The 57,671-nt window shown below is 61.3% G+C and carries 41 protein-coding genes and 2 riboswitches (1 of these 43 cut by a window edge); of the genes, 25 read left to right on the forward strand and 16 right to left on the reverse strand.

Annotated elements, in window-relative coordinates:
• Positions 1-10: 10 nt before the first annotated feature.
• The 8 genes from DFR37_RS14840 (at position 11) to DFR37_RS14870 (ending at position 14,685) form a co-directional block, all read left to right on the forward strand.
• Positions 11-3,484 carry an Ig-like domain-containing protein gene (locus DFR37_RS14840; protein WP_211317257.1) on the forward strand — a complete coding sequence of 1,158 codons (3,474 nt, stop codon included), beginning with the start codon at positions 11-13 and terminating at the stop codon, positions 3,482-3,484.
• A gap of 127 nt (positions 3,485-3,611) precedes the next feature.
• Entirely contained in the window at positions 3,612-8,543 is a 4,932-nt protein-coding gene (locus DFR37_RS14845; RefSeq protein WP_147251632.1) for a beta strand repeat-containing protein, read from the forward strand.
• Positions 8,521-9,975: a TolC family outer membrane protein gene (locus DFR37_RS14850; RefSeq protein WP_170139930.1), complete on the forward strand. Its 1,455-nt coding sequence runs from the start codon at positions 8,521-8,523 to the stop codon at positions 9,973-9,975. Before DFR37_RS14845 ends, DFR37_RS14850 begins: the two co-directional genes overlap by 23 nt.
• Positions 9,975-12,212, forward strand: a complete 2,238-nt coding sequence (locus DFR37_RS14855; RefSeq protein WP_113934071.1) for a type I secretion system permease/ATPase — start codon at positions 9,975-9,977, stop codon at positions 12,210-12,212. The genes DFR37_RS14850 and DFR37_RS14855 overlap by 1 nt, the downstream gene beginning before the upstream one ends.
• Entirely contained in the window at positions 12,209-13,390 is a 1,182-nt protein-coding gene (locus DFR37_RS14860) for a beta-barrel domain-containing protein (protein WP_113934072.1), read from the forward strand. Before DFR37_RS14855 ends, DFR37_RS14860 begins: the two co-directional genes overlap by 4 nt.
• 38 nt (positions 13,391-13,428) lie before the next feature.
• Positions 13,429-13,875: an outer membrane protein assembly factor BamE domain-containing protein gene (gene bamE / locus DFR37_RS14865; protein WP_113934073.1), complete on the forward strand. Its 447-nt coding sequence runs from the start codon at positions 13,429-13,431 to the stop codon at positions 13,873-13,875.
• Positions 13,872-13,997 carry a hypothetical protein gene (locus tag DFR37_RS23450; protein WP_276330280.1) on the forward strand — a complete coding sequence of 42 codons (126 nt, stop codon included), beginning with the start codon at positions 13,872-13,874 and terminating at the stop codon, positions 13,995-13,997. The genes bamE and DFR37_RS23450 overlap by 4 nt, the downstream gene beginning before the upstream one ends.
• Positions 13,975-14,685, forward strand: coding sequence for a Dyp-type peroxidase (locus DFR37_RS14870; RefSeq protein WP_242341875.1), 711 nt, complete (start codon positions 13,975-13,977; stop codon positions 14,683-14,685). The genes DFR37_RS23450 and DFR37_RS14870 overlap by 23 nt, the downstream gene beginning before the upstream one ends.
• 708 nt (positions 14,686-15,393) lie before the next feature.
• Here DFR37_RS14870 and DFR37_RS14875 read toward each other — a convergent pair.
• The 4 genes from DFR37_RS14875 to DFR37_RS14890 all read right to left on the reverse strand — a co-directional run bounded on the left by DFR37_RS14875 (position 15,394) and on the right by DFR37_RS14890 (position 21,080).
• A complete protein-coding gene (locus DFR37_RS14875; protein WP_242341876.1) occupies positions 15,394-16,101 on the reverse strand; it encodes a type II toxin-antitoxin system HipA family toxin in 708 nt (235 codons plus the stop codon).
• A 64-nt stretch (positions 16,102-16,165) separates the two neighbouring features.
• Positions 16,166-17,863 carry a multicopper oxidase family protein gene (locus tag DFR37_RS14880; RefSeq protein ID WP_170139931.1) on the reverse strand — a complete coding sequence of 566 codons (1,698 nt, stop codon included), beginning with the start codon at positions 17,861-17,863 and terminating at the stop codon, positions 16,166-16,168.
• Between the two features lie 16 nt (positions 17,864-17,879).
• Positions 17,880-18,974: an RCC1 domain-containing protein gene (locus DFR37_RS14885; protein ID WP_113934075.1), complete on the reverse strand. Its 1,095-nt coding sequence runs from the start codon at positions 18,972-18,974 to the stop codon at positions 17,880-17,882.
• Between the two features lie 132 nt (positions 18,975-19,106).
• Positions 19,107-21,080: a hybrid sensor histidine kinase/response regulator gene (locus DFR37_RS14890; RefSeq protein WP_113934076.1), complete on the reverse strand. Its 1,974-nt coding sequence runs from the start codon at positions 21,078-21,080 to the stop codon at positions 19,107-19,109.
• 211 nt (positions 21,081-21,291) lie between these two features.
• On the opposite strand from DFR37_RS14890, the gene DFR37_RS14895 reads away from it, so the two are divergent.
• From DFR37_RS14895 to DFR37_RS14910, 4 genes are all read left to right on the forward strand, one after another.
• On the forward strand, positions 21,292-22,461 hold the full coding sequence (locus DFR37_RS14895; RefSeq protein WP_113934077.1) for an ABC transporter substrate-binding protein: 1,170 nt from the start codon (positions 21,292-21,294) through the stop codon (positions 22,459-22,461).
• A 392-nt stretch (positions 22,462-22,853) separates the two neighbouring features.
• Positions 22,854-23,894, forward strand: coding sequence for an aromatic ring-hydroxylating dioxygenase subunit alpha (locus tag DFR37_RS14900; protein ID WP_113934078.1), 1,041 nt, complete (start codon positions 22,854-22,856; stop codon positions 23,892-23,894).
• Between the two features lie 79 nt (positions 23,895-23,973).
• On the forward strand, positions 23,974-25,128 hold the full coding sequence (locus tag DFR37_RS14905; protein ID WP_113934079.1) for an aromatic ring-hydroxylating oxygenase subunit alpha: 1,155 nt from the start codon (positions 23,974-23,976) through the stop codon (positions 25,126-25,128).
• A gap of 7 nt (positions 25,129-25,135) precedes the next feature.
• The gene (locus DFR37_RS14910; RefSeq protein ID WP_170139932.1) at positions 25,136-25,924 is read left to right on the forward strand and encodes a helix-turn-helix transcriptional regulator; all 789 of its coding nucleotides are present in this window, start codon (positions 25,136-25,138) and stop codon (positions 25,922-25,924) included.
• Positions 25,925-25,936: 12 nt separating this feature from the next.
• Here DFR37_RS14910 and DFR37_RS14915 read toward each other — a convergent pair whose 3' ends face one another.
• The 8 genes from DFR37_RS14915 to DFR37_RS14950 all read right to left on the reverse strand — a co-directional run bounded on the left by DFR37_RS14915 (position 25,937) and on the right by DFR37_RS14950 (position 33,364).
• Positions 25,937-27,403, reverse strand: coding sequence for an NAD-dependent succinate-semialdehyde dehydrogenase (locus DFR37_RS14915; protein ID WP_113934081.1), 1,467 nt, complete (start codon positions 27,401-27,403; stop codon positions 25,937-25,939).
• Between the two features lie 5 nt (positions 27,404-27,408).
• The gene (locus tag DFR37_RS14920) at positions 27,409-28,203 is read right to left on the reverse strand and encodes an HpcH/HpaI aldolase family protein (protein ID WP_113934082.1); all 795 of its coding nucleotides are present in this window, start codon (positions 28,201-28,203) and stop codon (positions 27,409-27,411) included.
• A gap of 39 nt (positions 28,204-28,242) precedes the next feature.
• Positions 28,243-29,046 carry a 2-oxo-hept-4-ene-1,7-dioate hydratase gene (hpaH, locus tag DFR37_RS14925; RefSeq protein WP_113934083.1) on the reverse strand — a complete coding sequence of 268 codons (804 nt, stop codon included), beginning with the start codon at positions 29,044-29,046 and terminating at the stop codon, positions 28,243-28,245.
• 15 nt (positions 29,047-29,061) lie between these two features.
• The gene (locus tag DFR37_RS14930) at positions 29,062-29,475 is read right to left on the reverse strand and encodes a 5-carboxymethyl-2-hydroxymuconate Delta-isomerase (RefSeq protein ID WP_113934084.1); all 414 of its coding nucleotides are present in this window, start codon (positions 29,473-29,475) and stop codon (positions 29,062-29,064) included.
• Positions 29,476-29,480: 5 nt separating this feature from the next.
• Positions 29,481-30,353, reverse strand: a complete 873-nt coding sequence (gene hpaD / locus DFR37_RS14935) for a 3,4-dihydroxyphenylacetate 2,3-dioxygenase (protein WP_113934085.1) — start codon at positions 30,351-30,353, stop codon at positions 29,481-29,483.
• 101 nt (positions 30,354-30,454) lie between these two features.
• Positions 30,455-31,909: a 5-carboxymethyl-2-hydroxymuconate semialdehyde dehydrogenase gene (gene hpaE / locus DFR37_RS14940; RefSeq protein WP_113934086.1), complete on the reverse strand. Its 1,455-nt coding sequence runs from the start codon at positions 31,907-31,909 to the stop codon at positions 30,455-30,457.
• Positions 31,910-31,922: 13 nt separating this feature from the next.
• The gene (locus tag DFR37_RS14945; protein WP_113934087.1) at positions 31,923-32,690 is read right to left on the reverse strand and encodes a fumarylacetoacetate hydrolase family protein; all 768 of its coding nucleotides are present in this window, start codon (positions 32,688-32,690) and stop codon (positions 31,923-31,925) included.
• Positions 32,687-33,364, reverse strand: a complete 678-nt coding sequence (locus tag DFR37_RS14950) for a fumarylacetoacetate hydrolase family protein (RefSeq protein ID WP_113934088.1) — start codon at positions 33,362-33,364, stop codon at positions 32,687-32,689. The genes DFR37_RS14945 and DFR37_RS14950 overlap by 4 nt, the downstream gene beginning before the upstream one ends.
• Positions 33,365-33,520: 156 nt before the next feature.
• Between DFR37_RS14950 and hpaR the strand changes: the two genes are divergently transcribed.
• The 4 genes from hpaR to hpaC all read left to right on the forward strand — a co-directional run bounded on the left by hpaR (position 33,521) and on the right by hpaC (position 37,252).
• The gene (hpaR, locus tag DFR37_RS14955; protein ID WP_170139933.1) at positions 33,521-34,081 is read left to right on the forward strand and encodes a homoprotocatechuate degradation operon regulator HpaR; all 561 of its coding nucleotides are present in this window, start codon (positions 33,521-33,523) and stop codon (positions 34,079-34,081) included.
• The gene (hpaA, locus tag DFR37_RS14960) at positions 34,081-34,980 is read left to right on the forward strand and encodes a 4-hydroxyphenylacetate catabolism regulatory protein HpaA (protein ID WP_113934089.1); all 900 of its coding nucleotides are present in this window, start codon (positions 34,081-34,083) and stop codon (positions 34,978-34,980) included. Before hpaR ends, hpaA begins: the two co-directional genes overlap by 1 nt.
• Positions 34,981-35,113: 133 nt before the next feature.
• Positions 35,114-36,703, forward strand: coding sequence for a 4-hydroxyphenylacetate 3-monooxygenase, oxygenase component (gene hpaB / locus DFR37_RS14965; RefSeq protein ID WP_113934090.1), 1,590 nt, complete (start codon positions 35,114-35,116; stop codon positions 36,701-36,703).
• 24 nt (positions 36,704-36,727) lie between these two features.
• A complete protein-coding gene (hpaC, locus tag DFR37_RS14970) occupies positions 36,728-37,252 on the forward strand; it encodes a 4-hydroxyphenylacetate 3-monooxygenase, reductase component (RefSeq protein WP_113934091.1) in 525 nt (174 codons plus the stop codon).
• A 61-nt stretch (positions 37,253-37,313) separates the two neighbouring features.
• Here hpaC and DFR37_RS14975 read toward each other — a convergent pair whose 3' ends face one another.
• From DFR37_RS14975 to DFR37_RS14985, 3 genes are all read right to left on the reverse strand, one after another.
• Positions 37,314-38,234, reverse strand: coding sequence for a cation diffusion facilitator family transporter (locus tag DFR37_RS14975; RefSeq protein ID WP_113934092.1), 921 nt, complete (start codon positions 38,232-38,234; stop codon positions 37,314-37,316).
• Positions 38,234-40,306, reverse strand: a complete 2,073-nt coding sequence (metG, locus tag DFR37_RS14980) for a methionine--tRNA ligase (RefSeq protein WP_113934093.1) — start codon at positions 40,304-40,306, stop codon at positions 38,234-38,236. The genes DFR37_RS14975 and metG overlap by 1 nt, the downstream gene beginning before the upstream one ends.
• Positions 40,307-40,491: 185 nt before the next feature.
• Entirely contained in the window at positions 40,492-40,740 is a 249-nt protein-coding gene (locus DFR37_RS14985; RefSeq protein WP_113934094.1) for a hypothetical protein, read from the reverse strand.
• A gap of 95 nt (positions 40,741-40,835) precedes the next feature.
• Between DFR37_RS14985 and apbC the strand changes: the two genes are divergently transcribed.
• The 9 genes from apbC to gcvP all read left to right on the forward strand — a co-directional run bounded on the left by apbC (position 40,836) and on the right by gcvP (position 56,468).
• Positions 40,836-41,918, forward strand: coding sequence for an iron-sulfur cluster carrier protein ApbC (apbC, locus tag DFR37_RS14990; protein ID WP_113934133.1), 1,083 nt, complete (start codon positions 40,836-40,838; stop codon positions 41,916-41,918).
• An 8-nt stretch (positions 41,919-41,926) separates the two neighbouring features.
• A complete protein-coding gene (locus DFR37_RS14995; protein WP_113934095.1) occupies positions 41,927-43,699 on the forward strand; it encodes an autotransporter assembly complex protein TamA in 1,773 nt (590 codons plus the stop codon).
• Positions 43,696-47,349 carry a translocation/assembly module TamB domain-containing protein gene (locus tag DFR37_RS15000; protein ID WP_242341877.1) on the forward strand — a complete coding sequence of 1,218 codons (3,654 nt, stop codon included), beginning with the start codon at positions 43,696-43,698 and terminating at the stop codon, positions 47,347-47,349. The genes DFR37_RS14995 and DFR37_RS15000 overlap by 4 nt, the downstream gene beginning before the upstream one ends.
• A gap of 108 nt (positions 47,350-47,457) precedes the next feature.
• Positions 47,458-48,024 carry a dCTP deaminase gene (dcd, locus tag DFR37_RS15005; RefSeq protein ID WP_113934096.1) on the forward strand — a complete coding sequence of 189 codons (567 nt, stop codon included), beginning with the start codon at positions 47,458-47,460 and terminating at the stop codon, positions 48,022-48,024.
• Between the two features lie 11 nt (positions 48,025-48,035).
• Positions 48,036-50,297 carry an arginine/lysine/ornithine decarboxylase gene (locus DFR37_RS15010; protein ID WP_113934097.1) on the forward strand — a complete coding sequence of 754 codons (2,262 nt, stop codon included), beginning with the start codon at positions 48,036-48,038 and terminating at the stop codon, positions 50,295-50,297.
• 6 nt (positions 50,298-50,303) lie between these two features.
• On the forward strand, positions 50,304-51,527 hold the full coding sequence (locus DFR37_RS15015) for a BaiN/RdsA family NAD(P)/FAD-dependent oxidoreductase (RefSeq protein ID WP_170139936.1): 1,224 nt from the start codon (positions 50,304-50,306) through the stop codon (positions 51,525-51,527).
• A gap of 90 nt (positions 51,528-51,617) precedes the next feature.
• Positions 51,618-51,740: riboswitch (glycine riboswitch) on the forward strand.
• A gap of 17 nt (positions 51,741-51,757) precedes the next feature.
• Positions 51,758-51,871, forward strand: a riboswitch (glycine riboswitch).
• Between the two features lie 52 nt (positions 51,872-51,923).
• On the forward strand, positions 51,924-53,021 hold the full coding sequence (gene gcvT, locus DFR37_RS15020) for a glycine cleavage system aminomethyltransferase GcvT (protein ID WP_113934098.1): 1,098 nt from the start codon (positions 51,924-51,926) through the stop codon (positions 53,019-53,021).
• Between the two features lie 120 nt (positions 53,022-53,141).
• Positions 53,142-53,522: a glycine cleavage system protein GcvH gene (gcvH, locus tag DFR37_RS15025; protein WP_113934099.1), complete on the forward strand. Its 381-nt coding sequence runs from the start codon at positions 53,142-53,144 to the stop codon at positions 53,520-53,522.
• A gap of 66 nt (positions 53,523-53,588) precedes the next feature.
• Entirely contained in the window at positions 53,589-56,468 is a 2,880-nt protein-coding gene (gene gcvP / locus DFR37_RS15030; RefSeq protein WP_113934100.1) for an aminomethyl-transferring glycine dehydrogenase, read from the forward strand.
• 121 nt (positions 56,469-56,589) lie between these two features.
• On the opposite strand, the gene aptA is transcribed toward gcvP, so the two are convergent.
• Positions 56,590-57,671: the 3' portion of an omega-aminotransferase AptA gene (aptA, locus tag DFR37_RS15035; RefSeq protein ID WP_113934101.1), read on the reverse strand. It continues 244 nt past the right edge of the window; only the last 1,082 of its 1,326 coding nucleotides appear in the window; the start codon falls outside the window, past its right edge; its stop codon occupies positions 56,590-56,592.

Below are 57,671 nucleotides of genomic sequence, written 5' to 3' on the forward strand. Positions count from 1 at the left end.
ACCTGTGCCGGTGGGCGCGATCCCCGGTCAAGCCAACGAAGATGCCGATACGGGCGTCAGCGTGGACGTGAGCGGCGCATTCAGCGATGTGGACGGCGACACGCTGACCTACAGCGCGAGCGGCCTGCCGCCGGGGCTGAGCATCGATCCGGCCACCGGCTTGATCACCGGCACGATCGACCCTTCGGCCAGCCAGGGCGGTACGGACGGCGTCTACAGCGTGACGGTGACCGCCACCGACGGCGACGGCTTGACGGCCACGCAGACCTTCGATTGGACAGTAACCAACCCGGTCCCGGTCGCCGCCGACGATGCCGCGACCACCGACGAGGATACCGCCGTCAGCGGCAATGTGCTGGGCAATGACAGCGATCCGGACGGCGACAGCCTGAGCGTGACTTCCTTTACCGTGGACGGCGACCCCACCGTGCATGCCGCGGGCCCTGGCCCTGTGACCATCGCGGGCGTGGGTACGATCATACTCGCCACGGACGGCAGCTACACCTTCACCCCGGCGCTGGATTGGAACGGCGACGTTCCCACGGTCACCTACACGGTGAGCGACGGCGAAGGCGGCACCGACACGGCTGATCTGGTCATCACCGTCGAACCGGTCAATGATGCACCTGTGCCGGTGGGCGCGATCCCCGGTCAAGCCAACGAAGATGCCGATACGGGCGTCAGCGTGGACGTGAGCGGCGCATTCAGCGATGTGGACGGCGACACGCTGACCTACAGCGCCAGCGGCCTGCCGCCGGGGCTGAGCATCGATCCGGCCACCGGCTTGATCACCGGCACGATCGACCCTTCGGCCAGCCAGGGCGGTACGGACGGCGTCTACAGCGTGACGGTGACCGCCACCGACGGCGACGGCTTGACGGCCACGCAGACCTTCGATTGGACAGTAACCAACCCGGTCCCGGTCGCTAGCGACGATGCCGCGACCACCAACGAGGACTCGGCCGTCAGCGGCGATGTACTGGGCAACGACAGCGACCCGGACGGCGATAGTCTGAGCGTGACCAGCTTCACCGTGGACGGCGACACCGCCGTTTATAACGCCGGCGACATCGCGACGATCGCGGGCGTTGGTACCATCACACTCGGAAGCGACGGCAGCTACACCTTCACCCCGGTACAGGACTGGAACGGCACCGTTCCCACCATCACCTACACCATCAGCGATGGCGAGGGCGGCACCGACACGGCTGATCTGCTGATCACCGTCGAGCCGGTCAACGATGACCCGGTTATCGCCGAGGGCGATCAGACCGACAGCGTGATCGAGGCGGGCCATCTCGATGACGGCACGGTAGTGGCGGGCACTCCCAGCGCCACGGGCAGCTTCACCGCGACCGACGTGGATAGCCCCACACTGACATGGAGCGTAGCCGGCACGCCGGACACCACCTACGGCACGTTCGGCATTGATCCTTCCACGGGTGTGTGGACCTACACACTCAACAACGCGTTGCCGGCGACGCAGGCGTTGAAAGAGGGCGATACGGTCGAGCTGACCTATACCGCGCAGGTAAGCGACGGCGCGGGCGGCACGGCGGCGCGCGATGTCACCATCACCATCACCGGTACCAACGATGCACCGGTGGCCGTGGCCGATAGCGATGCAGTGACGGAAGCGGGCGTGTCCGGCGGCGGAAACACTCCCGCGCCGGGCGATGCCACCGCCAGCGGCAATGTACTCACCAACGACACCGATGTCGATGCCGGCGAGAAAGCTACGCTGCAGGTCAGCGAAGTGGGTTTTGGCGGTTCGGCGGGCACGGTCGGCTCGACGCTTACGGGCGTCTATGGTTCGCTGGTGCTCAACTCTGACGGCGGTTACATCTATACGCTGGACAATGACAGCTCCGATACGCAGGCGTTGAAGCAGGGTGAAACCGTCTTCGAAGTATTCACCTATACGGTGGTGGATGCCAACGGTGCGACCAGCACCAGCACGCTGACCATCACGGTCACGGGCACCAACGACCAGCCAGTTATCACATCGGATGCAGCGGCCGCAGCCGGTGAAGTCACCGAGCAGGGAACCGCCAACCCTGCCGAGTTGACTACGACTGCCGGCACGCTGACCGCCTCCGATGTGGATACTGATGCCACGCAGACATGGAGCATCGCGGCAACGGACGGCACCTACGGCACGATCGCGATCGATCCGGCGACCGGGCAATGGACCTACACGCTCGACAACTCGCGGCCGGAGACGCAGGCGCTGAATAACGGCGACACCGGAACGGAAACGTTTACGGCGCGGGTAACCGATGAGTTTGGCGCGTATAGCGAGCAGGTCATCACGGTCACCGTCAACGGTTCCAACGACAACCTCGATGGCTTGGGCGATGAAACCGTGACGCTGACGGAGGACGGCAGCGCGGCCGGCACCTTGCAGGATTATGTCTCCGACGTCGACGACGTCATCGAAGTGACGGGCTTCCAGGTCGATGCAGACGGCGATGGAACGCCCGAAAACTATGCTCCCGGCGATGTTGTCACTCTCAGGGATAGTGACGGCAACGAGTTGGGATCGCTGACCATAGCGGAAAATGGCGATTACAGCTTCACCCCGGTCGATAACTACGCCGGCGAGGTGCCGACCGTCACCTACACGATGGCGGAGTCCAGCGGCGGCACGGGAACGGTGACGCAAACGCTCACCTTCGAGATCACCAAGGTTTCCGATGCGCCGAACCTGGAAGACGACAAGACCGTCAACACGAACGAAGACACCTCCATAGCGCTGGGCCTGTCCGTGCCGGCCATCACCGACACCGGCACGGGTACGGGCAATGACGACCATTCCGAACGGCTTGGCGAGATCACGTTGACGATCGGCGGTGCGGGTGCGGACGGCGTTATCCTCTCCACCGGCAGCACAGTGCTGACACCCGTCGGTGGCACCTTGACCATCGTTCTCACCGATGCGCCGAACTACCACATCGCAAATGTTCCAGCCGTGAACCCGGCCACGGGCGTTTATCACCTGACCACCGCCGAATACCAGGCATTGGTGGCCAACCCCCCCGCCGAAAGCGGTGCAAACTTCACCGTCACCGTCAGCGCGACCAGTTACGAGGTGGACGGCAGCGGCGCTATCCTTCCGGGCGTAGACGGCGCGACCAGCACCCAAGTCATCGACGTCGATGTGCAGGCCGTGACTGACGGCGCGACGCTGGCCATCGATACGGCTGAACTGACCTTCGCCGAAGACACCGCCATCGACCTGACCGGCCATCTGACGGCCACGTTGAACGACACGGATGGAAACACGGGCAACGACACCGACGGCAGCGAAACCTATTGGTACACCGTTACGGGTCTGCCTGACGGAACGGTTGTCACGATCGATGGCGTCGCCACGACCATCAACGCATCCACCCCGACCGCGACCTCGCCGGTGGGTACATCGGCGACCCCGCCGACTATAACCATCACCCCGCCCCCCCCACTACAGCGGCGACATCAATGACGTCACGATCACGCTCCATTCGCGGGATGTCGACAGTGATTCGAGCGGCATCCCCGCTGAAATCACGAGTTCGGTCACGCTGGACCTGCACGTCACCCCGGTGGCGGGCGATGTAACGGCCAGCAATGTGACTACGCCGGAAGACACGGCGGTCGCCTTCCTCGCGGGCGTGGCCGTCACCGATACAGGTACGGGCGGCGAAGTCATCGATTCGGTGTCGTTCACGGTGCCAACGGACTGGACGGTCACCGCGCCGACCGGCATGACCGGATGGAGCAATACGGGATCCGGCAGCGCCTACACGATCACTTTCGACAACACACTGACCGAAGCCCAGCGTGAAGCCATCCTCGATGCCTTCACCATTACGCCGCCGGCGCACAGCAGCGCGGACGAGACAATCACGCTGTCGATCACGACCACCGACACCAACACGGTGAATGGCGCGCCCGTCAGCGACACCAAGACGGTCGATCGCAACGTGACGATCACCGTTACCCCGGTGGCCGAACAGACGGATATCGACAGTAACGGTGTCGACGGCAATGACGTGACGATGATCGGCGAACATGCCTATACCGAAGCCGGCAAGGAAGATGCATGGTTTGCGTTGGGCACGAACTATACGGACGCCGCCAATAGCGTCGGCCACGACCTGATGACGGACTGGTCCAACGAAGACACGGACGAATTCGTCTACGCCGTGCTCACGGCGACGCTGGAGTCCGATGATGCCGGCGCCGACGCGGGCGACACGGTCTTCGGCACGCAGTTCCGCTATTCCACAGATAACGGCAGCACCTGGGTAACGGAGACCTATGCTGGCGAACCCATCTGGGTGCCGCAGCAGTATCTCGACACGCTGCAAGTGATGCTTCCGCCCGACGTGTCGGGCACACTGACGATCAAGGTGCAAACCGGGACAGTGGATTACGACGACGATAGCGAGGTCACGGATATTCCCCTTGATCCGCCCACCGTCAGTGGTTCGGGCGTGAACGTCGCCGTCAGCGGTGAAGCCACGCTGTCGCTGATCAAGTTCGATGCGGTCGCCGACGCGGTGACGATGGCGCTCAATGGCCGGGCCTCGGGCCTGGAGGATACGGACATTCCGCTGGCGATCAGGACCACCAGTTCCGACGCCTCGGAGACGTTCACCGTGACCATCTCGGGCATTCCCGTGGGTGCGACGATCATCTATGGGACGGGTGCGGGCGCTTTGACCTTTACGGCGACTGCAGGCAACACCAGTTTCGAGATCCAGAATTTCAGCAACGACGCTCCGATAACGTTCACCCCGCCGCTTCATGGCAGCGGAGATTTCCCGCTTACGGTCAGCGCAGTGTCGGTCGATGGCGCCGACACCTCGGCTCCGGTGTCGCGAACGATCAATGTATCCGTCACCGGCGTTGCCGATGTCCCTGAAGTGACGGTGGTTCCCGACCACAGCACGACCGAGGCCGCGCTGGATGGCGCCGGCAATCATAGTGTGACGCTGTCCAACCTCGTGAGCGGCATTGCGTCTCCCGATGCGGACGGTTCGGAAACCGCCACCTTGCGCATCACGGGGTTGTCGGAGGAGTTCTCGGTCACCGGTGCGACGATGGTGACGTCGGGCACCGGCGCTGAACGCGTCTGGGTCGTGGCGGCCGACAAGCTGGGCGACGTTTCAATCGTTGTGCCGGAAAACTACAGCGGCACAGTGAATTTCAAGGTGGCGGGCGTCACCACCGAGAACGACGGCGACTCGTTCACCGGTGCACTGACCGATGTGAGCTTCACCGTCACGCCGTCGCCCGAAGCGACGATCACCGACAGCGCCACGCTGCAGGAAGATGTGATCACGCTGCTTCACCTCGCTATTGTGCAGCAGAACGGCGACGTCGATGAGGCGCTGGGCCAGATCTATATCCGGGCCGACTACGCCACCGGTGCGAACTACACGTTGTACCTCAATGGCGTGGCGCTTGATTCGCCTACTTCCATTAGCGGTGTGGCGGGTGTGCCGGACGGTGACTACTATGTCATCCCGGCCGGTCAGGTCGGGCAACTGGGCGCGATGGGCGCCTCCAATATGGACGGCAGCCTTGGTTCGCTCGACTTCTTCTATGAAGTCATCGATCCGTCCAGCGACGGCACGCTGACCCCCGTGACCGAGATCAAGCCAGGGACGCTGGATCTGAATGCCACGCCGGTGACGGATACGGTGGACGCTTCGATCACGGGCATCAACATGGGCACCGCCACGGGCACGACAGTGGACGCCAACGCCGGTGACGACGCCGCGCCCGATACTGCCACCGTGACCCAGGGGGGGGCGCTCACCGTCAACCTGCACGTGAATTCGACGGATACGGACGGCAGCGAACACCTGATCCGCGTGCTGATCGAAGGCGTGCCCGATGGCGTGACCGTGACCGGCGCATCGCAGATGGGCGCCGGAAGCTGGCTGCTGGTATATGACGGAAGCGCCGCGCAAGCCATCGGCGCGAGCGGCGTCGACGTGCCGGTCGAATTCGTCGTCGGCCAGGGCGCAAGCAACGGCCTGTCGAACATCACGATGACGGTGCAGGCGCAGGATCGGGGCGATACGGCAACGCCCGCGCCGAGCATCGAAGAGGATTCGGTCAGTTGGAACCTGAATCTGGCTCTGGGCGATGGCGAGCCATACACGCCGCCGGTCATCGACCAGTGGAGCTACAACGGCACGGAAGGCACGGAGGACGCGGCCTTCAGGCTGGCCGACGTGATGAATGCCGAGGTTTCCACCAACGACAGCAGCCAAGCCTATAGCTACACCGTCACCGTCACCGATCTGCCCCCAGGCACCACGGTCGAGGGCATGACGCTGACCACCATCGGCGGCGTGCCCACCTGGACCGCCACGGTGACAGTGCCGGCGGGCGCCAACAGCCAGACGGCGCTCGATGGGCTGCTGGCCGGCATCACCATCACCCCGCCGGAGAACGCCAACGACAACAATGGCGACTTCGGCTTCAACGCGAAGCTCAAGGCGTCGGCCGTGGGCGGCGCCAGCGTGGAGGCGGACGCCGTCGTTACCGAGATGCCGGTGGTGCCGGTGACGGACCCGGCCGTCATCACGGTAACAACGAACGATGTGGACGAGGGCACGGACAGCGTGACCGCGACCATCAACGTCGCGATGCCGGCGGATGGCGTCCACGGCCAGATCGTCGACGGCCTGCTCTACGTGCAGGTTCAGGCTCCCGGCAACGAAGGCGGCACGGTGACGGACGCCAGCGGCAATCCGCTTTCGCTCACCACCGTCAGCGGAGTTGACGGCGTGCCTGACGGCGATTACTACGTCATCGATGTCGGCCCTGAGGGCGGTTCGGTCGACCTTACCTATACCGCGGCGGACGGTACCCTTGAACCGGGTTCCGTGACTTTCACGGCTCATGCGCAAACGCAGGAGACCGGCGCGGCCAACCAGGAGACGGGCTCGGTTTCGGAAACCGCCGAGGTCGTCCCCGCCAACAATGGCGTCACGGTAACAAGTCAAGAGGTGACAGGCAGCGAGGCGGCCACGTCCGACAAGAGCAACGCCATCGAGCTGAGCGGCCTGTCGGTGGCGTTGAACGATAATGATGGTTCCGAATCGATCCGGTCCATCCTGCTGTCGGGCGTCCCGGTGGGTTTCCTGCTCTATGTCGGCACCAGCGCCGGTGACGCGACGCTGGCCAGCCAGGCCTCCAATGCGGGCGGAGACGGCATTACCAACACCTGGGTTCTGTCGGCCGACGGCACGATGCCGGCTTATGTGGCAATCCTGCCGGCCGCCAACTGGAGCGGCACGCTTTCCAATCTGGCGCTGGTGGTCGAATCCGGAGAGTCCAGTCTGCCGGCCCTGGTTGAAACATTCCCGCTGGATCCGGTGAAGGTGGAAGCTGTCGCCGACGGCGTGGCCATCGACCCGACCTTGTCCTTCGGCAGGGAAGGCCAGATCATCGCCCTGAACCTGAACGCATCGATGGCCGACTCAAGGCCAGCGATCGCGGCAGTGGCGGACGAAAGCACCGAAACCGCGACGCTACAAATCACCGGCCTGGGCGAACATGCTGCCTTCTACGTGGGCGACACGCTCCTCACTTCCGGAGTTAGCTATGATCCGGCGACCGATACCTACACTATAACTGGCCTGTCGCAGAGCGACCTGGACGGTCTGGGCTTCGTGCAGGCGGCGTCGGCGCTGACCGACCAAGATGGGGCGGCGGCTGGAACGCAGGTGACAGTTACGGCATGGACGGAGGAAAGCGATAATGGGGCGGACTCCAACCATATCACCGACACCATCACGCTGAATGTGTCAAATCAGCTTGCCACGACCAGCGACGATACGCTTATCTGGACGGGAGGATCTATCAATGGCCGTGCAGGCAACGATACGGTGCAATTACGCTTGGGCGAAAGCCTGACTGGCGAAGATTTGGCGACATACCTGCGCAACATCGAGGTGCTGGATCTCTCCGTGGCGGGCGCGAACAGCATCACAGAGTTGACGCCGGATCAGGTGAAAGCCATTGCAGGCAGCGGCAACGTCTTGAAGATTACAGGTACGGAGGCCGACAGCCTGGGCCTGGACGGCTGGTTGGACAATGGGGATGGTACCTATACCGGTCAGACTGGTACGGGTGGTGAAGTTACCTTGGAAGTCGAAGGCAATATCGAGGTTACCGATGCGAGCCCACTCGCTTCCGGCTTCTCCGCTTTCTCCGCTCCCTTCGGCCTCCCGCAAGGCGATGGCTCCGACGACTTCGCCGATGGTGCGGCAGCCGGCCTGGCCTTCATGTTCGCACAGCCGGACACCCCGTCCACGTTCGAAGGCCTGCTGGCTGACACCGAGGAACCGGGCGAATCCGTTGCCGATTGGCTGCCTGAAGAAACGGATGCCAAAACGGCAGCCGTATCCGGTCCGGTTGGCGGTCCGACCGATGGCCCAGGTGACGGTCTGACGGCGGAACCGTATGCCTACCTGAACGATCCGTTGAGCCAGGATGAGTTGGAGCAGGGTCTGCATGACGCGCATGTACTGGCTTGACCCGGGGCGGGGACGCAGGTCTCGCCGCCTCCAGCTGACCTGTGCTCGTGTGTGTCTGTTTGCGCTTGCCCTGTCGAGCGCAAGCGGCGTTGCCGCTCAAATCCATGGCATCGCCGCTGGCCAGAAGGAGGGACCGGCGACGCGTTCTTATGCTTCGGATGGGCGCACCGTTGATATGCAGGCGGCGGTGGACCAGGCGCTGAGTTGGCATCCGCTGGTGCGTGGCGCCCGCAGCCAGGTGCTGCAGGCGAATGAAGGCATCGATGCTGCTCGCTCCGGCTACTATCCTCGCATCAGCGGCGGCGTCAATACGCGGTCTAGCAACTCACCGATTACGGGCTACGACAGCCGCCACATTCAGCGCGCCGAGATCTCGGCCTCACAGATGCTGTACGACTTCGGCAAGGTTTCCAGCCGGGTCGAACAGGCCCGCAGCGCCTCGGAAGTGGCGCGGGCACGCGTCCTGTTGTCGGTCGATGAAGTGGTGCGTAACACGGCGTATGCCTGGATTGAGGTGCGGCGCCAGGAGGCGTTGGCCGTGGCCGCGCAAGAGTTGGTGGATGCAGTCAAAGACATAGCCCGGCTCGCCAGCGAGCGGGAAGAGAAAGGCGCCAGCACGCGGTCCGATACCGTGCAGGCGCTCGCCCGCGTGGATTCGGCTCAGATTGAACTGTTGTCGGCGCAGGCACAGGCGCAGCGCTGGCGCACCACGCTGATGCACTGGATGGGCGCTTCGGGCCTGCCCGAAGCGGCCGGAAGCGCGCCCGCCGCGCTGGAAGGAGCCTGCACTGAAGCGGCGGCCGGCGGCTCTGTGAGGCGGGATGCCTCTGCGATAAGAGTGGCACAGGCGCAACTGGAGGTGGCGCGAGCCGACGCCGAGATCGCACGCACCCAGCAGTTGCCCACACTTTCCCTGGAGGTCTCCACCGGAAGGGGATTGAACGCGCATTCGCGCGCCATTGGCGAACGTTCCATCGACACCACAGTAATGCTGAATTTGTCCATGCCTTTGTACGAGGGCGGGCGCCTGCAGGCCGATCGCAGGGCGGCCGAGCACGCGGTGAATGCGGCCCGTGCTGCATTGGACGAGGCACGTCTGAGCGTGGAGCAAGGCGGCGAAGATGCAGCACTAGAGTGGCGCAAATTTGAGTCGCGGCGTCCGGTACAAGAGGCGCGTGAAGAAAGCATGCGTCTGACGCGCACCTTGTACCGTGATCAGTATCTGCAGCTCGGAACGCGTTCTTTACTGGATCTTCTCAATGCCGAGCAAGAATACTACGGCGCTAGGTACGATCAGATCGACACGTCTCATGAGCTGATTCGCCTCAGTATCGACTGTCTGTTCCATGCGGGGCGTCTGCGTACGGTTTTCTCAGTGCAATCCGACCCAGGTCCCATCGCAGCGCCTCAGGCTTACGTGCGAGAGATGTAATGAGCGCCATACCCAAACAGACGCTCGCGCCGGTGCTGGAAGGCTGGCTGGAGGCCATTCTGGCTGTGACTGCCCACTATCATCTCGATGTTTCGCGCGAGCGCCTGCACGTCAGTGTCAGCTGGAGTAGCGCCGGACAATTGCAAACGGTGCTGCGCGAAACGGCAAGACAGGCTGGTTTGCGGTTGCGATGGGTGCGGCCGCGGCTGAGCGGCATTACATCCTGGCGCCTGCCCATTGCGGTGGAACTGCGGGACGGGCAGGTCGGCGTCATCACGGCAATGTCCCAGCAGGAGCTGCATATCGTTTTCAGCGGCGACGAGGGGCTGACCACTACTGTGACAGCCGAAGAGCTGGAGGCTTCGCTGGCTGCCGTGGCCGTGATGCGGCCGATCCGCTCCGCCCCAGACGAACGCGTGGACCAGTACATCAAGCCTGTCGAGCGCCATTGGTTGCGTGACATTGTGTTTGCCGAACTGCGGCCGTACGCCCATATCCTGGTTGCCTCATTCGTGGCAAATCTGATGGCACTGGCCAGCATCATATTCTCCATGCAGGTGTACGACCGCGTCGTGCCTGCGCAGTCGGAACCTACGTTGTACGTCTTGTTCGGCGGTGTTCTCTTGGCAATCGTGCTGGCCTGGGTGATGCGCAACGCGCGCGTAACCATCATCGACGTGCTCGGAAAGAGGGCCGACCTGCGTATTTCAGACCGCGTGTTCGGCCATGCGCTGCGGCTGCGCAACACCGTGCGACCCAAGTCCACAGGCACCTTTGTATCCCAGGTCCGGGAAGTGGAGCCCGTGCGTGACATGCTTACCTCCACCACCGTGACCGTGATGGCGGACCTGCCCTTTTTCCTGTTGTTCTGTTTCATCTTCTGGCATATCGCCGGCGCATTGGTATGGGTGCCCCTGGCCGCATTTGCGCTGCTGTTGGTGCCCAGCCTGCTGGCGCAGCGCCGCCTGCGCGCGCTGGCTCAGGAAAGCATGCGTGAGTCCTCGCTGCGCAGCGCGATGCTCGTTGAGGCGATCCAAGGCATAGAGGACATCAAGTTGCTGCAGGCCGAGCCTCGCTTTCAGAACCAATGGAATCACTATAACGCCTCCGAGGCGGAGTCCGGACTGCGGCTGCGCAGGCTGATCCACGATCTGAACAATTGGTCGCAGACGGTGCAGGGCGGTGCCTTTGCCGTGGTGGTGTTCTTCGGGGCACCCATGGTCATGACGGGAGACATGAGTACGGGCGTGCTGGTGGCCGCATCCATTCTGTCCACACGCATGCTGGCACCACTATCGGGCCTGACCCAGGTGCTCAACCGCTGGCAGCAGGCCCGCCTCGCCTCCGAGGGCCTGGATCAACTGATGAAGCTACCCGTGGACCACGCACCGGCGGAGACGCGGGTCTACCGTCCCGCCTTGCGGGGCCACTATGAACTGAAGCAGACTATTTTCAGCTACGACGGGCAGACCCCCGCGCTACGGATCAAGCAACTGGAGATCCGCCCAGGCGAGCGGGTGGGCGTGCTCGGGCGCAACGGCTCGGGAAAATCGACGCTTCTCCAAGCCTTATCGGGTCTGCTCGAACCGCAGATGGGCGGTATAGTGCTCGACGGCGTGACCCTGGGTCAGATCGACCCGGCGGACGTGCGCCGCGACGTGAGTCTTCTGTCCCAGAACGCGCGGTTGTTCTTCGGTACTTTGCGTGAAAACCTGCGATTGGGCGCACCGCATGCAACCGACGAGGAGCTCATGTCCGCCCTGAAAGCGGCCGGAGCCTGGCAGTTCGTGCAGCGCCTCCCCGCGGGCTTGGATTATCCAGTCACTGAGGGTGGCCTCGGCCTGTCGGGTGGCCAGCGCCATAGCCTTTTGCTTGCACGCCTGCTTTTGCGCCGCCCCGCCGTACTGTTGCTGGACGAGCCCACCGCCATGCTAGATGATGCGACCGAGCGGAATGTCATTGCGCAACTCAAAGAACTGGCTTCTGAACGCAGTCTTATAGTGGCCACACATCGTCCCGCCGTACTGGAAGCCGTTGACCGGATTCTCGTGCTGGACGCTGGCGTGGTCGTGCTGGATGGGCCAAGGGACGAGGTCCTGGCCAAGCTGCGGCGCGGCGACCTCAAGGCGCGAGAAGGAGCAGTGAAGGTCCCGCCACAGAGTCGGAGTGAAGTGACTCCGAGAAGCGGCTTGAAGAGCGATGCAGTGCCCGCTGCGAGCGAGGAGGTGGCCCCATGAATACCACGCCCCTCGCCGATCTTGCTGATCTGGACGAAGTACGCCATAGCCGCGCGGGACGTGTGGCGTGGTGGTTGACCACATTCGTGATTGCGTTCTTCGTCTGGGCCTGGTTTTTTGAGATCGACGAAGTGTCGACCGGCGTGGGTAAGGTTATTCCCAGCTCACGTGAGCAGCGTATCCAGTCGCTTGAAGGCGGCATTCTGGCGCGGCTGGACGTGCGCGAAGGACAGATCGTCGAGAAGAATGAGGTTCTGGCCCAACTGGACCCCACGCGGGGGGAGTCCAGCGTGGAGGAAACGGCGGCCCGCTATCGGGCGGCCCTGGCCAGCAGTGCCCGGCTTCGGGCTGAAGTTGAAGGAGCCGACCAGCCTGATTTCCCGCCAGAGCTGAACGACTATCCCGAGCTACGCCAGTCGGAGCTCGCCCTCTTCGAGTCCCGCCGCAACAGCCTGGAGCAATCCCTAGCGAATCTGAACGAAGCGCTGGGCCTGGTGCGCAAGGAGCTGGGCATTACGCAATCGTTAGTCAAGAGCGGCGCAGCGAGCAACGTGGAGCTGATCCGCCTGCAACGTCAGCGTGCCGAACTGGAGCTGAAGATATCTGAAACCGAGACGAGCTATATGGTACGAAGCCGCGAGGAAATGGCCAGGTCGAACGCCGAAGTGCATTCCCTTTCGTCAGTGGTACGGGGCCGGACGGACACGCTGGCGCGCATGACGCTGTATTCGCCGGTGCGAGGCATTGTCAAGCACATTGAGGTGACGACCTTGGGCGGAGTGGTACCGCCCAATGGCTCCCTGATGACAATCGTACCCCTGGATGACCAGTTGCTGGTCGAGGCGAGAATCTCGCCCCGCGATATCGCGTTCATCCACCCCGGCCAGGAGGCGCTGGTTAAGGTCACTGCCTACGATTACGCGATTTATGGCGGCTTGAAGGGCACAGTCGCCACGATTGCACCCGACACACTGCGTGACGAGATCAAACCGGAAATCGTCTACTACCCAGTGTATGTCCGAACAGAATCGGACATGTTGGTCAATAAGACTGGCACCCAGTTTCCTATCGTGCCGGGCATGGTGACAACCACCGATATCCGCACGGGAAGCAAGACTGTCTGGAGTTATTTAACAAAGCCATTCAACAAGGCGCGTGAAGCGTTGCGCGAACGTTGAGGCCGAACACGCTTGACTCATGATTGAGGATACTTTTTATGAACATTGATGCGCGTATCGCCCGAGCGGCGAAGAATATGATCGTGGCCTCCGGCCTGCTTGTCGCCGGTGTCGCTTGGGCAGCCAATCCCATTGACCTTGTCAGCAACCCTGAGGGCCTGGCCTATCCCGAAGTCCATATGGAACTGCCCGATTATGACGAGCCTTTCCAGAGAAACGGGGTCATGTCCCAGCCGCAGCGCTTGCATCAATTAAAACCGGGCATGACGGCCGGCGAAGTGGTGACGCTGCTGGGCCGGCCGCTCAACGAGGGGACCGCGACACAAAGCCGATACTGGGACTATAACTTCACGTTCACGATGCCGGAATCTGAACACTACATCGTATGCCAGTACAAGGTGGTCTTCGACCAAGACAGCTTGCTGGAGAAAGGCTTCTGGAGACGACATCAGTGCCTGGATATCGCCGATGGCGGCGCAAAATGACTGAAAGCAGTTGGGATCGAGTACCAATCGATTCGCAAAGCATCGATGCGCCGCTGTCTCGCGCGGCGGTGTTTCTTACGTTGACGGTCACCGAAGGCCGTGAGGCCCTTCACGCCGATTGAGGGTGCGACGCACACGGCGCCGGCCACGCCCGGCGATCTCTTCTTCCACATCCGAGCCGAGCGCGAGGATCTCTGTTTTGAGTTCGAGCGCCTGTTGCTGGACCAATTGGGCAGCAGCGTGACGCTGGCCGACGAGGTTGCGGGCTTTCGCTACTTCGACTCGCGCGACCTGCTGGGCTTCGTCGATGGCACCGCCAATCCAACTGGCCACGATATCGGCTCGTCAACGTTAGTTGGCAGTGAAGATCAGGAGTTCGCTGGTGGCAGTTACGTGGTGGTGCAGAAGTACCTGCATCAAATGCAGCCGTGGGCTCAGCTTTCCAAGGATGAGCAAGAGCGGATCATCGGTCGGGAGATCGTCAGCAACGTCGAATTGCCCGACGCGACAAGCGGTCAGAAGTCGCACAAGACCCTCGCCACGATCGTAGGCGACGACGGCACCGAGCACGACATCCTGCGCGACAACATGCCTTTCGGCCGTCCTGGCCACGGCGAGTATGGGACTTACTTCATCGGCTATTCCAGATATCTGTGGGTAACGCAGAAGATGCTGGAGCGCATGTTCCTCGGCGATCCGCCGGGCATGCATGACCGCCTGCTCGATTTCTCGACGGCGCGCACCGGCGCCGTGTTTTTCGCTCCCGCACCGCGCACGCTAAGCGAACTCGTGCAGGCGGTGCAGGTATAGCGTGGGGGTCGAAGCCCCCACGCGGGCTTTGGCCGTTACGCGCCGTCGAGAACTACCGCACGGTCAACCAGCCGCTGGATACTCTGCCGCACCTCCTCGGGGATGGGATGCGACAGGACGGTCTCCGGGGCGTTCACATGCTGCTGGCGGCCTGTGACGATCTGGACGATTACACCCAGATTAACTCGGTATCACCATATCGACGGCCGCATGGAACTACGGGGTCAGGTAAGCGCGATGAGTTCAACGTTGGACGGTCCGAAAAGGCCAGTGAACTATCATAGAACGCGCAATTCGCGCCGCTTCTGAAGCTGTCGATAGCGATCGATAGCAGAGTATGGACGACCCCCTTGTCAATAGTACGCAAGTGGCCCAAAATAGGGCCTAACTCGGTTGCCCGAGTTTAAGAAATTCATTTTATATCAACGAGTTGGTTGCAGAATTCCATTCCCTTCACCCGCTCCAAGTCACAGCCAGGCACATCTTTCGGCCCATCAACACGATAGGCCGATGTGCCGCATTGCTGCTGTCCATCTCTATACAGAAGAGACCATGCTCCTATCCCGTCTCATTTGGGATGTGGAATGAAAGAGTGGCGCTTACTGACGTATATATTCGAATCACGAAGGCGACGGGAAAGGCTTATGAGCGTTTGCTGTCGGTTGAATCCGCAGCCGAAAGCAGCCATCCACACGGCATCTTTCTCCCCTATGCTTTATTCGCCGAGAACGCCCCTGCGGTCAAATCAATATCCGCACCGCTAATGCGCAGCCGGCGAGCAGCGTCCTGCCAATGACCGACGACCATGGCAACTTCATTCATGATTTGCCGGGCTTGCACATCGCCCAGCCCATAAAAAGCGGCCGTACTGAGGACAGTCTCTAGGCTAGGTCGATTGTCGACGTCGTCAATATTCAAGACATGCTCTGCCTTGTCAATATTCGGATTGACGTCAAACGCGGGTGCAAGTCTCCATCCTGTCTTGCCCAGCACAAATCCGTGATTGCGAAGATGGTCGTCGCGGTTGCCAACCGCGACGTTGAACGCCACGCGCCGAAATAGCTGTTCCAAGTCTGCATCCGCATGCTCGGCATCTCCCTGGGCTCGAATGAACTGCGCCAATTCCAGATAGCTCGTACCTTCGCTTTGAGTCTTGCGAAGCAATGTCATCGCCAAGGCATAGAAGCGTCGCGAACTGTTGGCGCGATCGAACCTTTGGGCGCAGAAGGTATGGAAGGCGTTGTTTAGCTTGATGAGTTTTGCAGGCGCTACGTCTATCGCCGCTTTTTGGGCGAGTTGGTGAACGACATATTCCCAAGCTCCGATGTCACGATCGTCATCCCTGGCTGGGAACTTGCCAATCCAGAGTGAGCCGTCGGTTTCGGTAAAATTGGCCTTTGGCCTTGCTCCGCCCAAAGACGCGCCAGTCGACGAAAGCGCAGGGCGCCTTGGCAAGCGAGGCCTGAGAGATTCGGCGCAGCTAGACCACCTCTATGCGCTGCATCATGCCAAGGTCTTCGTGCAGCAGCAAATGGCAGTGCATCACGAAGGGGCCCTTGAAGTCGGTGAAGCGCGAGCGCAGTGTGATTGATACCGGCGCTTCGGGCGATCCGCCGCGGGGCAGGGCGATTGTGTCGGCCCAGAAGGGTTCGACGGGCCTGCCGTTGATCTTGATGACCTGGACGGGATTGACGTGAATATGCATGGGGTGCTGGCCCCGATCCATGCTGTATACCGTCCACTCTTCTACGCTGTCCAGGGCAACGGTTTGCTTGATAGCGCGCGACGACTGGAAAGGGTAGTACACGGTGGGCATTTGTGGTGTGGTGCTGGGCACGCCCGTGGCCGAGCCCATGGCGTAGACGGTGTTGGCGACGAAGGTGTTGCCGGTCTGGAAGGTCCAGAGCGATAGTTCGCCGGCCGGCACCGGCAACAGCGCGGCGGCGGGGGCGGCGGTGATGGGGTCGCCGTTGTCGTTCTTGACAATGCGAAACACAAGCTCGCGCTTCAAGCCGCCATGGCTGGCCAGCTCTTCGTCGGTGATGGGGGCCAGCATGTGCGGCATGGGCAGCGGCCCGGCCGGCAGGGCCATTGTCAATGGTTCGCCGGTGACCACGATTTCGGCCACGATATCTTCGGGCAGTTTGTCGGCGCCCATATCGTAGGCCAGGGACCGCAGGTAATAGGTGCCGGGCGCTCCCGCCTTGATCAGAATGTCGTCGCGATTGCCGGGTGCCATTACCAGGCTTTCGGGCAGGCCTGCCGCTATGGTCCGGGGGAACTGCACCGGATTGCCATCGTGGCCGATCTGCATCAGCCCGTGGCTGTCCAGGCTTAGATTAAGGAAGTTGCCGACCGTGGCGTTGATGAAGCGCCAGCGCTGGACTTCGCCGGGGCGCATGAGCAGGCGCGGCCTGCGCAGGCCATTGATGTAGTAGACCGTGGCGATCTTGGTCTTGACCAGGGATGCGAAATCCGGGATTTCGCCGTTGTCGTTGAGGTCTGGGGTCTGGAACAAAAACAGGCGTTCGCGCGCGGCGGCTATCTCGGGCACTTGGTCGGCCGGACCGCGCACTATCAGGGCGCCGGCCATGCCGCTGGATACCTGCACCGCAGAGGAACCATGCAAATGCGGGTGATACCAATAGGTGCCGGGAGGGTGGTCTTTGCCGATCGCAAATTCATGCTGCCTTGTTCCGCCCGGCGCGATGCCTTCGCGCGGGTCGTCGACCACGTAGTCGCCATACACGCCGGGCCGCACGATGCGGGGGTCGGCGTGCAGCCCGTGCGTATGCAGGTTGGTGCTGTTGGGGTAGTTGAAGACCCAATTTGGTTCGACGCTGGCCGGGTTGGGTGGCAGGTTGTTGTGCACCAGTACGCTTAATGTGTCGCCTGCATGGATGTCCAGGGTGGGGCCGGTCAGCCGGCCTTCGATAGAGCGTAAATGGACGGGACGGCCGTCGAGTACGTTATCGGCATAGGCAATGTGCATCTGTACGTCCAGCACGCCATTCCTGGCCACCAGGCGGTCGGGCTCGGTGAAGGTTTCGGCGATGTCTGGAACTATGGGCTCGTTGCCATCGCCGCAGGCCGTCAGCCAACCGGGCAAGGCGACGCCCATGCCCACGGTATACGATAGCCGCAGGAATTGACGGCGGGAGTTGTCGGGTTGCGGCATATGTTGGCGTCTTGGCTTAGATAGGGAGATTGACCGGTGCGGGCGACCAGCCGGGGCGGGTGGGGCCTCGGTTTGCTTGGCCGTTGGGGCCAAGCTGGCTGGATTCGTTGTCGCCCCACGCGAACAGGGCATGCCTGGTGGCCGCCAGCACATGGACCTGCCCCACCGCGATTTGCGCAATATCGTCCAGGCCAGGGATGGCGGCTGGGCGTGCGTCGCTGCCTTGCGTGCCGCGGCCCAGCTGCCCTTTGCAGTTCCAGCCCCAGGTATAGACCCGGCCGCTTTGCCCCAGAGCTACTGAAAAAAACATGCCGGCGGCAATGTCGACAATGGCTTCATCCAGTTCAACGCGCAAGGGCTTGGCGCTGTAGCGTGCGAAGCTATTGCCAAGCTGCCCGTGCTGGTTGCTGCCCCAGGCCCAGACTTCGCCGCGGCAGTTTATCGCCAGGCTATGAGAGGCTCCGGCAGCCGCGGTTCGCAGCGGTACATCGGCGGGTAGGGGAACATGCACGGGTTCGCGCTGGTCTGCCAGATGGCCTACGCCAAGTTGGCCGGCGCCGTTGGCGCCCCAGGCCAGCAGGCCGTCGTCGGTGATGGCCAGCGCGTGGCCGGTGCCCACGGCGACGTGCCGCGCGGGGGCGGGAAGCCCGACAGGGGTAAGCCCCTGGTTGCGCACGCTGTCCGGGCCGCCGCGTGTCAGGCCCCAGGACAGTACGCTGCCGTCTAAGGTCCGAGCCAGGCCGTAGAACTCGCTGACTGCCAGTTGTGCCACCGCAGGCAAATCGCTGACAGCTTCAGCCGCCAGAGTGGCCATGACATGCGTCTTGCCTGCCAGGCCGGCACGGCTGGCACCCCAGTAATAGGCGCGATGATCTTCGGTAATACCGTAGCCGGTGCCGTAGCCGGCCGTAATACGGGCAAATGGCATGGTCGCCGGGACGACAATAGGGCTGCTTGAGGGGGCTACGCTGCAAAGGCTGGGCAGGTTTATCCTTCCGCTGCCTTCGGCGCCCCAGCCCCAGACTTCGCCGTCGCTCATGAGGGCCAGGCTGTGGTCGCGGCCGGCCGCTATATGTGTGATCGACAAGGCTGTCATGAGCGCCTTTTGCATAATCCCCGATGCGGGGATGGAATGGACAAGTTTATCAACTTATCTTTTCGTTCTGTTACTTAATTCGATGTGTTGGATCCGCGCCCTTCGCCGGCAAAAGGTTGGCATGGGCATCGGCGCCCATGCTTTGTTTTATTGAATGACGGCCAGCAATTGGTCCAGCGTATAAGGCTTTTGCAGCAATTCAAAGCCGTGCCCGCCTTTCTGGGCCAGCGCGGGGCTATAGCCGCTGCTGAGCACCACGCGCAAGTCCGGCCAGCGGCGCTGGATCTCCTGGGCCAGTTCGATGCTGCTCATGCCGGGCATGACGACATCCGACAGGACCAGGTCGAACTCTTGCCCGGCATCAAGCATTTCCAATGCGGCTTCGGCGTTGAGCGCCCAGCTTACGTTATGGCCTACGTCGCTAAGCGCGCTTTGTGTAAATCCCCCGACCATCTCGTTGTCCTCGACCAGCAGCAAGTTGCGCGACCGGACATGCCGGGATTCTTCAGAAGACGATTCCACGGAATCGGCCGAAGGCTGTTCCTGGGCGCATGGAAGATATAAGGTAAAGGCGGTGCCTTCGCCTACTTGGCTTTCCACCACGACTTCGCCGCCCGACTGTTTTGCAAAGCCGTAAACCTGGCTAAGGCCCAGGCCGGTGCCCTTGTTGAGTTCTTTGGTGGTAAAGAATGGCTCGAATATTTGGTCGATGGCCGACGGTTCTATGCCGCAGCCGGTGTCTTTGATCGTTACGGCAATGAAATGCCCGAAGATGTCGCCGGTGTCGGCATGTTCATGCAATGAGGGAAGGCGGTCCGAGTAGCAGGCGCTGATTTGCAGGGTGCCGCCAGCCGGCATGGCATCGCGCGAGTTGATGACCAGATTGAGGAACGCAGCTTCGAATTGGCCGGCATCGGCGTGAACGTCTTTCAAGTCGGTCGGAAGGTCAATGTTGACCTGGATCTTCGCGCCCACCGTCATTTCGATGACATGCGTCAGCGCCTGGATGCACGAGGCGATGCTGAACACTTCAGGATGCAGCGGTTGCTCGCGTGCGAAAGCAAGCAACTGCTTGGTCATCAGGGCCGCCCGTTCCGCAGTTTCAGCAATGATTTCCACATAGCGCGCCCTTTTTTCGGCGGCCAGGTTATTCATGCCAAGCAAGTCGGCGGCTGAACGGATAATGGTCAATAAATTGTTGAAGTCGTGCGCCACGCCGCCGGTGATGCGGCCGATGGCTTCCAGCTTTTGGGCGTGGCTGAGGATATCCCGCTGCCTGTCGACTTCGTCTTGTGCGCGTTTGCGTTCGGTGATGTCTCTTGTGATCTTGGCAAACCCGATCAGCCGGTTGGCTTCGTTGTAAATGGGATCGATGACGACATTGGCCCAGAATCGCGTACCGTTTTTGCGTATGCGCCATCCTTCGTGCTGGAATGTATGGCGCTGCAGTGCAATGGCAAGGCCTCGCTCGGGCTCGCCGCGATCGCGGTCTTCTTGTGTGTAGAAGCAGGAAAAATGGCGGCCGACGATTTCGCCCGCTGTGTAGCCGGTAATGGCCACGGCGCCGGAGTTCCAGTCGGTGATGCGGCCCTTGGGGTCAAGCATGTAGATTGCATAGTCGCGAACGCCCTGCACCAATAGCCGAAACCGTTGTTCGCTTTCGAACAGGGCTTGCTCGGCGGCTTTCTTGTCAGTGATGTCGCGGGTTACTTTGGCATAGCCTATAAGCGTTCCGCTTTCGTCCACGACCGGGTCGATCACAATGCTGGCCCAGAATCGGCTGCCGTCCTTGCGAACGCGCAAGCCTTCTGTTTCGTATCTTCCTTGCGTGGCTACCGTGGCCAGGGCGTGTTCGGGAATACCGGCCGCGCGTTCTTCCTGTGTGTACAAGCACGAGAAATGCTTGCCGATGATTTCTTCGGCACTATATCCCTTGAAACGTTCGGCGCCGGTATTCCAGCTGACGATGCTTCCGTCCAGGTCCAGCAGGTAGATGGCGTAGTCCGTGATTGCGTGGACCAGCAACTCGAATCGGCCGCTGCTTGTCAATGCATTGGCGACGGGAACATCGGCGGCGGGAACGTCGGCTTTGATGTTGGGTTCGGCAGTGTCTTCTTGCATGGCTGATATCGTTCGTAAATTCGTCATATATCGCATTCAAGCATCCGGGTCGTTTGTCCGATTGCGTAAAGTGAACTTCCCAGGGTCAATATAACCGAAGTCTTATAGGGTTTATTCCGGGTTTTCACGTTCTAACAATTTGGATACCATAGCGAACAATTAGCTAATATATTAGTTATTTAATTGTTTCATTTTCCAGGAGAGGGACAGTATGAAAAGAACTTTGCGCGCTATTTGTTTTTCAAGCGCGGCGCTTGCGGCGTTTACCTTTGGCGCGGCGGCGCAGGCCGAGACGGTCAACGTGGGGGTGACGGTGCCGACGACGGGGCCGGCCGCGATTTTGGGTCTGGGCGCACGCAATGCCGTCAGCCTGTTTCCCGCCAAGGTTGCGGGCTTCGATGTGAACTTCAGGGTGCTGGACGATGCCAGCGACATTACCAATTCCGTCAAGAACGCCAAGCAATTCCTGGGCGATAAAGTAGACCTCATCGTGGGCTCGTCCACTTCGCCGCAATCGCTGGCCATCATCGAAGCCATTGCCGGTTCGCAGACGCCGCTGATCGCCTTGGGCGCATCGGCGCGCATTGTCACGCCCATGGACGACAAGAAGAAGTGGGTATTCAAGACCGCCGCCAACGACTCGCTGATGGCGCAGGCGATTATCGAGCACATGGCCGGCAAGAACGTGAAGACCTTGGGCTTCATAGGCTTTGGCGATGCCTACGGCGACAGCTGGCTGAACGAAATGAAGCCGCTGGCCGAGAAGCACAATATCAAGATGGTTGCGGTGGAGCGCTTCAATCCTAAAGACCAAAGCGTTACCGGGCAAGTGCTGCGCGTGACTGCCGCGCATCCGGACGCCGTGCTGGTGGCGGGGTCGGGCACGCCGGCGGCCTTGCCGCATGCCACGCTGAAAGAGCGCGGCTACAAAGGTCTTATTTATCAAACGCACGGTGCGGCAACCGAAGACTTCCTGCGTGTAGGCGGCAAGGCGCTTAATGGCGGCTATCTGCCGGTGGGCCCCAACCTGGTGTGGGAACAACTGCCCGACGGTTATGCCACCAAGGCCGCCAGCGCCAAGTTCGTGCCTTTGTATGAAAGCAAGTTTGGCGCGAACTCGCGTTCCAACTTTGCCGCCCAGGCTTACGATGTTTTGCTGTTGCTGGAACGCGCGTTGCCTGAAGCCGCCAAAAAGGCCAAGCCCGGCACCACCGAGTTTCGCATTGCCTTGCGCGACGCGCTTGAAAACATCAAGGATTTGCCGGCCAACGCCGGGGTGTTCAACATGACTCCCGCCGACCATTCCGGGCTGGACAAGCGTGCCCGCGTCATCGTGAAGATCCAGGACGAGAAGTGGGTTCTGGACAAGGCAGAGCAGTAATCAGCGGATGCCCTGGGCCGAGTCGACGCGATCGACAGTGTCGCGCGCAGCCCTTGTCGCCCATGAAGGCGGGAATCATCTGAAGTAGGGCCCGCCAGTCCCAGGCCGCCGGTGTGCAGCACATTTGCTGCGCACTGGCGGCTTTTTTATTGCCGAAATTCCTAATATATTAAAGAATGAGTGGAAATTCATAGGCAGTCAGATGCTTTTCGAAGCGCAAAATAAATATTAAAGCCCAGTATTTACAAGGTGTTATAAAAATATCAAGCCGGGGCGCCATTGTTTGCAATGTACCCTATTTAGGGTATGGAAAAATCCACGCTTGGCACTATACTTTGCAGGAAGGGACGCGGACGTTTACCGCCGCAAGCTCGTAAAGCTAGGAGACAAAAATGTTCTTGAAAAATACTTGGTATGTGGCCGGCTGGTCGCACGAAGTCACGGATCAGTCGCTGTTTTCACGCACTATCATAGGCGTGCCCGTGGTGATGTGGCGCGACGCCCAGGGCAAGGTTACGGCCTTGCCCGACCGCTGTCCGCATCGCGGCGCGCCTTTGTCCAAGGGGCGCCTTGAAGAGGGCGCGTTGCGCTGCATGTACCATGGCATGATGTTCAACGGCCAGGGCGCCTGTATTCATATTCCGGGGCAAGAGCGCATTCCTCCGGGCGCCGATCTGCCTACCTTTCCGGTGGTCGAGCGCAATAAATGGCTCTGGATATGGATGGGCGAGGCCGACAAGGCCGACCCCAGTCTTATTCCCGACACCTATTGGCTGGACAGTCCCGACTGGCGCTATAAACCCGACTACATGCGCTACAACGTGGACTACCTGTTGATTGCCGACAATCTGCTGGACTTTTCCCACCTGCCTTTCGTGCACGAGAAAACGCTGGGCGGCAGCAGCGACTACGCCAATATGCGCGCCGACGTAAAGCGGCTAAGCCAGGGCTTGCGGATAGAACGCTGGCACATGGATGCGCCGCCCGCCCCATTTGTGAAGAACCTTACCAACTGGACGCAAAATGTCGACCGCTGGAATATGTACGATTTTGTCGTGCCCGGCGTACTGCTTATGGATTCAGGCAGTGCGCCCGCGGGGTCGGGGGCGCGCGAAGGCAATCGCCAGGGGGCGGTCGAGTTCCGCAGCGCCCAGGCCTTGACTCCCGAAACGGAAACCAGCACGCATTATTTCTTTTCTCAGGCGCACAACTTTGCGCTGGACGACCCCAGCGTCACCGAGAAGCTGCATGCAACCTTGCTGGCAGGCTTCAACGAAGACTGGGACATGATCCATGCGCAGTTCCATACCTTGTCGCTGGATCCGGGCTTCAAGATGATGCCGCTTAATGTCGATAACGCCCTGGGAAATTTCCGCGCCCTCATGGCCAAGCTTATTTCCACTGAACAGACGCAGTTGTCCCGCGCCGCCTAGCGCGCCGGCTGCCGGCCCGTGCATGCCGAAGCGGCCGGCTGCGGCACCAAGCCGCCACATTCGATTTAGGAGTTCGATTATGTCTTTACCTTCCGCACCCGTTCTGCAGGCCTTGAAGAAAAGCGCCTCGACCATGGCCAACCGCAACACGCCCTTTGTGTATAACGAATGGTATGTGGCTGCCTTCGGCAGCGAAGTCACGCGCGAGCTGCTGCCGCGCACGCTGCTGGACAAGCGCGTGGTGCTGTTTCGCACAGAAGGCGGCGAACCCGTGGCGCTGTCCGACCGCTGCGCGCACCGCGCTTATCCGTTGTCTTTGGGCGCGCTGGAAGGCGATACCCTGGTTTGCGGCTATCACGGCTTTCGCTTCAATACCGAAGGCGACTGCATTGAAGTGCCTTCGGCCGCCAAGTGCCCGAAAGGCATCGGCGTAGCCCGTTACGCGGTGCTCGAGCGCGGCCCCTTGGTATGGATCTGGATGGGCGACCCCGATCAGGCCGACGAGTCGCGCCTGCCCGAGCAAGAGTGGCTGTCGGCTTCCGACTGGGAAAAGTCCAGCGGCTACTTCGACTTGCAGTCCAACTATGTCAGCATGCACGAGAACTTGCTGGACCTTACGCATTTGTCGTACCTGCATGCCAATACATTTGGTACGCCCGACTACGCCAAGGCGGCATTCAAGTCCGAGGTCGGCGATGGGCACTTTGTGTTGTATCGCGACGTCGTGCCAACCACGCTGCCGCCGCTGTGGGCCAAGCCTACGGGCCTGGAGGGCTGTACGACTGCCGCGCGCATTGTGAAGTCCGAATTCAAGTCGCCGGCGTTTCACCAGGTAAGCGTGCGCTTCTACGATAACGCGCTGCCCGAAGAGCAGCGCACGGTTTCGCAGATCAGGACAGCGCATATTCTTACCCCGCAAACGCACTCCACCTGCCATTATTTCATTGTCCATGGCCGCGACTTCGGCCAGGACGACGACAGCATTACGCAATTCATGCACGAGAACCTGTTCGAGGCTTTCAATGAAGACGTGGATGGCATGGCGGCCCTGGAACAAGTGTGGCAAACGACCGATCCCGACGAGATGTACGAGTTCTCGGTGGGCGCGGACGGCCCTTCGGTTGCAATGCGGCGCTACCTGAAGCAGCGGGCCGACGATGAAAGCGCTGCGCGCGATACGCTGCTTGCAGCGGCGCCGCGCGTTGTGCCTATTCGCGGCACGGAAACCGCCTGAGCGCTTCATGAGCGCGCGTGCGCCGTATCAGGCGCTTAGCCGCCTGGTCGGCAGCATTGGCGGCGAAGGCTTTGCCGCGGCCGCCTTTGCGCTGGTGCACGAGGCGGTAGGGGCCGACCATATCGTGGCGCACCTGGCCGGGCCGCAGCAAATACGCGGCCTGTTCACGCAGGGGCTGTTGTCGGCGCGCATTGCCAATACTATTAACCAGCGCTACCTGGAACGCTACCATATGCTTGATAAAAGCGTGGCTTCGTTTCGCGGGCTGGGCGAAAACGAGGCCGTGGTGACGCGCTTCGACCAGCGCCTGAATGCCTCCCCCACCTACAGCGCTTATTTTTTCGAACGCACCGGCCTGTGCGACAAGTTGTCGGTGGTCAGCAACCGCGACGAAGGCATGGCGTTTTGCAATCTGTACCGGCTTAATGCCTCGGGCCCTTTCAGCAAGCAGGAGTTTCTTCAGGCCCAGGCGCTGGCGCCGGTCTTGATGGCCGCGGTGTGGCAGCATGTGGACCGTATCGGACAGGCCAGCCTGCCCATTGTGAAGCTGCCGCCGGGCTTCGAGGCGCAAGAGCAGCGGGCTTTGCGCTCATTGTCGCGGCGCGAGATGCAGGTGTGCCAGCGCCTGCTGGCCGGAGCCAGCAACGAAGGCGTTGCCCTGGACTTATCTATCAGCATTCATACTGCCAGGACGCTGCGCAAGCGCGTTTATAAAAAGCTGCAGGTCAATTCGCTAAGCGACTTGTTTGCCAAATACCTGAACGCCATGTCGGCGGTCGTCAGCGGCGGGTCGTGAAGCGCGGCGGAATTAAACGCCGCCTATCGCCATGTATTTCAATTCCATATAGTCGTCCAGGCCGTGGCGCGAGCCTTCGCGGCCCAGGCCGGAATTCTTGATGCCGCCGAAAGGCGCGACTTCGGTGGAGATCATGCCGGTGTTGACACCCACCATGCCGTATTCCAGCGCTTCTGAAACACGCCATTGGCGTGCGGAATCCTTGGTGTACAGATAGGCGGCCAGGCCGAATTCCGTGTCGTTGGCCATGGCAATGGCCTGCTGTTCGTCTTCAAAACGGAACAGCGGGGCGACGGGCCCGAAGATTTCCTGCTTGGCCACGTCCATCTGGGGCGTTACGCCTGTCAGCACGGTGGGCTGGAACCATTGGCCGCCCAAGGCGTGGCGGCCGCCGCCGACAGCGACCTGGCCGCCCTTGGCCTTGACGTCGGCTATCAGGCGCTCGGCTTTTTGCATTGCCGCTTCGTTGATAAGCGGGCCCTGGACCACGCCGGCCTCCAGGCCGTTGCCCACTTTCATTTGCCCGGCGGCTTCAGCCAGTTTTTTGGCAAAGGCGTCGTAGATGCCCGCTTGCACCAGGAAGCGGTTGGTGCAAACGCAGGTCTGGCCGGAGTTGCGGTATTTGGAGGCGATGGCGCCCTGGACGGCTGCGTCGACATCGGCATCGTCGAAGACGATGAAGGGTGCGTTGCCGCCCAGTTCAAGCGAAAGCTTTTTCAGGGTGGGCGCGCATTGCGCCATCAGCAGGCGGCCGACTTCGGTTGAACCGGTGAACGAGAGCTTGCGTACGATGGGGTTGGAGGTAAGCTCGCCGCCGATGGCGCGCGGGTCGCCCGTAACCACATTGAAGACGCCGGCCGGAATGCCGGCGCGGCCGGCCAGTTCGGCCAGCGCCAGGGCCGAAAGCGGTGTCAGTTCGGCCGGCTTGACGACCATGGTGCAGCCGGCGGCCAAGGCGGGCGCGGCTTTGCGGGTAATCATGGCGGCCGGGAAGTTCCATGGCGTAATGGCGGCGCAAACGCCGATGGGTTGCTTCAGCACCACCAGGCGGCGGTCGCTGAACGGCGAAGGAATGACTTCACCGTAGGCCCGCTTGCCTTCTTCGGCAAACCATTCGATGAAAGAGGCGGCATAGCCGATTTCACCGCGCGACTCGGCCAGCGGCTTGCCTTGTTCCAGCGTCATCAGGCGGGCCAGGTCTTCTTTGTGCTGCAGCAGCAGCTGAAACCATTTTTGCAGGATGCGCGAGCGCTCGGCGGCGGTCTTGGCCTTCCAGGCCGGCAGGGCCTGCTCGGCGGCCAGGATGGCGCGCCGCGTTTCGGCGGCGCCGGCCATGGGCACGGTGGCAATGGTTTCGCCTGTGGCGGGGTCCAGTACATCCAGCGTGGCGCCGCTGTCGGCGTCCTGCCATTGGCCGTCAATATAGCTTTGCTGGCGATAAAGGGTGGGGTCGGCGAGCTTGGGGTTGTACGCTTGCATGATGTCTAGTATCCAGTTCCAGCCACCCGGACCGACGGGCGGACAGTGTTAAGCAGCTTGGTCGCGGCGCTGCGCAGCAGGCCGGTGTCTGCGCCCAGGGCCAGGAAATTGGCGCCGCTGGCCTGGTATGGAGCGGCCAGCGCCGGGTCGGCGCAGAACACGCCCGCGGCTTTGCCGTGGCTGGTAATGCGCTTGAGCCCCTGTTCGATGGCGGCCTTGACTTCGGGGTGCCCCGGCTGGCCCAGGTGGCCCATGGAAGCTGCCAAGTCCGAGGGCCCCAGGAAAACCGCATCAACGCCTTCCACCTGGGCGATCTCGTCCAGGTTTTGCAGCGCGGTGCGCGATTCGATTTGCACGATCAGGCAGGTGTTGGCTTCGACCTGGGCGAAATAGTCGGGCACGGCATTCCAGCGTGCGCCGCGTTCCAGGCCAGTACCCACACCGCGTATGCCTTTGGGCGGGTAGTGCATGGCGCTGACCACGGCGCGGGCCTGTTCGGCATTATCTACCATGGGCACCAGCAGGGTTTGCACGCCCACGCCCAGAAGCTGCTTGATCAGCGCGGCGTCGTGGTTGGCGGGGCGCACCAGGCATTGCACCGGATAGGCCGCCATGGCTTGCAGCTGGGCTTGCACCGCGCGCACATCGTTGGGTCCGTGCTCAGCATCGATAAGCAGGAAGTCGAAGCCGCAGGTGGCCAGGATTTCCGCGCTGATCGGGTTGGCCAGCCCCAGGAATAGGCCGACCTGCGCCTGGCGTTGCGAAAGCGCTTGTTTGAATGTATTGCGGGGCATGTCCATGTTCGGGGTTCCTGCGTATGACTATTAGTTTAGTTGTTATTAAACGAAGCGAAAGGCAATCTGGCCCAGCTTGCCGTAATCGGCCTGGAATGTGTCGCCCTGCGCGCCGCTGACGGGGCGCGTGAACGAGCCGCCCAACACGACGTCGCCGGCATTGAGCTGTTCGCCGTAAGGGGCTATTTTATTGGCAAGCCAGGCTACCCCGTTGGCTGGGTGGTTGAGCACCCCGGCGGCCAGCCCGGTTTCTTCGATGACGCCGTTGCGGTAAAGCATGGCGCCGACCCAGCGCATATCCACGCTGTCGGGCCGTACCGGCAGCCCGCCGGTGACGATGCCGGCGTTGGCGGCAAAGTCGGAAATCGTGTCGAAGACTTTGCGCGGCGCCTTGGTGTCGCGGTCGAACTGTTCGATGCGGGCGTCGATGATTTCCAGCGCGGGAGTGATGTATTCGGTGGCGGCCAGCACATCGAACACGGTAACGCCTGGGCCCTTCAGCGGCTTGCCCAGCACGAAGGCCAGCTCGACCTCGACGCGCGGCGCAATGAAGCGCGTGAACGGGATGTCGCTGCCTTGCTCGAAGAACATATCGTCCAGCAAGGGCGCGTAGTCCGGTTCCGTTATTTGCGAGGATTGCTGCATGGCGCGCGAGGTCAGGCCGATTTTGCGGCCCTTGATGACACGCCCCTCGGCCAGCTTGAGCCTGACCCATTCGCGCTGGATGGCATAGCCGTCTTCGATGGTCATCTCGGGATGGGCTTGCGAGAAGTGCCGTACCTGGGTGCGGTCTTTTTCGGCCTGGTGCAGTTGCAGGGCCAGGTCCTGTATGGTTTTCAGAGGTAGCATGCTTTTGTCTTGAGGTTATTTTTTGTCTTGCGCGGCGCGAAAGCGTGCGTGCAGATTATTGTGCTTCCAGGTGCCGGCTTCGCTGAATTCGCCGATTTCCAGCGACAGCGCCAGGCCGGTTTGCCCATAGATCTGCGCGAAATGTTCTTTCATGATTTCGAACAAGGCGTCGCCGGTGCTGGTTTTGGTTTGTTCGCTGCGCCCGGCCCCTATCTTGAATGACGCATGGACAAAGGCGGCTTCGATCGTGCCGTCGCCGATGCAATAGTCTTCGGTGGGGTAGGCCCGCACCCGGATGCCGCCTATGGGGTAGACGGCCTTGCCGTCGGCCTGCTGGGCGATAAGGCAGCGCGCCAGCTTGGCGCACAGGCCCTTCATGTCGGCGTTGGGGCGGATATTGGCGGTGTATTCCAGGGTAAGGTGCGGCATGGCGTTCAGGCTGTGGCGGTTTTCAGGGGGGTAACGGGAAAGATGGCATTGATTTGCCCCGTGCCCGAACTGCCGAAGTAGGGCGTAATGATTTCCACGCCTTGGTCGTAGTCTTTGCCGCCCAGCAGTCCCAGCAGCATGGCGGTGTCGTGCATGCCGCCTTCGCCCCAGCATTTTTCGTTGTACATGGGCAGCATGTCGATGAAGGTGCCCCAGTCGCCTTGCTTCCACATCTCGACCACTTCGTGGTCGACCTTTTCAAGGAAGGGGCTGTAGACCTTGTGCATGAATTGGGGCGCAGTGCCATTGGTGGCGAAGTGGTGCGACAAAGAGCCGCTGGCGAATACGGCAACCGTGCCATCGTAGCGCTCTTCGATGGCCTTGCGTACAGCCAGGCCGAAGCGCGCGCTTTCTTCCAGGCTATGCCACATGCACCAGCCCGAAACGCCCACCACCTTGAAATGCTGGTCGGCATTCATGTAGCGCATGGGAACCAGGGTGCCGTACTCCAGTTCCAGCGTGGTGTCGCGGTGGGCCCGCGCGACCACGCCCATTTCGTTGGAGGTATCGGCAATGATTTGGCCCAGTTCGGGGTTGCCCGGGTATTCGTAGGGCAGGTTCTTGATGAAGTGCGGCAGCTCGTTGCTGGTATATACGCCCTTGAAGTGCGGTGCGCAATTGATGTGGTATTCGGAATTGACCAGCCAGTGCACATCGAACACCACGATGGTGTCCACGCCCAGTTCGCGGCAGCGCCGGCCGATTTCGTAGTGGCCGTCGATGGCGGCCTGGCGGCACCCTTTGTGGGGGCCGTCCAGTTCCGATAAGTACATTGACGGAACGTGGGTGATTTTTGCTGCCAGAGCCAGTTTGCCCATGATATGCCTCTAAAAATTTTAACCAAAGCGCGCTTATGCCACTTTTATATCAAACCTAAGCGCGTTTTATCTTCACATCTGCGCTTGAGTTGAACATGGAATTAAACGCCCCAGCGCGGAATCGGGTGGCTGCCGTACGACAGGCATACGTTCTTGGCCTCGGCGAAGACTTCGAAGCTGTAATGGTTGCCTTCGCGGCCGGTGCCCGAAGCCTTGACGCCGCCGAAGGGCTGGCGCAGGTCGCGTACGTTCTGGCTGTTGACGAACACCATGCCGGCTTCGACGCCGCGCGCCATGCGAAGGGCGCGGCCGGTGTTTTCGGTCCAGATGTATGAAGACAAGCCGTACTGCGTGTCGTTGGCAATGCGCAATGCGTCCGCTTCGGTTTCGAAGGGAATCAGGCAGGGCACCGGCCCGAAGATTTCGTCCTGGGCGATTTGCATGCGGTTGTCGACATCGGCGAATACCGTGGGCTGGATCCAGTTGCCGTTCTTCAGGTGGTCGGGCACTTCGGGCGTGCCGCCGCCGAACACAACGCGGGCGCCTTCTTTCTTGCCCAGTTCGATGTAGTGCGCCACTTTTTGCTGGTGGGCGCGGCTGATCATGGGGCCGACAATGGTGTTGGGGTCGAGCGGGTCGCCGACCGTCAGGCGCGCGGCGCGGGCGGCATAGTCGGCGACGAACTTGTCGTAAATGCCGCGCTGGACCAGGATGCGCGAACCGGCAGTGCAGCGTTCGCCGTTGTTGGAGAAGATCATGAACAGCGCGGCGTCCAGGGCGCGTTCGTAGTCGGCGTCGTCGAACACGACAAAGGGCGACTTGCCGCCCAGTTCCATCGAGAACTTTTTAAGCCCGGCCTGTTGCACGATGCGGTTGCCGGTAAGCGTGCTGCCGGTGAACGAAATGGCGCGCACGTCGGGGTGGCGGATAAGCGGTTCACCTGCTTCCTGGCCGTAGCCGTGCACAATATTGAATACGCCGGCGGGGATGCCGGCTTCAAGCACCAGTTCGCCCAGGCGGGTGGCTGTCAGGGGCGAAAGCTCGGACATCTTCATGACGGCGGTATTGCCCAACGCCAGGCAGGGCGCGGTTTTCCAGGTGGCCGTCATGAACGGCACGTTCCAGGGCGAAATAAGCGCGCAGACGCCGACGGGATTCCACATGGTGTAGTTCAGGTGGCCGGTGTCGGACTGATAGCTTTCGCCGTCCATGTGGGCGGCGATCTCGGCAAAGAAATGGAAATTGTCGGCGGCGCGCGGAATGAGCGCCTTTTTGGTCTGGCCGATGACCTGGCCGGTGTCGCGGGTTTCCATTTCGGCCAGCTCGGGCACGTTCTGGGTGATCAGTTCGCCCAGCTTGCGCATCAGCTTGGCGCGCTCGGCGGCGGGTTTGCCGGCCCAGCCCGGAAAGGCTTCTTTGGCGGCCTGCACGGCCGCGTTGACTTCGGCTTCGCCGCCACGCGCGACTTCGGCCAGGACTTCGTTGTTGGACGGGTTCAGCGTTTCGAAAACTTCTTTGCTTTCAACTTGCTTGCCGTTAATGAGATGTTTGATCATGCTTAGCTGCCAGTCAGATGTTGCGGTTCAGATAATCCTGGTCGTCGATCAGTGTATTGACCAGGCGTCCCACGTTTTCGATTTCAGTAACGATGACGTCGCCGGCGACGACATTGACCAAGCCTTCGGGCGTTCCGGTCAGGATGATGTCGCCGGGCGACAGCGTCATGATGGCGGACAAGTATTCGACCAGCCAGGGAATGCTGAACACCATGTCGCTGGTAGTGCCCTGTTGGGTAATTTTACCGTTGACCGAGGTGCTAAGGCGCAAATCCATGGGGTCGGCGATGTCGGCGGCGTCGACCAGCCATGGGCCCAGCGGTGTGCAGGCGTCGCGGTTCTTGACGCGCAGGTTGGGGCGGTAATAGTTTTCGAGGTAGTCGCGTATGGCGTAGTCGTTGGCTACGGTATAGCCGGCAATGTAGTCGTAGGCGTCTTCCTGCTTGACGTTCTTGGCGGTTTTGCCGATAACCACGGCCAGCTCGCACTCGTAGTGCATGTAGTCGGCGCTGGCGGGGCGGGGTGTAAAGGCGTTATGCCCGACCAGGGCGTTAGGGCCCTTCAGGAAGACCAGCGGCTGTTCGGGGGCTTTGAAGGCCAATTCGCGGGCGTGGTCGGCGTAGTTCAGGCCCAGGGCAAAGATGGTGCCTGGCTCGATGGGCGGCAGCCACTGGACTTTGTCTTGGGCCAGCTTTGTGCCGTCGGCAAGGACGACACTGCCGTCCTGGTCGGCGTGTACCTGGTGGACGGCGCCATTGATGAATATGCGGCCTCGTTTCATGCGGCGCTCCCTGCTTCGGAGTGAATGGAAAATTCCAGCTGGCCTACGCCGGCTATGCTGATCTTGACGGTGTCGCCGGGCGCGGCGGTGGGAGCCTGCCACTTCACGCCGACCAGCAGCACATCGCCGGGGTTCAGGGTCATGAACTCGCTGACGTCGCGCAGCAATTCCGGCACGCTGCGGACCAGTTCGTCAAGACCCCACTGGCCGACTTGCTTGCCATTGACGAAGGTGTGGACTTGCAGCGCGCGGGCGTCCTGTACACCGCCGGCGGCTGCGATTTCGCCGGCAAATACGCAAGAGCCGTCGAAGCACTTTTCGCGTATGGCGGGGCGGTAATAGCTGCTGTGGGGCAGGCTGAGGTCGGCAACGGCGACATAGCCTTGAACCGCGGCCAGCGCGTTTTCCAGCCCAAGGCGCGAGGCCGGCTGGCCGATGACGACGCCGACGGTCGCGCCGATTTCGACCTGGCTCGCGCCTTGCGGCAGGGCTACCCGAGCACCGTCGGGGCTTAGCGTATTGGCCGGTTTGATATACAGTATGGGGGCCTTGGGGGGCGCCTTGTACGGCGCTTCGTTCAGTTCGGCTCCGAGGCGTTCGACCGAGCCGCGGTCGTTCAGGACGACACCGTAGATGGTGCCCCGGATCGGCGCCGGTAAATTATTTGCGCGCATGGTCAGGTTTTGACCTCCATGTAAGTTTTTATTCAAATTAACTAATATGTTCTATAATTTAATTGCTAATATATTAGTTGTCAACGGAATCATGCAAATAGACTGCATGCCGGCCGCTCTGGCTTCTTCACGGATCTGAGGCAAGACAGGAAAACTATGGAAGAAACCCTGAAACACCGCAATCTGGCCCTGCTGCTGTTGCAGGCGCGCGAATGCGTCATGAGCAATTTCCGCCGTATCTTGAATCACCACGGGCTGACCGAGCAGCAATGGCGCGTCATCCGCGCAATCAGCGACAACGGCCAGGCCATGGAGCAATGGCAGATCTGCGCAACCTGCCATATTCTTAGCCCTAGCCTGGCAGGGGTATTGGCCCGCATGGAAGAAATGCAATTGGTCGAGCGCAACCGCGTCGACACCGACCAGCGTCGCATCCTGGTCTCGCTGACTTCCCGCAGCCGCGCTCTTATCCGCACGATCGCTCCGCTTATCGAGCAGCAGTATGCCAACCTGGAAGAGAATATCGGCGCCGACGCGGTGCGCAACCTGTATATGGCGCTGGACCTGTTCCTGGCCAACCAAAAAGGCCCCATCGACCTGGTAGACCTGCCGGAAGCCAGCAGGCGCGTGGCGGGGCGGTCGGCTCCACGCAAGCGTTCGGCCGGCGCGGGCGAGCAGTCCAAAAGCAAAAAAAACGGCGTGCCGGTTGATGCCTGATGAGCTCGGCCATACTCAATATCGACGTGGGCCGCACTTATGATCTTCGGCACGAAGATGTTGAAGTGCACTGCGAGATCTTGGGCCGCATGGCGGACTTCTTCGGGCGCAACATGGTGGCCCACCGCCATGCGCGCGTATTCCAGGTGCATTTGCTTGCGCGGGGCGAAGTCCATTTAAGACTGGACGATTCCTACTATCACGCCAAGGCGCCGCTGTTCTTCCTGACGCCGCCGTCGATGACCCACGCCTTTGTCATCAGCGACGACGCCGAAGGCTACGTGCTTTCGGTCCGCCAGAACGTGCTTTGGGATCTGTTCAGCGAGGAGCCCACCGGCTTGCTTGGCCAGCGCCTGAACCAGCCGCTGTGCATCGAGCTTCAGGGCGGCGATGCGGATGAGGCCAAGAGGCTGTTTGATTATTGCGGATTGATACGCACCGAGTTTGCCGCCAGCAATCCGGGGCGTGATTTGAACTTGCTGGCGTTGACGCGGCTGGGCTTTGTTTCGATGGCGCGCCTGGCTTCGTCGTCGGGGCCGTCGCCCAACCGGGCTTTGCGCCAGGTGGACGTGAAGATGTTCCAGGACTTCAACCAGCTTATCGAGGCGCATTTTCGCGAACACTGGCAACTTGCGCGCTACGCCGCTGAACTGAAGTTGACCGAAACGCGTCTAAACGACATATGCAGGCGGGTGGCCGATATTCCCTCAAAGCGCCTGGTGCATGACCGGGTTCTGCAAGAGGCCAAGCGGCTGCTGCTTTTTTCTTCGGCCTCGGTGACCGAAATCGCTTACGGCCTGGGCTTTGTTGATGTATCGTATTTCAGCCGTTTCTTTCGCAGGCATGCCAGGGCGGCCCCTGGCGAATGGCGCGAACAGGCCCAGGCCCGTACCCCATGAAAAGTACCAACGATTCCAGCTTACGTGCATTGGGCTTGGTGTAAAAAGGCGGCATTATCCTGCTATAGCCTTGTCTGACTGAACGCAAGTCAAGGACGGGACGCTAAAGATCAACCAGAATCAGGAGACATGCATGAAGCCCAGCGATCTACCCCACACTTATCCCGAAGACGTCCGCGCCGAGAAAAACCGCCCCTTTACCGGTGCCGAGTACCTGGAGTCGCTGCGTGACGGCCGTGAAATCTACATTTACGGCGACCGGGTTACCGATATAACCACGCATCCGGCGTTTCGTAATTCCGTGGCCACCATGGCCAGCCTGTACGACGCCTTGCACGACCCCAAGCACAAAGACGAACTATGCTGGGACACCGATACCGGCAACGGCGGCTACACCCACAAGTTCTTCCGCTTTGCCCGCAGCCCGCAAGAACTGCGCGAACAGCGCGACGCCATTGCGGCCTGGTCGCGCATGACCTACGGCTGGATGGGCCGCACGCCGGACTACAAGGCCGCCTTCGGCAGCGCCCTGGGCATCGTGCCCGAGTTCTACGGCAAGTTCGAAGGCAATGCGCGCACCTGGTACAAGCGTATTCAGGAAGCCTGCCTGTATTTGAACCACGCCATCGTCAATCCGCCCATCGACCGCAACAAGCCGGTCGACGAAGTGCGCGACGTCTATGTGTCGGTCGAGCGTGAAACCGAAGAAGGCATTTACGTCAGCGGCGCCAAGGTCGTCGCCACCGGTTCGGCGCTGACCCACTACAACTTCATCGGCCAGGGTTCGGCGGGCCTGCTGGGCGATAATACCGACCTGGCGCTGATGTTCATCGCGGGCATGAACACACCGGGCGTCAAGCTGGTTTGCCGCCCCTCGTACGAGCTGACCGCCGGCGCCATGGGTTCGCCTTTCGACTACCCTTTGTCCAGCCGTTTCGACGAAAACGACGCCATCCTGATTTTCGATAACGCCTTCATCCCTTGGGAAAACGTGCTTATCTATCGCGACATCGAGCGTTGCCGCAACTGGTTTCCGCACGCGGGCTTCGGCCGGCTTTTCCCCTTGCAGGCCTGCACCCGTTTTGCCGTCAAGCTGGACTTCATCAGCGGCCTGCTGGTCAAGGCGCTGAAGTGCACCGGCACCATGGATTTTCGCGGCGTGCAGACCGAAGTGGGCGAGGTCCTGGCCTGGCGCAATATGTTCTGGTCGTTGACCGAGGCCATGATAGGCAACGCCTACTCCTGGCATAACGACAGCTATGCGTCCTGCCAGGAGGCGCAGCATGCATACCGCGTCCTGGCGCCGCAGGTGTATCCCGCCATCAAGAAGGTCATTGAAGAAATCGTCGCCAGCGGCCTCATTTACCTGCCTTCCGGTGTACGCGACTTGAACAATCCGGCGCTCAATGATTATTTGTCGCGCTATGTGCGAGGCTCGGACGGCATCGACCACATTGAACGCATCAAGACCCTGAAGCTGCTGTGGGATGCAATCGGCACCGAGTTCGGGGGCCGCCACGAACTGTATGAAATCAACTATGCCGGCAACCAGGACGAGATCCGCCTGCAGTGCCTGCGCCATGCGCAAGGCTCTGGTACATTAGGCAAAATGACCGAACTGGTGGATAAGTGTCTGTCCGACTACGATCAAAACGGTTGGCTGGTTCCGCATCTGCACAATAACGACGACATCAATGTACTGGATCAGTTGCGCCAAAAATGACATTGCCCGCGTCGGGAGAATCTAATGGAAAACTGCGATAGCAAGCGCGGCGATTTTCGCAATGCCATGGCACGTTTGGGCGCGGCTGTCAGCATCGTTACCAGCAACGGGCAGGGCGGCCGTTGCGGGGTCACGGCAACCGCCGTGTGCTCTGTCACCGACACGCCGCCGACCTTGCTGGTTTGCATCAACCGCTCCAGCGCCATGAACGCCGTCTTCAAGGCCAACGGCAAGCTGTGCGTCAATGTGCTTTCGGCAGAACAGGAAGGCCTGGCGCGCGATTTTGCGGGAATGACCGGTATTCCCATGGAAGACCGGTTTGCCCAGCCTTGCTGGGCAGAGCCCGGGCACGGCCAGCCCATGCTTGAAGAGGCGCTGGCCAATTTGCAGGGGCGCATTATTCGCGCCGACGAACTGGGCACGCACACGGTCATGATAGTCGAGCTGGATACCATCGACCTGCATGCCCAGGGCGGCGACGGCCTGGTGTATTTCAGCCGCTTGTTCCACCGGGTTCCGGCCGCCGTGCCGGTTGCCGAGAATAACTGACGCCCTGTCTGGTTATGGCTGGCTGAATGAAGAACCCCGGCATACGCCGGGGTTTTTGACACTAGAGCGCAGGCTCGTTCGAGCCGTTTTTCTTTTTTACGTCCACCGGGTCGAAGTGGGTCATGACGTCAAGCACGTGCTCGTTGGCCATGACCTTGGCGCGCGCCTTGACGGCAATGGCATGGCCTTGCGCAATGGTCAGGGTGGCGTCCATTTCCAGGTCCACTTCCACCCAGATCATGTCGCCCAGTTTGCGGGTTTTCAGGTCGTGGATGCCTTGCACGCCAGGCGTGGAAAGCAAATGCTGGCGAATGCGGTTTTCGGTGTCGTCGTCCACGGCCCGGTCCATGAGGTCGCTGAACGAGTTGAAAAAGAACTTCCAGCCCATGCGCGCCACCATCAGGCCAACAATCAGGGCCGCCAGCGGGTCGGCCAGCGGAAAGCCGGCCAGGTTGGCGATAATGCCCAGCGCCACCACCAGCGACGAAGCCGCGTCCGAGCGGGCATGCCAGGCGTTGGCGATAAGCATGGAAGAGCGCACGCGCTCGCCCACGCGCAGCATGTAGCGGAACAGGCCTTCCTTGGCCGCCAGCGTAAACAGGGCGACGACCAGGGCTACGGTATGTACGGTGGGAATTTCCTCGGGGCTTTGCAGGCGGCTGAACGCCGTCCACAGCATGCCTATGCCAACCGAAAGCAGCAGGGCGCCGAGAATCAGCGAAGCGGCGTTTTCAAAGCGCAGGTGCCCGTACTGATGGTCGGCGTCGGGCGCCTTCTGGCTGTGCTTGTTGGCAACCAGCACCACGGCGTCGGACAGCAGGTCCGAAAAGGAGTGGATGGCGTCGGCCACCAGCGCCTGCGAATGCGCGAACAGGCCGATGGCAAGCTGTACGACGGTCAGGAATATATTGACCGCCACGCTGACCAGGGTACTGGTCCTGCCTGCTTGATGGCGTGCGGTGGGATCCTGGATTTTTTCCATCAGCTGATGCGCATGCCCGGCTGGGCGCCTTCCCAGGGCTCTAGAATGTACAGGCCCGAATCGACGCTGGCGTCGTTGTGGCTGGCGGCAAGCACCATGCCTTCGGACACGCCGAAACGCATTTTGCGGGGTGCCAGGTTGGCAACCACGACAGTCAGCTTGCCCACCAGGTCGGCGGGGCTGTATGCGGACTTGATGCCCGAAAACACCTGGCGATGGCGGCCTTCGCCCAGGTCCAGGCTAAGGCGCAGGAGCTTGTCCGATCCTTCGACCTCTTCGCACTGGACGATGCGGGCAATGCGCAGGTCCAGCTTGGCGAAGTCCTTGATGTCGATGGTGTCGGCAATGGGCTCGCCGCCCGGCTCGGGCAGGACTTCGGCCGGGGCTTCGAACAGGGCGTCGAGCAGTTTCGGGTCGACCCGCTGCATCAGGTGCTTGAACGGCGCAATCTGCGCGGGCAAGGTCTTGGCGTCGGCCCACTGGTAGGGGGCCGTGTCGCTGAACAGGCTTTGCGCCACGGTGGCGGCCAGTTCCGGCAGCACAGGGCTAAGCATGACCGTCAGGGCGCGAAAGCCCGCCAGCGCGCGTGAACAAACATCTTGCAATGCGGCTTTTTGTTCGTCGCCGGCCTGGGCGATGCCCTTGGCCATGACCCAGGGCTGGGCCGCATCGAAATCCTGGTTCAGGCGGTCGGCAAAGGCCATGATGCGCCGAATGGCGCGCCCATATTCGCGCAATTCGAAGTCGTTGCGCACGCTGTCGGCGGTTTCTTCGATGCCGGCCAACAGGGCCTGTGTGTCGCCCGCATAGGCCAGTTGGCCGTCGAAGTGCTTGCTGATGAAGTTGGCTGCACGGCTGGCAATATTGATGTACTTGCCAACCAGGTCGCTGTTGACCCGGGCGACGAAGTCGTCGGGATTGAAGTCCAGGTCTTCGACATGGGAATTGAGCTTGGCGGCAATGTAATAGCGCAGCCATTCCGGATTCATGCCGATGTCCAGGTAGCGCAGCGGCGAAATGCCCGTGCCGCGGCTCTTGGACATTTTTTCGCCGCTGACGGTGATGAAACCGTGCACATGCAGGCCGTCGGGCGTCTTGCGGCCCGAGAACTTCAGCATGGCCGGCCAGAACAGGGCGTGAAAATAAACAATGTCCTTGCCGATGAAGTGGAATTGCTCGGTATTGCCGTTGGGGTCCAGCAGCGCGTCGAAATCCAGCCCCTGCTTGGCGCAATAGGCCTTGAGCGAGGCCAGATAGCCTACGGGGGCGTCGAGCCAGACATAAAAATACTTGCCGGGCGCATCGGGGATTTCAATCCCGAAATAGGGCGCATCGCGGGAAATGTCCCAGTCGGCCAGATTGGCCTCGCTGCCGTCTTCGCTGGTGCCCAGCCATTCGCGCGTTTTGCCCAGCACTTCGCTTTGCAGCCGCTTGTGGCCGTGCTTGTCGCTGCCGGTGGTCCAGGCTTGCAGGAACTCCACGCAGCGCGGGTCGGACAGCTTGAAGAAAAAGTGTTCCGACGATTTCAGGACCGGGGTGGCGTTGCTAAGCGCGGAATACGGCTCAATCAGGTCGGTGGGCGAATAAACGGCCCCGCATACTTCGCAGGAGTCCCCGTACTGGTCTTTGCTGTGGCAAGTGGGGCATTCGCCCTTGATGTAGCGGTCGGCCAGGAACATGCCCTTGACCGGGTCGTAAAACTGTTCGACGTCGCGGCTGTAGATCAGGCCGGCCGCCTTCAGGCTTTTATAGATATCGTGCGACAGCTCGGTATTTTCGGGCGTGTCGGTGGAATGCCAATGGTCGAACCGGATATGAAAGCCATTCAGGTAGTGGGGGCGTTCGTTGGCGTAGCGCGCCACCAGTTCTTGTGGGGTAATGCCTTCAGCCTGCGCCTTGAGCATGATGGGCGCGCCGTGGGCGTCGTCGGCACCGACGAAATGCACTGTATGGCCGGACATGCGCATGGTACGAACCCAGATATCGGCCTGGATGTATTCCATGATGTGGCCAATATGAAAAGAGCCATTGGCGTAAGGCAGTGCGGTGGTGACGAATATCGTGCGCGACATGGATTATGCGTAAGTAAATGTAAAGTTATGTGGGAAGCCTGCACACGGGGCTGCCCGGTCCGCGGGAACCGGGCGTATGCAAAAAAAGTATCGGCCTATTGTAATGAATAGACCGAAAGTTTGGGGTTATGGAGGGCGCGCGGCCCGATCGAAGGGCCGTGATGCGCAAGCGCGGGCGTTTACCGCTACGGGATTTCGCGCATTTCGACGTCGACGACGTCTTTTTTATTGAATGCGCGGGAAGGCGTGGACGGCTTGCGTCTTTCTTCCCAGTAAGCCCGTACGCCAAAAGGGCGGCCCTTGATCCTGGCGACCACGTACAGTATGGCTACGGCAATAGCCGTGGAAGCCATGAAGACAAGCGCCATGATCATGCCGAATATAGCCAGCAACAGGAAAAGGGCGGCGCGAAGTATTTGATTAAATGTATTCATCTTGATATTGAGGCAAGCTCTGGCCGAAAATAGTTCCGTGAATCCGCTATCCTTTAGGCTGTACCATGAAGTTTTTCTTTACCCGAGGCAAAAAAATGAGTATCACCCCAGAACAATTGCGTACGGCGTTGGCCGACGTTGTAGACCCTAATACGAATAAAAAACTGGGGCCTATACTTAAAAACTGCGAACTACAGCTGGACGGAACAAGTCTTACCCTTACTTTAGCCCTCGGCTATCCTTTGCACAATGGCCTGGACGTGCTCAAGCAACGGATTGAAACAGCTCTGGCGGCGCACGGCGTAGTGCTGGCCAAGCTTGATTGCAAGCTGCATATCGTAACTCATGCGGTCCAGCATGGGCTTAAACCTTTGCCCAATGTGCGCAATATCATTGCCGTGGCCTCGGGCAAGGGCGGGGTCGGGAAAAGCACCACCGCCGTCAATATTGCCTTGGCCTTGCAAAGCCAGGGTGCCAAGGTGGGCATGCTCGACGCCGATATCTATGGTCCCAGCGTGCCCATGATGCTGGGTTTGTCGGGCAAGCCCGAAAGCCTGGACGGGAAAACCATGGAACCATTGGTCGGCCATGGGTTGCAGGCCAATTCCATCGGCTTTCTTATCAGCGACGACACGCCAACCATCTGGCGCGGCCCCATGGTAAGCCAGGCGCTGGAGCAATTGCTGCGCCAGACCAACTGGAAAGACCTGGACTACCTTATTATCGACATGCCCCCGGGCACCGGCGACATTGCCCTGACGCTGTCGCAGAAAGTGCCCGTGGCCGGCGCAGTCATCGTCTCTACCCCGCAGGACCTGGCTTTGGCCGATGCTCGCAAAGGGTTACGTATGTTTCAAAAAGTGGATGTCCCGGTGCTGGGAATTGTCGAAAATATGTCTATGCATATTTGTTCCAATTGCGGGCACGCCGAGCCCATCTTCGGCCAGAATGGCGGCCGCGACATGGCCGCCGAGTTCAACCTGCCGTGGCTGGGCGCGTTGCCGTTGGCAATGGACATTCGCACGCAAACCGACTCGGGCACTCCCAGCGTTGCGGCCGAGCCGAACGGGAAGATCGCGGGTCTTTATCAGGATATTGCCTGGAAGCTGGCTGTTCAAGTGTCCGCCTTGCCTGCCGATATGTCGGGCAAGATGCCTTCCGTCGTGGTGCGCCGATAAACCGCTCGATGAAGGGCGCCGCTTTCTGCCTTGCCCTTTCCTTGGGATGGTCCCAGGGGGTTTTTGCCGCCAAGCCGGAGGTCACCATTGACCCCGGCGGAGTGCCGCCGCAGGCCCTGCAGGCCATTGTGGGCGCCGTCGACGCGATCACTCGGCTGGCTGAAGACCAGGACGGCGGCGAAGTCTCCCGCCTGCGGCGCCGCGCGCGCGACGCCACTTTGTCGGCCCTGGAAACCCAAGGCTATTTTTCGGCCAAAGTCACACTGGAGGTCGGCGAGGATCCGCTGGGCGAAACCTGGGACATCACCATAGAGCCCGGCACGCTGACCCGGGTGGCCGACGTTGACCTGCGGTTCTCCGGGCAAATTGCACAGCCCGAATTCGCCGCGCGGCTCGACGCCTTGAAGCAGTCCTGGCCGCTTACCCGCGACATGCCTTTCATCAACGAACAATGGCACGATGCCAAGGGCGCACTGATCGACAAGGTCAGCAGCAAGGATTTTTACCTGGCACGGATGACCAAGTCGCAGGCCACGGTTCTTGCCGACGAGGCCAAGGCCGACCTGGAGGTGGCCATCGACAGCGGACCCCGGGTGCGCATGGGCGAAGTCGAGGTCATAGGACTGAAGCGGGTGCCGCGCGAACTGATCGACCGCTACGTGCGCTATGAGCCCGACGCTCCGTACGACCAGGAAAGACTGGATGAATGGCAGCAGGCTTTGCAAGCCACTTCCTTTTTCCGCGGCGCATCCGTTGCCCTGGATAGTTCGGCGGCCAAGCGCAAGACGCTGCCCAACGGCGAGGTCCAGATGCCTTTGCAGGTGCGGGTGTCCGAAGCGCCGGCCCGCCGCTTTTCCGCCTCTTTGGGCGTGGACAGCGACAACGGCGCGCGGGTCGAGGCCCTGTACCGGCACAACGTGGTTTATGGCCTGCCCATCTGGACGGAAACCGGGGTGGGCGTCGACAAAAACCGGCAACGGGCGTTTTTCGATGTGCATTTTGCGCCGACGGTCAACGGCTATAAAGACAGCGTGGGCCTGCTGGCCAACCATTCCGATATCGAGGGCGTGGATACCACCCGCGTTGGAGCAGGCTGGACCCGTACACAAGAGCGCAAGGCCGCAGGCGACAGCCGGGTCGAGTTCGAGACGCGATGGGGCATGGTGGCCGCGTATGACAAGACCCGTATCGAGGGCGCTGAAACCTACGAAGTGCCTTCTTTGGTCGGCACCTGGCAATGGCTGCGGCGCGATGTCAACGATAAATACGACCCGCGGGAAGGCAATCTGGTCGACCTGGGCCTGGGGGCGGGGGTGACCCTGGATCGCGGCGAAGGCTTTTACAAGTCGGGCGTGCGGGTGCAGCAGTGGTGGCCTATCGGCAAGCGCGACGTGCTGACGGTGCGCGCCGAGGTCGGCAAGGTCTGGTCCAAGACTTCGCGCCTGCCCGAGGACTTCGGTTATCGCACCGGGGGCGCGCGCACCATACGCGGCTACAAATATCAAAGCATAGGCCTTAGCCGGGGCAGCGCCACCATTGGCGCACCGGCCCTGGCGGTGGCCAGCGTGGAGTACATGCATTACTTTACCCAGCAACTGGGCATGAGCGTTTTCGTGGACGCCGGCGATGCCGCCGAGTCCTTTGGCCAGATGAAGCTGGCCGTGGGGTATGGCGTCGGGGCGCTGGTGCGCACGCCCGCGGGACCTTTTGAAGTCAGCCTGGCCTACGGCCAGCGCGACCGCAAGCTGCGCCTGCACTTTTCAATGGGGATAGCGTTTTGAGCCGGGTTACGCGCAGTCTGCGCGCAATCGCTCTGTGGTTGGGGCCGACCGTGGTCTTGCTGCTGGTTGCCGTGGTCAGTTTCGTGGTGTGGTGCGTGGGCACCGAGCCCGGCACGCGCTGGGCGCTGCGCACTGCCATGGAGCAGGTCCAGGGCGAAGCCCAAGGCATCGAAGGCACGATCTGGAAGGGGCTGCGCGTACAGCGCCTGGCCGTCAAGACGCCCGTGGTGGATATCCATTTGACCGACCTGAATTTGCAGGTCGATTGGCGCGAACTTTGGCAGCACCGGCTGCATGCGCGTGAAATTTCTGCCGGCAAGCTGTCCATCGATATCCTGCAGTCGGACCAGCCGCCGTCCGAGTCGCCATTCGCCATGCCGGCGTTGCCCGTTCAAGTGTTGCTGGATCGAGTCGCGCTGGGTCATCTTAGCCTGAGCCTTGGCGGCGAGCCGGTACTGCTGGACGTGCAGAATCTTCAGGCGGCCCTGAAGCTTTCCGACGAGAATGCGTCGCTGGTTTTTCAAAGCCTGGAGCTTGGCCGCGATAACATCCAGGCCGGCATCGAAGGCGAAGTCAAGGTTTTTAAATTGGCCGAGCCCTGGCCGTTGTCGGTCCATTTGAAGACCCGGGCTCAGAGCTCGCAGCCCGATTCCCTCTTGTGCTTGCGCCACTTCTTGCCCGACCTGCCGGTTCCGGACAAGAAAGCGGCCGTGCCCGTGAAGGCGGCGGCGCAACCGGTTGGCGATGCCGCCACCGACGCGGCAACCAAAGTGGCCGTCGATGCCGGCCCGGAAGACGGCGGCATTGTGCGGCTGGCGCAGCTTAGCGCCGCGTGCGCTGTGGACATGACGGCGGACCTGACCGGTTCACTGGACAACATGAGCCTGAAAGTGGCCGGCGACGGGCAGGACGTGCGCTTTAACGTAAGCGCCGAATTGCAGCCGCGCAAGGCGTTGCCTCTAAGTCAGGCCGACTTCAATATCCATCTGGTGGACGGCTCTTCCCTTAAAGGCGCTTTGAACGTGGACTCCGTCCCGGCCGATGGCGCCAGCCGCGACCACATTGTCAGTTCAATAGTGGCCGACAAGCTGAACCTGGCGATATTGATGGGGCCGGACATGCCTGGGGGGCTGCTTAGCGCCACGCTGGGCCTGGATGCGCAACTGCAGGACGGCAAGGACGTCTTGTCCGCGGCTTTGGCGCTGGATGTCGGCCAAGGTTCGCGCTGGAACGGTCAGCCTCTGTCGGGTCTGCTGAAGGCCGAGCTGATCAATACTTTGGCTGCCGCGCCGCCCGATCCGCAACGGCCTGATGCGCCCGAGCTATGGCAAGGCTTGCAGGTGTCGGACCTGGATATGGATTTGCGTCTGGGCGGCAACCGCCTTAAGGGCAAGGGGGCGCTGGGTGCCCCTGGAAGCGCACTGGACTTGACCGTCGCCGCGGCGCGCCTGGCCGATTTCTGGCCCGGCCTGCCTGGCGGGGTGCAGGCCCAGGCCCATTTGGCCGGCACGCTGGCCAAGCACGAGGCCAGGCTCAAGGCCGTGTATGCGCCGCAGGCGGGCAAGTCGCAAGAGCTGGGCAAGGGGCCGGTCCAGGCAAACATTGCGCTTGATGGCGGCTGGGACGCGCAAGCGCAGCCGCTGGGCTGGAAGGGGCGGGTGACGACGCTGGACGTAAGCCATATCGGCCTGGGCGTAAAGCTGCAATCGCCCGTGGCCGTGTCCTATGTGCCGCAAGCGCTTGCGCCGGCCTGGCAGTGGCAGGTGGGCGCCGCCACGCTGAATCTGGGCTTGCCTTTGAACCAGCGCGTGGCGATCCGCCATCTGGCTTCACAGGGGCGGGACGGTTCATGGGAAACGCGGGGATCCATCGACCGTCTGGCCGTGTCGCGGCGCCTGCTGCGCGAACTGCAAAAGATACTGGGCGTGGCCGATGCGGCCGACGACGGCCGCGGCGGCATCGTGGTGGCTCTGGACGAGCGCAACGAGCGCAAGGAAATCGTGTACGCCGCCGACTGGAACCTGAAGTTTGCCGGCGCGCTGGACGGCCAGGCGCACATCAAGCGCGTCTCGGGCGACCTTATCGTACCGGGCAACCCCGATTTCCCCTTGGGTTTGCAGACTTTTTCGGTGGATCTGACCGCCAAGCCGGAAGGCCCCGCGGTCAGCAGATTGACGGCCAAAATCAACGCGGCCACCGCCAAAATGGGTCGCGCCCAGGCAACGGCCAGCGCCTTGCTGCACAGTGCGCCCGGGGCCGGCTTTACGATGAACCCCAAAGACGTAAAAACAGTCGAGCTTGATGCCGAGATCAAGGATTTGGGCTGGCTTAGCCTTTTGGTAGGCGATGCCATGGACTTCGGCGGGTCGGTCCAGGCCAAGTTGTCTGCGCAAAGCCGTCCCAACGGCACATGGGCGACCAACGGCACGGTCAATGGGCAGGGCATTCGGGTGGTACGTATCGACGACGGTGTGCGGCTGCTGGACGGCACCCTGGCGGCGCATTTCGACGGCGACCGCTTCGTTCTGGACAGCCTGCGCTTTCCCGCCCGGCTGCGCGTTACCCCCAAAGAGTGGCGCACCGCCGAATGGGTTTCCAGCAACCCCGACGCCCGCGACGGCAGCCTGACGCTTACCGGCAGCTGGGATCTGGCTGAATCGGTCGGTGTGCTTGATATGGACTTGTACCGCTACCCCATCTTGCAGCGTTCCGACCGCTACGCCATGGTTACCGGCAAATTGCACGTGGATGCGCCTTCTCCGGCGATTTCCCTGTCGGGCAAGATTACCGCCGATGCGGGCTGGGTCGACCTGGACATGCTTAGCAGCGTGCCGGTGGTCGACAGCGATGTCGTGGTCTTGCGCAAGGGGCAAACCCAGAAGGCCAGTGCCCCCATGGATATTTCCATGGAGCTGGACGTGGACCTGGGCCCGCGGTTCTACATCACCGGCTATGGCGTGGATTCCGGCCTGGTCGGCAATATGCACATCAGCATGCAGGAAGGCAAGCTTACGGCCATGGGCGCGCTGCGTACCCGTGGCGGAGCGCTGGACGTATATGGCCAGCACTTGCAGTTAAGGCGCGGCAGCCTGACCTTCCAGGGAGACATTTCGAATCCGGTGCTAAGCATAGAGGCCTTGCGCACCGGTCTATCGGTGGAAGCCGGGGTGCGGGTGGCCGGCACGGCAAAGCGCCCGCGCATCGATCTGGTATCGTACCCGGATGTCAGCGATGTGCAAAAGCTGTCGTGGCTGCTGTTGGGACGAGGTCCGGACGATTCGGGCGGCGATGCCGCATTGCTGTTTTCCGTGGGCACGTCGCTGTTGACCGGCGGCGAACCCTTCTACCGCAAGTTCGGGCTGGATGAAATCAGCATGCGGTCGGGAACCCTGGGCAGCACCGGCAGTCTGCTGCCTGTCGAAAGCGTGGTTCGCGGCCTGGACAGCGGCACCAGCGACATCGAACGCAAGTTTGTCGTCGCCAGCAAGAACTTGTCCGAAGGCCTTACCGTCAGCCTGGAGCAGGCCTTGTCCGAAACCGGGACGGTGGGCCGCCTGAGCTATCAGCTGGCCCGCGGCCTGTCGGCTGACCTTAGCGTGGGAACGGTTACCGGCATTGCCTTGATTTACAGAACCATCTTCCGGGATTAAGCGTGGACCAGGCGCAGGCCGGTCCTTCATTTTTTCTTTTGGGCCGGTTTGCCGCCCATTCATTCTGGGTAAGCGATAAAATAGGCGCCCACGAAATAAGGTTGAGTTATGAGCATTAAAAGTGATCGCTGGATTCGACGCGTTGCGCAAGCCCAAGGCATGATCGAGCCCTTCGAGGCGGGGCAGGTGCGCAGCACCGAAAAAGGACGCATTGTCAGCTATGGCACCAGCAGCTACGGCTACGATGTGCGCTGCGCCGACGAGTTCAAGATATTTACCAATATCAACTCCACCATCGTGGACCCCAAGGCTTTCGACGAAAAATCCTTCGTCGACTTCAAGGGCGACGTCTGCATTATTCCGCCCAATTCATTTGCGCTGGCGCGCACGGTCGAATACTTTCGCATTCCGCGCAGCGTGCTGACCATTTGCCTGGGCAAAAGCACTTATGCGCGCTGCGGCATTATCGTGAACGTCACTCCGCTTGAACCCGAGTGGGAAGGCCACGTCACGCTTGAATTTTCCAACACGACCCCGCTGCCCGCCAAGATCTACGCGGGCGAAGGCTGCGCACAAATGCTGTTTTTTGAAAGCGACGAGGTTTGCGAAACTTCGTACCGCGATCGCGGCGGCAAGTATCAGGGCCAGCAAGGCGTGACCTTGCCCCGTACCTAGGAGTTATTGGTATGAAATTTCGTTTTCCCATCGTTATCATCGACGAAGACTACCGTTCCGAGAACGCTTCGGGGCTGGGTATTCGCGCGCTGGCCGCCGCCCTCGAGACCGAGGGCGTCGAAGTGCTGGGCGTGACCAGCTATGGCGACCTTAGTTCGTTTGCGCAGCAGCAAAGCCGGGCCAGCGCCTTTATTTTGTCGATCGACGATGAGGAGTTCGACGTCGACTCGCCCGAAGACGTGGCCAACGCCATCAAGAACCTGCGTTCTTTCATTGGCGAGCTGCGCTTTCGCAACGAAGACATCCCCATTTACCTGTACGGCGAAACCCGCACTTCGCAGCATATTCCCAACGATATTCTGCGCGAGCTGCACGGCTTTATCCATATGTTCGAAGATACGCCCGAATTCGTGGCGCGCCATATCATCCGAGAAGCGCGTGCGTATCTGGACAGCCTGGCGCCGCCGTTTTTTCGCGAACTGGTCAAGTACGCTTCAGACGGTTCGTATTCGTGGCACTGCCCGGGGCACTCGGGCGGCGTGGCCTTCCTGAAAAGCCCGGTGGGGCAGATGTTCCATCAGTTTTTCGGTGAAAACATGCTGCGTGCCGACGTCTGCAACGCCGTCGACGAGCTGGGCCAGTTGCTGGACCACACAGGGCCGGTGGCCGAGTCCGAACTGAACGCCGCACGCATCTTCAACGCCGATCATTGCTTTTTCGTGACCAACGGCACGTCTACCTCGAACAAGATCGTGTGGCACGCCAACGTGGCCATGGACGACGTCGTGGTGGTCGACCGCAATTGCCACAAGTCCATCCTGCACGCCATCACCATGACGGGCGCCATCCCTGTATTCCTGCGCCCCACGCGCAACCATCTGGGCATTATCGGCCCCATTCCGCTCGAGGAATTCGAGCCGGAAAGCATTTTGCGCAAGATCGAAGCCAATCCGTTTGCCAGCAAGCTCAAGAACAAAAAGCCGCGCATTCTTACGCTGACGCAAAGCACGTACGACGGCATTAGCTACAACGTGGAAATGATCAAGGAAAAGCTGGGTTCGGAAATCGATACCCTGCACTTTGACGAAGCCTGGATTCCGCACGCGCCGTTCCACGAGTTCTATACCTCCATGCACGCCATCGGCAAGAACCGCCCGCGCAGCGAGGATGCCCTGGTTTTTGTTACGCACTCCATCCATAAATTGCTGGCAGGCTTGTCGCAGGCCTCGCAAATTACGGTGCAGGACTCCCAGTCGCGCAAGCTCGACCGCAATGTGTTCAACGAGGCCTACCTCATGCACACATCCACTTCGCCGCAGTACGCCATTATTGCGTCCTGCGACGTGGCGGCGGCCATGATGGAACCGCCCGGCGGCACGGCCCTGGTGGAAGAAAGCATCAGCGAAGCCATGGACTTTCGCCGCGCCATGCGCAAGGTCGAATCCGAGTACGGCAAGAACGACTGGTGGTTCAAGGTATGGGGGCCCAATCGCCTGGCGGCCGACGGTATCGGCAATCGCGACGACTGGCTGCTGGAGGCCAACGACGAATGGCACGGCTTTGGCGACCTGGCTTCCGGCTTCAACATGCTGGATCCCATCAAGGCCACGGTCGTTACGCCGGGCCTGGATATTTCGGGCACGTTCGCCGAAACCGGCATTCCGGCGGCGCTGGTTTCCAAGTACCTGGCCGAGCATGGCGTGGTCATCGAAAAAACCGGGCTGTATTCGTTCTTCATCATGTTCACCATCGGCATTACCAAAGGCCGCTGGAACACGCTGCTGACCGCGTTGCAGCAGTTCAAGGACGACTACGACCGCAACCACCCCATGTGGCGCATTTTGCCGGACTTCTGCAAAGTGCATAAGCGCTACGAGAAAATGGGCTTGCGCGACCTGTGCCAGGAAATCCACGAAGCCTACCGGGCCCACGACGTGGCGCGCCTGACCACCGAGATGTATTTAAGCGACATGGTGCCCGCCATGAAGCCGTCGGACGCCTACGCCCGGATGGCGCACCGCGAGGTCGAGCGCGTTGCCATCGACGACCTGGAGGGCCGTGTGACCGGCGTCTTGCTGACCCCATATCCACCCGGCATTCCGCTGTTGATTCCCGGTGAACGCTTCAACCAGCGCATTATTCATTACCTGCAGTTTGCACGCGAGTTCAATCTGCGCTTTCCCGGTTTTGAAACCGATGTGCATGGCCTGGCCAAGGACATCGGCCCTGACGGGCAGGTACGCTCTTACGTTGACTGCATACGCGAAGATTAGCGCGTGGTGACTGGCGTTTTCGATGCGGCGGTGATAGGCGCCGGGGCCGCCGGCATGATGGCGGCGGCGCAAGCCGGCCAGCGCGGCCTGCGCGTGGTGCTGCTGGACCACGCCGAAAAGCTGGGAGAGAAGATCCGGATATCGGGCGGCGGGCGCTGCAACTTTACCAATATCGGCACGACGCCCGCCAATTTCTTTTCGCAGAATCCCAATTTCTGCCGCTCGGCGCTGGCCGCCTATACCCCGCGCGATTTCATTGGGCTGGTCGAGCGCCACGGCATAAGCTGGCACGAAAAACATCGGGGCCAGCTTTTTTGCGACGACTCCAGCGAATCCATCATTGCCATGCTCAGGCGCGAATGCGATGCGGGCAAGGTGGCCTGGCGCATGGCTTGCACGATCAAGTCGCTGACGCGGCAGGCCGACGACTTTCGCCTTGACACTTCCCAGGGCGAAATCCGCGCGCGGCAAGTCGTCCTGGCCACGGGCGGCATGGCAATCCCGCAATTGGGCGCAACCGACTTTGCGCTGGGGATGGCGCGCCAGTTTGGACTGAAGGTGGTGGAACCACGCCCGGCGCTCGTGCCGCTGACCTTCGACGCCCAGCAATGGGCGCCGTTCGGGTTATTGAGCGGCATAGCGCTGGAAGCCGCCGTACGCTGCGGCAGCGGAAAGAGCCGGACTGAATTCCTTGAAGACCTGCTGTTCACGCACAGGGGCCTGTCCGGCCCCGCCATATTGCAGATTTCCAGCTACTGGAATCCCGGCGAGGCCATCATGCTGGATTTGGCGCCGGGCAAGCGCCTGGGCGACGAATGGGTTGCCGGTAAATCGGGCAACCGCCAGGCCCTGGTATCCGTTCTTGCCGCCTTGTGGTCGCGGCGCCTGGCCGAGCAATGGCTGGCCAGCGAGCCCGGGCAGGACGGGACGGCGCTGGGCGCCATGCGCCTGGCCGATATGCCCGACAAAACCTTGCGCGGTTTGGCCGAGCGCATACACAACTGGACGCTGCACCCCACCGGAACGGCGGGCTATAAAAAGGCCGAGGTCATGCGCGGCGGGGTCGACACGCGCGGCATCGATCAAAAAACCATGCAGACCAAGTCGGTGCCTGGCCTGTATTTTGTGGGCGAGGCGCTGGATGTGACCGGCTGGCTGGGCGGCTACAACTTCCAGTGGGCCTGGGCCTCTGGCGCGGCTTGCGGCAGGAGCCTGCACAAGGCTGCCTGACACTGCGCGCACGGCAATAATTCTTCGCATCTTTTTTTACCTGTTTTGTTTTGCAATCGCAGGCTTTCGATGTATGCTTTGCGCTGCTGTTATTGCAAAGTGGGAGAGAGTCAATTTTGGCCGTGGGGCGGCAAACCCCGCAAAGGTACTTATTGACCGCCGAAGGCGCAATTCGCCCAGAATCGCTCAGGCACCCCGTACCACTTTTGCATTGCTTTGCCATTGAAGCAAGACAGCATTCTGGAGAGACTCGCGCCGCCGCATCAACCATGCCGGCAGCGGGCGCCGAAGGTGAATCCCGCAACTCGGGGAAACTCTCAGGCACAAAGGACAGAAGGGCGGTCTCAGCTATTTATATTGTTGTGTTCCGTCCTTGTCCTGCCTTCCGGAGTTTTCATGCCTTCTGCGTTAAAGCGTACCCCTTTGTATGATGCCCATGTCGATGCCGGCGCCAAAATGGTCGACTTCGGCGGCTGGGAAATGCCTGTTTCCTACGGCTCGCAAATCGAAGAGCATCACGCAGTTCGGCGCGACAGCGGCATGTTCGATGTTTCCCACATGCTGGTCATCGACATTGCCGGCCCCGATTCCAAAGCCTATTTGCGCCGCCTCCTGGCCAACGACGCGGCCCGCCTCACGCAGCCGGGCAAGGCCTTGTATTCGTGCATGCTGAATCCCGAAGGCGGGGTCATCGACGACCTTATCGTCTATTTCTTCGATCCCGAAACCTGGCGTGCCGTTGTCAATGCCGGCACGGCCCAGGCCGACCTGGAATGGATGCGGCGCGTGGCGGATACCGAGCACTTCAATGTAAGCCTGCAGCCCCGGCACGACCTGGCCATGATTGCGCTGCAAGGGCCAAATGCCCGCAGGCAGGCGTGGGCCGCGCGTCCAGCCTGGCGGGCTGCCACCGAAGCCCTGAAGCCATTCTCGGCCGCCGTGCTGGCCGACGGCTGTATGGTGGCGCGCACCGGCTATACCGGTGAAGACGGCTTTGAAATCATGCTGCCCGCCACGCAGGCGCAAACGCTCTGGAACGATTTGCTGGCGCTGGGCGTGCGGCCTTGCGGCCTGGGCGCGCGCGATACCTTGCGGCTGGAAGCCGGCATGAATCTGTACGGGCAGGACATGGACGAATCCGTGCTGCCCGCCGAATCCGCTTTGTCATGGACGGTTTCCATGACCGACCCCGAACGTGAATTTATCGGGCGCGACGCGCTCGAGGCGGCGCCCAACGACCGGATCCTGGTTGGCGTCAAGCTGCTGGAACGCGGCGTCATGCGCGCCCACATGGCCGTACGTTGCGCGCAGGGCGAGGGCGAACTGACCAGCGGCACCATGTCGCCAACTATGGGCGTCTCCATCGGCATGGCCCGGGTACCGCTGGGAGTGGCGGTTGGAGACCAGGTTCAAGTGCATATCCGCGACAAATGGGTGCCTGCCGAAATAGTAAAAATGCCCCTGGTGCGCCATGGCAAAATACTGGACGCTTGATTTTTCGTCGCAACTCAAGGCAATGCCGGCCCCGCCAAAGGGTCTTGCCGCTACGCTACGCGTTTATGGGCGCAGCTTTGCCGCAGTGCGTGGTCAATTTTATTTTTTTATGGAATGAATATGAGTCTACCCAATGATCGCAAATACACGTCTACCCACGAATGGGTCAAGGCCGACGGCGACGTGTTCCAGGTTGGCATTACCGATAACGCCCAGGACCAATTGGGCGACCTGGTGTTTGTCGGCGACTTCAAGGTTGGTGCGGCCTTAAGCGCGGGTGATACCGCCGGTGTGGTCGAGTCGGTCAAAGCGGCCTCCGACCTCTATGCTCCGGTCGACGGCGAAATCGTCGCCTTCAACGATACGCTGGACGGGCAGCCCGACCTTATCAACCAGGCTGCTTTCGACACCTGGATTTTCAAGTTCAAGCCCAACAACGCTGCCGACGTCGATGCCCTGCTTGACGGCGACGGCTACCAGTCCCTGGTCGACGCCGGCTGATCATTGCTGCCAACGCTTTGTGCGCGGCGTTCCATGGCGCACTTTTTTTAGACGGGGTTTTTGTACATGTTGCGCGAATCGCATTCTTATTCCGATTTCGTCTTTCGCCATATTGGGCCTGCCGCGCCCGAGCAGGAAAAAATGCTGGCTGCCATTGGCGCGGACAGCCTGCAGGATTTGATACGCGAGGTCGTGCCGGCCAGCATCTTTAAAACGGAAGCGCTGAACCTGCCGCAGTCGCGCAGCGAGGCCAGCGTACTGGCCGAGCTAAAGCAGATAGCGGGGCGCAACCGCGTGTTTCGAAATTATATTGGGCAGGGCTATTACGGCACGCATGTTCCCAATGTCATTTTGCGCAACATTCTTGAAAACCCGGCCTGGTATACCGCGTATACGCCCTACCAGCCCGAAATCTCGCAGGGCCGCCTCGAGGCGCTGCTTAATTTCCAGACCATGGTGGCCGACCTGACGGCGTTGGACATTGCCAATGCCTCGCTGCTTGACGAAGCCACCGCCGCGGCCGAAGCCATGAGCCTTGCGCGGCGAGGCTCGCGGTCCAAAAGCCGGGTGTTCTTCGCTTCAATCCATTGCCATCCGCAAACCCTGCACGTCCTGCAGACGCGCGCGGCGGGACTGGATATCGATGTGGTGGTGGGCGACGAGGCGCAAGGCCTGCCCCCATGCTTCGGCGTGCTGCTGCAATATCCGCACAGCCTGGGCCAGGTGGCCGACTACCATGCGCTGGCCGCTGCCGCCCATGGCCAGGATACCGTGGTGGCGGTAGCCACCGATTTGCTGGCTTTGGCCGTGCTTGCACCGCCGGGCGAATGGGGAGCGGATATCGCCATCGGGTCGGCCCAGCGTTTTGGCGTGCCCTTGGGATTCGGCGGCCCGCATGCGGGCTTCATGGCGTGCAAAGACGCGTTCAAGCGCAATATGCCGGGCCGGCTGGTCGGCGTTTCCAAAGACAGCCAGGGCCAGCCCGCCATGCGCCTGGCGCTGCAAACGCGCGAACAACACATACGGCGCGAAAAGGCCACATCCAATATTTGCACCGCCCAGGCCCTGCTGGCCATCATGGCCGGCATGTATGCCGTCTGGCACGGGCCGGCCGGCATCCGGCGCATGGCGCAGCGCGTGGCCCGGCATACGGCCTTCTTGCGCGACTCGCTGCAGGCATTGGGCGTGCCGTGCGTCAACGACGGATTCTTCGATACCTTGCTGCTGGAAACCGGCACGCATACGCCGGCCATTGTGCGCGCGGCACAGGCGGCATCCATCAATTTGCGTCAGGTGGCCACTGACCGCCTTGCCGTTTCGCTGGACGAAACAGTCGATGCGCAAGACCTGAACGACATACTGCACGTGTTTGCGCAGGCCCTGGGCAAAACTTTGCCCGAAGCAGGCGCCACGACCGGCCAGCAGACCGGCATTCCCGTTCAATTGCAACGCCAATCCGCCATTTTGCAGCACCCTGTGTTTTCGCGCATTCAGTCCGAAACCGATATGCTGCGCTATATGCGCCGCCTGTCCGACAAAGACCTGGCGCTGGACCGCAGCATGATTCCGCTGGGTTCATGCACCATGAAGCTGAATGCCACGGCCGAGATGATTCCCATTACCTGGCCCGAGTTTGCCGACTTGCATCCATACGCGCCGGCCGACCAAAGCCAGGGCTATCAAGAGCTTATCGGCCGCTTGGCCGCGGCCTTGTGCGAAATTACCGGCTATGCGGGCGTAAGCCTGCAGCCCAACTCGGGCGCCCAGGGCGAATACGCCGGCTTGCTGGCCATCCAGGCCTATCATCGCGCCAATGGACAGGCCCAGCGCAATGCCTGCCTGATACCGGCGTCGGCGCACGGCACCAATCCCGCTTCGGCCCAGTTGGCCGGCATGGACGTTGTCGTGGTGGCTTCCGACAGCCATGGCAATGTCGATGTGGCCGACCTCAAGCTCAAGATCGCGCAGGTGGGCGACCGCCTGGCGGCCTTGATGATCACCTATCCGTCCACGCATGGCGTATTCGAAACGGCCATTACAGAAATCTGCGCCCTGGTGTACGAGGCCGGAGGGCAGGTATATCTGGACGGGGCCAACATGAATGCCATGGTGGGCCTGGCCCAACCCGGCCTGTTCGGTTCAGACGTTTCCCACTTGAACTTGCACAAAACGTTTTGCATTCCGCATGGCGGCGGGGGCCCGGGCGTCGGCCCCGTTGCCGTGCGCGAGCACCTGGTGCCGTTCTTGCCGGGCATCCTGAACGACAGGGGCGAGCTGCCGGCCGGCGCCGGCGGCGTTGTTGCCGCGGCGCCTTACGGTTCGGCCGGCATCTTGCCGATTTCATACGTCTATATCGCCCTGATGGGCGCGGACGGCTTGCGCCGGGCCTCCGAGGTTGCCATTCTTAACGCCAACTATATTGCCGCGCGCCTTGCCGGGCACTACCCGGTTCTATATGCCGGGCCCAAAGGCCGTGTGGCGCACGAGTGCATTCTGGATATCCGCGCCATCAAAGACAGCTGCGGCATATCGAACGAAGACATTGCCAAGCGGCTGGTCGATTACGGCTTCCATGCGCCCACCATGAGCTTTCCGGTGGCCGGGACGCTGATGGTCGAGCCCACCGAGTCCGAGGGGCTGGCCGAGCTGGACCGCTTTGTCGATGCGATGATCGCCATCCGCGGTGAAATCGCGCAGATTGAAAGCGGCGAAAGGGACAAACTGGACAACGTCCTGACAAATGCCCCTCATACGGCGCAGATGCTGATGGTGTCGCAGTGGGAACACGGCTATAGCCGCGAAGAGGCAGCCTACCCCCTAAGCAGCTTGCGCCACGATAAGTACTGGCCGCCCGTAGCCCGCGTAGATAACGTCTATGGGGACCGCAACTTGGTCTGCTCTTGTCCGCCCATGGAAGACTATATGAATAGTGCTGTCAGCGCTTGACGGATTGCTGTCAAGGACCGGCGCTTGCATGACCTCTGGAAATATCGCAGCTTTTGCGTCAGTTCCTGTAAACATGGCGGTCTGCGCATCGGCAAGCGTCGGTGAGCAGACCGCCTTTGCATCAATCCAGCTTTTCCAGCACCGACTTGATGGTGGCAAAGAGCCGGTCTATTTGTTCGTCTTCGACGATAAGCGGGGGCGAAACGGCGATGGTGTCGCCGGTATAGCGTAAAAGAACGCCCTGGTCGAAGCATGCCTGGAAGGCTTCTTCAGTGCGGGTTCCGGGGGCTCCGGGCCTTGCGGCCAGTTCTATGCCCGCCACCAGTCCCAGATTGCGAACGTCCACCACATGGCGCACGCCATTGAGTTTGTGCGCGGCCGCTTCGAGCTTGGGCGCCATTGCACTGGCGCGCGCAAACAGTTTTTCACGTTCGTAGATTTCCAGGGTGGCCAGTACGGCAGCCATGGCCAAGGGGTGGCCCGAATAGGTGTAGCCGTGGAACAGCTCGATGCCGCCGGCGGCTGAGTTCATGATGCCGTCGTGGATTTCGCGCCGTATGGCGACCGCCCCGCAGGGCACGCTGGCATTGCTGATGCCTTTGGCCAGGGTGATAAGGTCGGGTACAACGCCGAAGAAGTCGCTGGCCGTGGCTGCGCCCAGGCGTCCGAAGGCCGTGATGACTTCGTCGAAGATCAACAAAATGCCGTGCTTTTCGGTGATGGCTCGCAGTTTTTCCAGATAGCCCTTGGGCGGCAGCAGCACGCCGGCCGAACCGGCCATGGGTTCGACGATGACGGCGGCGATGGTCGAGGCGTCGTGCAGGGCGATCAGCTGTTCGAGTTCGTCGGCCAAGTGCGCGCCCCAGGCCGGCTGGCCCCGGCTGAACGCATTGTGTTCCAGGCTGTGCGTATGCGAAAGATGGTCGACGGCCGGCAGCAGGGCGCCCGAAAACGCCTTGCGGTTGGGCGTAATGCCGCCCACCGATATGCCGCCAAAGCCTACGCCGTGATAGCCGCGCTGGCGGCCGATGAAGCGCGTGCGCGAGCCTTCGCCGAGCGAGCGGTGGTAGGCCAGGGCGATTTTCAGCGCAGTGTCGACCGATTCCGAGCCCGAATTCGTGAAGAATATGCGATCCAGGCCCGCCGGCATGATTTTGGCAACTGCCGCTGCGGCTTCGAAGGCGCCCGCATGGCCCATTTGAA

This window comes from Eoetvoesiella caeni, assembly GCF_003315175.1.
Lineage (GTDB): Bacteria > Pseudomonadota > Gammaproteobacteria > Burkholderiales > Burkholderiaceae_B > Eoetvoesia > Eoetvoesia caeni.

Excerpts from the sequence above, each read along its gene's own strand:
- DFR37_RS14850 (WP_170139930.1), top strand. The coding sequence starts at position 8,521 with ATGACGCGCATGTACTGGCTTGACCCGGGGCGGGGACGCAGGTCTCGC.
- DFR37_RS14855 (WP_113934071.1), top strand. The coding sequence starts at position 9,975 with ATGAGCGCCATACCCAAACAGACGCTCGCGCCGGTGCTGGAAGGCTGG.
- DFR37_RS14860 (WP_113934072.1), top strand. The coding sequence starts at position 12,209 with ATGAATACCACGCCCCTCGCCGATCTTGCTGATCTGGACGAAGTACGC.
- bamE (WP_113934073.1), top strand. The coding sequence starts at position 13,429 with ATGAACATTGATGCGCGTATCGCCCGAGCGGCGAAGAATATGATCGTG.
- DFR37_RS23450 (WP_276330280.1), top strand. The coding sequence starts at position 13,872 with ATGACTGAAAGCAGTTGGGATCGAGTACCAATCGATTCGCAAAGCATC.
- DFR37_RS14880 (WP_170139931.1), bottom strand. The coding sequence starts at position 17,863 with ATGCCGCAACCCGACAACTCCCGCCGTCAATTCCTGCGGCTATCGTAT.
- DFR37_RS14885 (WP_113934075.1), bottom strand. The coding sequence starts at position 18,974 with ATGCAAAAGGCGCTCATGACAGCCTTGTCGATCACACATATAGCGGCC.
- DFR37_RS14890 (WP_113934076.1), bottom strand. The coding sequence starts at position 21,080 with ATGCAAGAAGACACTGCCGAACCCAACATCAAAGCCGACGTTCCCGCC.
- DFR37_RS14895 (WP_113934077.1), top strand. The coding sequence starts at position 21,292 with ATGAAAAGAACTTTGCGCGCTATTTGTTTTTCAAGCGCGGCGCTTGCG.
- DFR37_RS14900 (WP_113934078.1), top strand. The coding sequence starts at position 22,854 with ATGTTCTTGAAAAATACTTGGTATGTGGCCGGCTGGTCGCACGAAGTC.
- DFR37_RS14905 (WP_113934079.1), top strand. The coding sequence starts at position 23,974 with ATGTCTTTACCTTCCGCACCCGTTCTGCAGGCCTTGAAGAAAAGCGCC.
- DFR37_RS14910 (WP_170139932.1), top strand. The coding sequence starts at position 25,136 with ATGAGCGCGCGTGCGCCGTATCAGGCGCTTAGCCGCCTGGTCGGCAGC.
- DFR37_RS14915 (WP_113934081.1), bottom strand. The coding sequence starts at position 27,403 with ATGCAAGCGTACAACCCCAAGCTCGCCGACCCCACCCTTTATCGCCAG.
- DFR37_RS14920 (WP_113934082.1), bottom strand. The coding sequence starts at position 28,203 with ATGGACATGCCCCGCAATACATTCAAACAAGCGCTTTCGCAACGCCAG.
- hpaH (WP_113934083.1), bottom strand. The coding sequence starts at position 29,046 with ATGCTACCTCTGAAAACCATACAGGACCTGGCCCTGCAACTGCACCAG.
- DFR37_RS14930 (WP_113934084.1), bottom strand. The coding sequence starts at position 29,475 with ATGCCGCACCTTACCCTGGAATACACCGCCAATATCCGCCCCAACGCC.
- hpaD (WP_113934085.1), bottom strand. The coding sequence starts at position 30,353 with ATGGGCAAACTGGCTCTGGCAGCAAAAATCACCCACGTTCCGTCAATG.
- hpaE (WP_113934086.1), bottom strand. The coding sequence starts at position 31,909 with ATGATCAAACATCTCATTAACGGCAAGCAAGTTGAAAGCAAAGAAGTT.
- DFR37_RS14945 (WP_113934087.1), bottom strand. The coding sequence starts at position 32,690 with ATGAAACGAGGCCGCATATTCATCAATGGCGCCGTCCACCAGGTACAC.
- DFR37_RS14950 (WP_113934088.1), bottom strand. The coding sequence starts at position 33,364 with ATGCGCGCAAATAATTTACCGGCGCCGATCCGGGGCACCATCTACGGT.
- hpaR (WP_170139933.1), top strand. The coding sequence starts at position 33,521 with ATGGAAGAAACCCTGAAACACCGCAATCTGGCCCTGCTGCTGTTGCAG.
- hpaA (WP_113934089.1), top strand. The coding sequence starts at position 34,081 with ATGAGCTCGGCCATACTCAATATCGACGTGGGCCGCACTTATGATCTT.
- hpaB (WP_113934090.1), top strand. The coding sequence starts at position 35,114 with ATGAAGCCCAGCGATCTACCCCACACTTATCCCGAAGACGTCCGCGCC.
- hpaC (WP_113934091.1), top strand. The coding sequence starts at position 36,728 with ATGGAAAACTGCGATAGCAAGCGCGGCGATTTTCGCAATGCCATGGCA.
- DFR37_RS14975 (WP_113934092.1), bottom strand. The coding sequence starts at position 38,234 with ATGGAAAAAATCCAGGATCCCACCGCACGCCATCAAGCAGGCAGGACC.
- metG (WP_113934093.1), bottom strand. The coding sequence starts at position 40,306 with ATGTCGCGCACGATATTCGTCACCACCGCACTGCCTTACGCCAATGGC.
- DFR37_RS14985 (WP_113934094.1), bottom strand. The coding sequence starts at position 40,740 with ATGAATACATTTAATCAAATACTTCGCGCCGCCCTTTTCCTGTTGCTG.
- apbC (WP_113934133.1), top strand. The coding sequence starts at position 40,836 with ATGAGTATCACCCCAGAACAATTGCGTACGGCGTTGGCCGACGTTGTA.
- DFR37_RS14995 (WP_113934095.1), top strand. The coding sequence starts at position 41,927 with ATGAAGGGCGCCGCTTTCTGCCTTGCCCTTTCCTTGGGATGGTCCCAG.
- dcd (WP_113934096.1), top strand. The coding sequence starts at position 47,458 with ATGAGCATTAAAAGTGATCGCTGGATTCGACGCGTTGCGCAAGCCCAA.
- DFR37_RS15010 (WP_113934097.1), top strand. The coding sequence starts at position 48,036 with ATGAAATTTCGTTTTCCCATCGTTATCATCGACGAAGACTACCGTTCC.
- gcvT (WP_113934098.1), top strand. The coding sequence starts at position 51,924 with ATGCCTTCTGCGTTAAAGCGTACCCCTTTGTATGATGCCCATGTCGAT.
- gcvH (WP_113934099.1), top strand. The coding sequence starts at position 53,142 with ATGAGTCTACCCAATGATCGCAAATACACGTCTACCCACGAATGGGTC.
- gcvP (WP_113934100.1), top strand. The coding sequence starts at position 53,589 with ATGTTGCGCGAATCGCATTCTTATTCCGATTTCGTCTTTCGCCATATT.